The 56,557-nt window shown below is 66.7% G+C and carries 52 protein-coding genes (2 of these 52 cut by a window edge); 29 read left to right on the top strand and 23 right to left on the bottom strand.

The window, feature by feature from the left end:
• The 3 genes in view from waaA to ACXAFN_RS12120 are tightly spaced (each overlapping or abutting the next) and all read right to left on the bottom strand, a layout consistent with a single transcriptional unit that may run on beyond the window.
• Positions 1–504, bottom strand: partial view of a lipid IV(A) 3-deoxy-D-manno-octulosonic acid transferase gene (gene waaA / locus ACXAFN_RS12130; RefSeq protein ID WP_474989013.1) — the 5' end (the start) only. It extends 795 nt beyond the left edge of the window; the window shows 504 of its 1,299 coding nt (coding positions 1–504); its start codon is at positions 502–504; the stop codon falls past the left edge of the window.
• Positions 504–1,934: a bifunctional D-glycero-beta-D-manno-heptose-7-phosphate kinase/D-glycero-beta-D-manno-heptose 1-phosphate adenylyltransferase HldE gene (gene hldE / locus ACXAFN_RS12125; protein WP_474989012.1), complete on the bottom strand. Its 1,431-nt coding sequence runs from the start codon at positions 1,932–1,934 to the stop codon at positions 504–506. The genes waaA and hldE overlap by 1 nt, the downstream gene beginning before the upstream one ends.
• Positions 1,924–3,021, bottom strand: a complete 1,098-nt coding sequence (locus tag ACXAFN_RS12120) for a glycosyltransferase family 9 protein (RefSeq protein ID WP_474989011.1) — start codon at positions 3,019–3,021, stop codon at positions 1,924–1,926. The genes hldE and ACXAFN_RS12120 overlap by 11 nt, the downstream gene beginning before the upstream one ends.
• Here ACXAFN_RS12120 and ACXAFN_RS12115 point away from each other — a divergent pair.
• Complete coding sequence (locus ACXAFN_RS12115) at positions 3,020–3,730, top strand: 3-deoxy-D-manno-octulosonic acid kinase (RefSeq protein WP_474989009.1); 711 nt, start codon at positions 3,020–3,022, stop codon at positions 3,728–3,730. The two genes, ACXAFN_RS12120 and ACXAFN_RS12115, sit on opposite strands and share 2 nt — an antisense overlap.
• Here the strand turns inward: ACXAFN_RS12115 and ACXAFN_RS12110 are convergent.
• Positions 3,706–4,848: a glycosyltransferase family 4 protein gene (locus ACXAFN_RS12110; protein ID WP_474989007.1), complete on the bottom strand. Its 1,143-nt coding sequence runs from the start codon at positions 4,846–4,848 to the stop codon at positions 3,706–3,708. The two genes, ACXAFN_RS12115 and ACXAFN_RS12110, sit on opposite strands and share 25 nt — an antisense overlap.
• Before the next feature lie 36 nt (positions 4,849–4,884).
• On the opposite strand from ACXAFN_RS12110, the gene ACXAFN_RS12105 reads away from it, so the two are divergent.
• The 3 genes from ACXAFN_RS12105 to ACXAFN_RS12095 are packed head-to-tail and all read left to right on the top strand — an operon-like array spanning position 4,885 to position 8,364.
• Positions 4,885–5,973 carry a glycosyltransferase family 9 protein gene (locus ACXAFN_RS12105; RefSeq protein ID WP_474989005.1) on the top strand — a complete coding sequence of 363 codons (1,089 nt, stop codon included), beginning with the start codon at positions 4,885–4,887 and terminating at the stop codon, positions 5,971–5,973.
• Positions 5,970–6,737 carry a glycosyltransferase family 2 protein gene (locus ACXAFN_RS12100; RefSeq protein WP_474989003.1) on the top strand — a complete coding sequence of 256 codons (768 nt, stop codon included), beginning with the start codon at positions 5,970–5,972 and terminating at the stop codon, positions 6,735–6,737. Before ACXAFN_RS12105 ends, ACXAFN_RS12100 begins: the two co-directional genes overlap by 4 nt.
• Positions 6,727–8,364 (top strand): sulfatase-like hydrolase/transferase, encoded by a 1,638-nt coding sequence (locus tag ACXAFN_RS12095; protein WP_474989001.1) that lies wholly within the window; start codon positions 6,727–6,729, stop codon positions 8,362–8,364. The genes ACXAFN_RS12100 and ACXAFN_RS12095 overlap by 11 nt, the downstream gene beginning before the upstream one ends.
• On the opposite strand, the gene waaF is transcribed toward ACXAFN_RS12095, so the two are convergent.
• Both waaF and rfaD read right to left on the bottom strand, forming a co-directional pair.
• On the bottom strand, positions 8,354–9,367 hold the full coding sequence (gene waaF, locus ACXAFN_RS12090) for a lipopolysaccharide heptosyltransferase II (protein WP_474989000.1): 1,014 nt from the start codon (positions 9,365–9,367) through the stop codon (positions 8,354–8,356). The genes ACXAFN_RS12095 and waaF overlap by 11 nt on opposite strands.
• Positions 9,360–10,316 (bottom strand): ADP-glyceromanno-heptose 6-epimerase, encoded by a 957-nt coding sequence (rfaD, locus tag ACXAFN_RS12085; protein ID WP_474988998.1) that lies wholly within the window; start codon positions 10,314–10,316, stop codon positions 9,360–9,362. Before rfaD ends, waaF begins: the two co-directional genes overlap by 8 nt.
• A gap of 272 nt (positions 10,317–10,588) precedes the next feature.
• Here rfaD and glyQ point away from each other — a divergent pair, with 272 nt between their 5' ends.
• The 3 genes from glyQ to gmhB all read left to right on the top strand — a co-directional run bounded on the left by glyQ (position 10,589) and on the right by gmhB (position 14,849).
• A complete protein-coding gene (gene glyQ / locus ACXAFN_RS12080) occupies positions 10,589–11,536 on the top strand; it encodes a glycine--tRNA ligase subunit alpha (protein ID WP_474988996.1) in 948 nt (315 codons plus the stop codon).
• A 1-nt stretch (position 11,537) separates the two neighbouring features.
• Positions 11,538–13,604: a glycine--tRNA ligase subunit beta gene (gene glyS / locus ACXAFN_RS12075; RefSeq protein ID WP_474988994.1), complete on the top strand. Its 2,067-nt coding sequence runs from the start codon at positions 11,538–11,540 to the stop codon at positions 13,602–13,604.
• A 672-nt stretch (positions 13,605–14,276) separates the two neighbouring features.
• Positions 14,277–14,849: a D-glycero-beta-D-manno-heptose 1,7-bisphosphate 7-phosphatase gene (gene gmhB / locus ACXAFN_RS12070; protein WP_474988992.1), complete on the top strand. Its 573-nt coding sequence runs from the start codon at positions 14,277–14,279 to the stop codon at positions 14,847–14,849.
• Between the two features lie 204 nt (positions 14,850–15,053).
• On the opposite strand, the gene gyrB is transcribed toward gmhB, so the two are convergent.
• From gyrB to dnaA, 4 genes are all read right to left on the bottom strand, one after another.
• The gene (gyrB, locus tag ACXAFN_RS12065) at positions 15,054–17,474 is read right to left on the bottom strand and encodes a DNA topoisomerase (ATP-hydrolyzing) subunit B (protein WP_474988990.1); all 2,421 of its coding nucleotides are present in this window, start codon (positions 17,472–17,474) and stop codon (positions 15,054–15,056) included.
• Between the two features lie 11 nt (positions 17,475–17,485).
• Complete coding sequence (gene recF, locus ACXAFN_RS12060; protein WP_474988989.1) at positions 17,486–18,601, bottom strand: DNA replication/repair protein RecF; 1,116 nt, start codon at positions 18,599–18,601, stop codon at positions 17,486–17,488.
• Between the two features lie 20 nt (positions 18,602–18,621).
• Positions 18,622–19,725, bottom strand: coding sequence for a DNA polymerase III subunit beta (dnaN, locus tag ACXAFN_RS12055; RefSeq protein WP_474988987.1), 1,104 nt, complete (start codon positions 19,723–19,725; stop codon positions 18,622–18,624).
• A gap of 70 nt (positions 19,726–19,795) precedes the next feature.
• A complete protein-coding gene (gene dnaA, locus ACXAFN_RS12050; protein ID WP_474988986.1) occupies positions 19,796–21,262 on the bottom strand; it encodes a chromosomal replication initiator protein DnaA in 1,467 nt (488 codons plus the stop codon).
• 516 nt (positions 21,263–21,778) lie between these two features.
• Here dnaA and rpmH point away from each other — a divergent pair.
• The 4 genes from rpmH (at position 21,779) to mnmE (ending at position 25,690) form a co-directional block, all read left to right on the top strand.
• Entirely contained in the window at positions 21,779–21,913 is a 135-nt protein-coding gene (gene rpmH, locus ACXAFN_RS12045) for a 50S ribosomal protein L34 (RefSeq protein WP_008959105.1), read from the top strand.
• Between the two features lie 13 nt (positions 21,914–21,926).
• The gene (gene rnpA / locus ACXAFN_RS12040; RefSeq protein ID WP_474988984.1) at positions 21,927–22,322 is read left to right on the top strand and encodes a ribonuclease P protein component; all 396 of its coding nucleotides are present in this window, start codon (positions 21,927–21,929) and stop codon (positions 22,320–22,322) included.
• A 203-nt stretch (positions 22,323–22,525) separates the two neighbouring features.
• Positions 22,526–24,205 carry a membrane protein insertase YidC gene (gene yidC, locus ACXAFN_RS12035; protein WP_474988982.1) on the top strand — a complete coding sequence of 560 codons (1,680 nt, stop codon included), beginning with the start codon at positions 22,526–22,528 and terminating at the stop codon, positions 24,203–24,205.
• Between the two features lie 114 nt (positions 24,206–24,319).
• On the top strand, positions 24,320–25,690 hold the full coding sequence (mnmE, locus tag ACXAFN_RS12030; protein WP_474988981.1) for a tRNA uridine-5-carboxymethylaminomethyl(34) synthesis GTPase MnmE: 1,371 nt from the start codon (positions 24,320–24,322) through the stop codon (positions 25,688–25,690).
• A 228-nt stretch (positions 25,691–25,918) separates the two neighbouring features.
• Here the strand turns inward: mnmE and ACXAFN_RS12025 are convergent, their stop codons facing one another.
• The 4 genes from ACXAFN_RS12025 to rdgB form a co-directional block, all read right to left on the bottom strand.
• Positions 25,919–26,761 (bottom strand): 23S rRNA (adenine(2030)-N(6))-methyltransferase RlmJ, encoded by an 843-nt coding sequence (locus ACXAFN_RS12025; protein ID WP_474988979.1) that lies wholly within the window; start codon positions 26,759–26,761, stop codon positions 25,919–25,921.
• Positions 26,762–26,839: 78 nt separating this feature from the next.
• Positions 26,840–27,511 (bottom strand): YiaD family glycine zipper/OmpA-like lipoprotein, encoded by a 672-nt coding sequence (locus ACXAFN_RS12020; protein WP_474988977.1) that lies wholly within the window; start codon positions 27,509–27,511, stop codon positions 26,840–26,842.
• 37 nt (positions 27,512–27,548) lie between these two features.
• Positions 27,549–28,721, bottom strand: a complete 1,173-nt coding sequence (hemW, locus tag ACXAFN_RS12015) for a radical SAM family heme chaperone HemW (protein ID WP_474988975.1) — start codon at positions 28,719–28,721, stop codon at positions 27,549–27,551.
• Entirely contained in the window at positions 28,718–29,326 is a 609-nt protein-coding gene (gene rdgB / locus ACXAFN_RS12010) for an RdgB/HAM1 family non-canonical purine NTP pyrophosphatase (protein ID WP_474988973.1), read from the bottom strand. The genes hemW and rdgB overlap by 4 nt, the downstream gene beginning before the upstream one ends.
• Positions 29,327–29,717: 391 nt before the next feature.
• Here rdgB and ACXAFN_RS12005 point away from each other — a divergent pair, with 391 nt between their 5' ends.
• The 3 genes from ACXAFN_RS12005 to ACXAFN_RS11995 all read left to right on the top strand — a co-directional run bounded on the left by ACXAFN_RS12005 (position 29,718) and on the right by ACXAFN_RS11995 (position 33,294).
• On the top strand, positions 29,718–30,392 hold the full coding sequence (locus ACXAFN_RS12005; RefSeq protein ID WP_474988971.1) for a LuxR C-terminal-related transcriptional regulator: 675 nt from the start codon (positions 29,718–29,720) through the stop codon (positions 30,390–30,392).
• A gap of 128 nt (positions 30,393–30,520) precedes the next feature.
• Entirely contained in the window at positions 30,521–31,945 is a 1,425-nt protein-coding gene (locus ACXAFN_RS12000) for a sigma-54 dependent transcriptional regulator (RefSeq protein ID WP_474988969.1), read from the top strand.
• A gap of 314 nt (positions 31,946–32,259) precedes the next feature.
• Positions 32,260–33,294 carry a transporter gene (locus ACXAFN_RS11995; protein ID WP_474988968.1) on the top strand — a complete coding sequence of 345 codons (1,035 nt, stop codon included), beginning with the start codon at positions 32,260–32,262 and terminating at the stop codon, positions 33,292–33,294.
• 90 nt (positions 33,295–33,384) lie between these two features.
• Here the strand turns inward: ACXAFN_RS11995 and ACXAFN_RS11990 are convergent, their stop codons facing one another.
• The 9 genes from ACXAFN_RS11990 to ACXAFN_RS11950 form a co-directional block, all read right to left on the bottom strand.
• Complete coding sequence (locus tag ACXAFN_RS11990) at positions 33,385–34,170, bottom strand: hypothetical protein (RefSeq protein WP_474988967.1); 786 nt, start codon at positions 34,168–34,170, stop codon at positions 33,385–33,387.
• A gap of 23 nt (positions 34,171–34,193) precedes the next feature.
• Positions 34,194–34,907 carry a C39 family peptidase gene (locus ACXAFN_RS11985; RefSeq protein ID WP_474988965.1) on the bottom strand — a complete coding sequence of 238 codons (714 nt, stop codon included), beginning with the start codon at positions 34,905–34,907 and terminating at the stop codon, positions 34,194–34,196.
• A gap of 98 nt (positions 34,908–35,005) precedes the next feature.
• Positions 35,006–35,398, bottom strand: a complete 393-nt coding sequence (locus tag ACXAFN_RS11980; protein ID WP_474988963.1) for a hypothetical protein — start codon at positions 35,396–35,398, stop codon at positions 35,006–35,008.
• A 102-nt stretch (positions 35,399–35,500) separates the two neighbouring features.
• On the bottom strand, positions 35,501–36,712 hold the full coding sequence (locus ACXAFN_RS11975; protein WP_474988961.1) for a hypothetical protein: 1,212 nt from the start codon (positions 36,710–36,712) through the stop codon (positions 35,501–35,503).
• Positions 36,713–37,247: 535 nt separating this feature from the next.
• On the bottom strand, positions 37,248–38,489 hold the full coding sequence (locus tag ACXAFN_RS11970) for a P-loop nucleotide/nucleoside kinase family protein (protein ID WP_474988959.1): 1,242 nt from the start codon (positions 38,487–38,489) through the stop codon (positions 37,248–37,250).
• A 34-nt stretch (positions 38,490–38,523) separates the two neighbouring features.
• Complete coding sequence (gene hemL / locus ACXAFN_RS11965; protein WP_474988958.1) at positions 38,524–39,813, bottom strand: glutamate-1-semialdehyde 2,1-aminomutase; 1,290 nt, start codon at positions 39,811–39,813, stop codon at positions 38,524–38,526.
• Positions 39,814–40,065: 252 nt separating this feature from the next.
• A complete protein-coding gene (gene thiD, locus ACXAFN_RS11960; protein ID WP_474988956.1) occupies positions 40,066–40,893 on the bottom strand; it encodes a bifunctional hydroxymethylpyrimidine kinase/phosphomethylpyrimidine kinase in 828 nt (275 codons plus the stop codon).
• Between the two features lie 11 nt (positions 40,894–40,904).
• On the bottom strand, positions 40,905–41,336 hold the full coding sequence (hemJ, locus tag ACXAFN_RS11955; protein WP_474988954.1) for a protoporphyrinogen oxidase HemJ: 432 nt from the start codon (positions 41,334–41,336) through the stop codon (positions 40,905–40,907).
• A 9-nt stretch (positions 41,337–41,345) separates the two neighbouring features.
• Positions 41,346–43,121, bottom strand: coding sequence for a chloride channel protein (locus tag ACXAFN_RS11950; protein WP_474988953.1), 1,776 nt, complete (start codon positions 43,119–43,121; stop codon positions 41,346–41,348).
• A gap of 171 nt (positions 43,122–43,292) precedes the next feature.
• Here ACXAFN_RS11950 and argC point away from each other — a divergent pair, with 171 nt between their 5' ends.
• The 15 genes from argC to atpA all read left to right on the top strand — a co-directional run.
• Complete coding sequence (gene argC / locus ACXAFN_RS11945; RefSeq protein WP_474988951.1) at positions 43,293–44,327, top strand: N-acetyl-gamma-glutamyl-phosphate reductase; 1,035 nt, start codon at positions 43,293–43,295, stop codon at positions 44,325–44,327.
• Between the two features lie 266 nt (positions 44,328–44,593).
• Positions 44,594–44,947, top strand: a complete 354-nt coding sequence (gene erpA / locus ACXAFN_RS11940; RefSeq protein ID WP_474988950.1) for an iron-sulfur cluster insertion protein ErpA — start codon at positions 44,594–44,596, stop codon at positions 44,945–44,947.
• A 114-nt stretch (positions 44,948–45,061) separates the two neighbouring features.
• Positions 45,062–45,823: a transporter substrate-binding domain-containing protein gene (locus ACXAFN_RS11935; RefSeq protein ID WP_474988948.1), complete on the top strand. Its 762-nt coding sequence runs from the start codon at positions 45,062–45,064 to the stop codon at positions 45,821–45,823.
• A 95-nt stretch (positions 45,824–45,918) separates the two neighbouring features.
• On the top strand, positions 45,919–46,590 hold the full coding sequence (locus ACXAFN_RS11930) for an amino acid ABC transporter permease (protein WP_474988947.1): 672 nt from the start codon (positions 45,919–45,921) through the stop codon (positions 46,588–46,590).
• A gap of 12 nt (positions 46,591–46,602) precedes the next feature.
• On the top strand, positions 46,603–47,376 hold the full coding sequence (locus ACXAFN_RS11925; protein ID WP_474988946.1) for an amino acid ABC transporter ATP-binding protein: 774 nt from the start codon (positions 46,603–46,605) through the stop codon (positions 47,374–47,376).
• Between the two features lie 537 nt (positions 47,377–47,913).
• Positions 47,914–49,809 carry a tRNA uridine-5-carboxymethylaminomethyl(34) synthesis enzyme MnmG gene (mnmG, locus tag ACXAFN_RS11920; protein ID WP_474988945.1) on the top strand — a complete coding sequence of 632 codons (1,896 nt, stop codon included), beginning with the start codon at positions 47,914–47,916 and terminating at the stop codon, positions 49,807–49,809.
• A complete protein-coding gene (gene rsmG, locus ACXAFN_RS11915; protein WP_474988944.1) occupies positions 49,806–50,459 on the top strand; it encodes a 16S rRNA (guanine(527)-N(7))-methyltransferase RsmG in 654 nt (217 codons plus the stop codon). Before mnmG ends, rsmG begins: the two co-directional genes overlap by 4 nt.
• A gap of 53 nt (positions 50,460–50,512) precedes the next feature.
• On the top strand, positions 50,513–51,283 hold the full coding sequence (locus ACXAFN_RS11910; RefSeq protein WP_474988942.1) for a ParA family protein: 771 nt from the start codon (positions 50,513–50,515) through the stop codon (positions 51,281–51,283).
• Between the two features lie 40 nt (positions 51,284–51,323).
• Positions 51,324–52,247 (top strand): ParB/RepB/Spo0J family partition protein, encoded by a 924-nt coding sequence (locus ACXAFN_RS11905; RefSeq protein ID WP_474988941.1) that lies wholly within the window; start codon positions 51,324–51,326, stop codon positions 52,245–52,247.
• Between the two features lie 203 nt (positions 52,248–52,450).
• Positions 52,451–52,837 (top strand): ATP synthase subunit I, encoded by a 387-nt coding sequence (locus tag ACXAFN_RS11900; protein WP_474988939.1) that lies wholly within the window; start codon positions 52,451–52,453, stop codon positions 52,835–52,837.
• Positions 52,838–52,851: 14 nt separating this feature from the next.
• The gene (atpB, locus tag ACXAFN_RS11895; protein WP_474988937.1) at positions 52,852–53,676 is read left to right on the top strand and encodes a F0F1 ATP synthase subunit A; all 825 of its coding nucleotides are present in this window, start codon (positions 52,852–52,854) and stop codon (positions 53,674–53,676) included.
• 58 nt (positions 53,677–53,734) lie between these two features.
• Positions 53,735–53,962 (top strand): F0F1 ATP synthase subunit C, encoded by a 228-nt coding sequence (gene atpE, locus ACXAFN_RS11890; protein ID WP_016854214.1) that lies wholly within the window; start codon positions 53,735–53,737, stop codon positions 53,960–53,962.
• A gap of 75 nt (positions 53,963–54,037) precedes the next feature.
• A complete protein-coding gene (locus tag ACXAFN_RS11885; RefSeq protein ID WP_474988936.1) occupies positions 54,038–54,508 on the top strand; it encodes a F0F1 ATP synthase subunit B in 471 nt (156 codons plus the stop codon).
• Between the two features lie 11 nt (positions 54,509–54,519).
• Complete coding sequence (locus tag ACXAFN_RS11880; RefSeq protein ID WP_474988934.1) at positions 54,520–55,059, top strand: F0F1 ATP synthase subunit delta; 540 nt, start codon at positions 54,520–54,522, stop codon at positions 55,057–55,059.
• 16 nt (positions 55,060–55,075) lie between these two features.
• On the top strand, positions 55,076–56,557 hold the 5' portion of the coding sequence (gene atpA, locus ACXAFN_RS11875; RefSeq protein WP_474988932.1) for a F0F1 ATP synthase subunit alpha. 63 nt of this gene lie beyond the right edge of the window; only the first 1,482 of its 1,545 coding nucleotides appear in the window; the start codon lies at positions 55,076–55,078; its stop codon lies off the right edge, out of view.

Below are 56,557 nucleotides of genomic sequence, written 5' to 3'. Positions count from 1 at the left end.
CCGCGCGGAGAGGCGTCCGTTGACCACCGCCACCGGCACCGCCTGCCGTTCGCAGGCGGCCAGCAGGTTGGGCCACAGTTCGGTCTCGAAGAAGATCGCCAGGTCCGGACGCAGGCGCCCGAGGAAACGCCGAGCGGCGCCGGGAAAGTCCAGGGGAACGAAGTGATGGCTCACTTCGGCGACATCGGCCTCGCCGTGCAGCCGCTCGGCCAAGGCCCGGGCACGTTCGGCGCCGGTGGCGGTCATGGTGGTGAGTACCAGGCGATGGCCGGGATAGCGACGCGCCAGGGCCTCGATCAACGGCCGTGCCGCCTGCACCTCGCCGACCGAGGCACAGTGCAGCCACAGGCTCCGCACACCCTCGGGGGAGGCCGCGATGCGGCCCAGGCGCTCGGCGCGGGAGCGGCCCGGCAGCTGCTCCCGCCATACCCGCCGCCACACCAGCGGCGAGAGCGTCAGCAGCGCGGCCGAGTAACCATGCCGTATCCAGGGATGGCCGGCCATCAGGCCTCGCGGTCGAGGATGGTGGAGATCATTGCCGTGGTGGAGACGCCGTCCTCGAAGCCCAGCACCCGGACCTCGCCGCCGGCGGCCCGCACGGCTTCGCCGCCGGCGATCTGCTCGGGCCGGTAGTCGCCGCCCTTGACCAGCACGTCGGGCAGCACCGCCTCGATCAACCGCTGCGGGGTGTCCTCGGCGAAGGGCACCACCCAGTCCACCGCCCCCAGCCCGGCCAGCACCTGCATGCGCCGGCTCAAGGGGTTGATCGGCCGCTTGGGCCCCTTGAGGCGGGCGATGGACGCGTCGTCGTTGACCGCCACGATCAGTCGATCGCCGAGCTGGCGGGCGTGCTCCAGGTAGGCCACGTGGCCGGCGTGGAGGATGTCGAAGCAGCCGTTGGTCATCACCACCCGCTCGCCGCGGGCCTGGGCGGCGCGTACCGCCTCGATCAGCGCCGGCTCGGCGATGACGCCGAACTCGGCCAGCTTGTCGCCGTGCAGGGCAGTATAGAGCTCGGCGATCGACAGGGTCGCGGTGCCGGGCTTGGCGACCACCAGGCCCGCGGCCAGGTTGGCCAGGGTCATCGCCTCGGGGAAGCCGTGGCCGGCGGCCAGCGCCAGGCCCAGCACCCCGATAACGGTGTCGCCGGCGCCTGTCACGTCGAAGACCTCCCGGGCGCGGGTCGGCAGGTGCAGCGGCTCGTGGCCCGCGCGGATCAGGGTCATGCCCTTCTCGCTGCGGGTGATCAGCAGCGCCTCGAGTTCGAGCTCGGCGCGCAGCGCCTCCCCGCGCACGGCCAGGGTGGCGTCGTCCGGACAGGGGCCGGCGACCGCCTCGAACTCGGCCAGGTTGGGGGTGATCACGCTGGCGCCCCGGTACTTGCGGAAGTCGCCGCCCTTGGGATCGACCAGCACGCGCTTGCCGGCCGACCGCACGCGGTCGATCAGCCCCTGGACGTCGGCCAGGGTGCCCTTGCCGTAGTCGGAGAGGATCACCAGGTCGGCATCGCCCAGGGCCGCCTCGACCCGGCTCGTCAGGGGCCCGGTGTCCACGTCGCCAAGCCCCTGCTCGAAATCGAGGCGAATCAGTTGCTGGTTGCGACTCATCACCCTGAGCTTGGTGATGGTGGGAATCTCGGCGCTGCGGGCGAAGTGAGTGCTCACACCGGCATCCTCGAGCCGCCGGGTCAGCAGGTCGGCGTTGTCGTCGTCGCCGACCAGGCCGGCGAGCGCCGCCCTGGCCCCCAGCGAGGCGATGTTGAGCGCCACGTTGGCGGCACCGCCCGGCCGGTCCTCGGCCTCGTCGACCCGCACCACCGGGACCGGGGCCTCGGGGGAGATGCGCGAGGTCCCGCCATGGAAGTAGCGGTCGAGCATCACGTCGCCCACCACCAGCAGGCGTGAGTGCTCCAGGGCGGTCAGATCAAGCTTCATCGGAAGGCTCCCTTTCCTGGCGGTCGGCGGCGATGGCCAGCACCGCCTCGAGATGACGGATGACGTCGTCGGCATGGATCAGCGACATGGCGTCGGGATGGCGGACCCGCTGCCCCCAGGGCAGCGTGTCGGGCTCCTTGTGCAGGAAGTGGCGCACCGCCTCCGGATAGCGGTCGACCACGTGCTCGCGCCAGCAGTAGGGGCCGGCCCGTTCCAGGTTGGTGGTGGCATAGAGCCCGACCACCGGGGTGTTCAGGGCGTTGGCCATGTGCACCGGCCCCGAGTCCGGCGCCACCACCGCCCGGGCGCGGTCGATCAACGCCAGCAGGCCCTTGAGCGAGGACGCGCCGATGGCGTCGATCACCGCCCCGGGCTGCGACAGCGCCTGGATGCGGCTGCCCATCTCGCGCTCCTGGGTGCTGCGGCCACCGGTCAGCACCGTCTTCAGGCCGTGCTGGACCCAGGCATGCTCGACCACGCTGGCATAGCCCTCCGCCGACCAGTTGCGGAAGTTGCGCAGCCGCGGATTGGCGCAGGGGCTCATCAGCACGTAGGGCGACTCGCCGGTCAGCGCCGCGGCCTCCTCGCGGGCGGCGTCGGGAATCGGCAGATCCCAGGCCAGGGAGAGGTCCTCGACGCCCAGCAGCCGGGCGAAGTCGAGGTAGGACTCCAGCACGTGAGCCCGGGGGTGGGGCGCCAGCTGGCGGTGCGTGAACCAGTGCTGGGCATCCTTGGCCCGGGCCTTGTCGTAGCCGACGCGCAGGTCGGCCTTGAGGCCCAGCGACAGCACGCTGGCGCGCAGCGCCTGCTGCATGTGCAGCAGCACGTCGAAGCGGGTGTCGGCGAGTTCGCGCCACAGCGCGCGCATCCCCGCCAGGCCCTCGGCCTTGTCGTAGACGACGAACTCGACCCCCGACAGGCCGGCCAGTAGACTGTGCTCGCTCCTGCCGATGATCCAGGTGATGCGCGCCTCGGGCCATTGGCGTTGCAGGGCGCGCACCGTCGGCACCAGGTTACAGACATCGCCCAGGGCGGAGAGACGCAGCACGCCGATATGGGCGGGGCTGGCGGGCAGAGGATGCTTCATGCGATTGGCAACGTTTCGAGCGGGAAAGGTGTTCATTTTATATGATGCCGACAGTTTATGTGACGCCAATGGGGCGCCACAAATCGGCCCGTCGACCTTCGCTCCCGACCACTGGCGCCGTCAGGCACGCGTGACCGGCGAGGCCCCCGGCCGTGGCGCCAGCCTGTTTCTCGATGCCGGCGATGAGCAATGGGTGCTGCGTCCCTACCGCCGCGGCGGCCTGGCCGCCCGGATCAGTGAATCACGCTATGTGTGGACCGGCACCGAGCGCAGCCGTTCCTTCCGCGAGCTGCGCCTGACCGCCCACCTGTTCTCGCTCGGCCTGCCGGTGCCCCGCCCGGTGGCGGCGCTGACGACCCGCCACGGCCCATGCTACGAGGCCGCCCTGATCACCGTGCGCCTGCCCGGGGCCCGTGCCCTCGCCGACGGGCTCCCGGATGCCGGTGAGGCCCTGCTGGCCCGGGTCGGCGCCACGGTGCGTCGCTTCCACGACGCCGGCCTCGATCACGTGGACCTCAACGCCCGCAACCTGCTGGTCGATGACGACGAGAGGGTATGGCTGATCGACTTCGACCGCTGCCGGCTGCGCGAGCCCGGCCAGTGGCAGGACGCCAACCTCGAGCGGCTGGCCCGCTCGCTGGCCAAGTTCGACGCCGCCCCCGCCATGGCCGCCATCCGTCGCGGCTACGAGGCCGGCGAGGACGCCTGACCCGCATACTCCGTCACCAGCGCCTCGACGTGGCGGGCCAGGGTGAAGTCCTCGCGCACCCGCGCCCGGCCCGCCGCGCCTAGCCGCTCGCGCAGCGCGCCGTCGTCGACCAGCTCGGCCAGCGCCGCGGCCCATTCGTCGGGCGATTCGGGATCGGCCAGCCGCCCGGTCTCCGGGCTCACCAGCTCGGGAATCGCCCCGCTCGACGCCCCCACCACCGGCCGAGCGGCGGCCATGGCCTCGATCACCGTCAGCCCGAAGGCCTCGTTGCGCGAGGGCGTGCAGACCACGTCCAGGGCCTGCAGGCAGCGCGCCAGGTCACCGCGAAAGCCGGTGAAGGTGACCCGCGAGCCAAGCTCCAGCGCCTCGACCCGCTGGCGAAGCTCGGCGACGAAGGCGGCGTGGCTGCCCTCTTCGGCCGTTAGACCGCCGATCATCACGCCCTGCCAGGCCGTGTTCGGCCGCCTCTCGGCCAGTCGCGCCAGGGCCTCGACCCAGACCCGTTGCCCCTTGCCCGGGGTGATCCGCCCCGGCAGGCCGATGGCCACCGCGCCCTCGGGCACGCCCAGCTCGGCGCGCAGCGCCGCGCGTTCGCCAGCGGCGAGCCCGGCGACGTAGGGCCCCGGGTCGATGCCCAGATAGAGCCGACGAATCCGCTCGGCCGGCAGCGGGAAGGCCTTGAGGTTGCGCTCGCGGGTCGCCTCGCTGATCGAAAACAGTCGGGTGACTCGCCCATAGGCCCAGCGGTGATAGGGATCGCGCTTGGGCCGCGTGACCCCCATGTGGTCGGTGAAGAACAGCCTCAGCCCGGGGCGCAACGCGGCCAGCAAGGCGCCCAGGCGCAGGTCGCTGGACTTGTGGCAGTGCACGACGTCGATACCATGGGCCTTCAGGTAGGCCAGGATCCGCCCGACCCGCCACAGCGCCTGGCCGCGGGACGGCACCGTCAGCGGCGCGATGCCGGCCGCCTCGAGGCTCGCCGCCACGCGAGAGCCCTCCAGCGCCAGGCCGTGGGCCTCCCACCCCTGGCGGGCCAGCTCGGGTATAATCCGGGCAGGATACATTTCCAGTCCGCCCCAGCCGTTCGAGAGGCAGAGCTGCATGACCTTGGGTCGCAAGGCATCCTCCATTCGGTATCGGGGCTCGGGAGCCCCATGACGAGTTTCTCCGACCAACGGCCGCCGCGCCTGCTGGTGGTTCGCAACGACAAGCTCGGCGACTTCATGCTGGCCTGGCCGGCCCTGGCGGCCCTCAAGGCCGCCACGCCGCGGCCCCATGTCAGCGTGCTGGTTCCGGACTATACCGCGCCCCTGGCCCGCGCCTGTCCCTGGGTGGACGAGGTGATCCTCGACCCCGGCGATGGCGCCGGCCGCGAGGCGCGACGCGAGCTGCTGACCCGGCTCGAGGCCGGGCGCTTCGATGCCCTGCTGACGCTGTTCTCCACGCCGCGCATCGGCTGGCTGGGCTGGCGCGCCGGCATCCCGCTGCGCCTGGCCCCGGCCACCAAGTGGGCCCAGCTATTCTACAACCGCCGGGTCACCCAGCGCAGGTCGCGCTCGGACAAGCCGGAATACGTCTACAACCAGGAGCTCGCCGAGGCGCTGCTCGACGCCCTGGGGCTCGCGGTGCCGCCGCGCCCGGCGCCGCCCTTCTGGCCGCTGGCGGCCGAAGAGCGCGCCCGCCAGCGTGAGGCGGTGGCCGCGTCGACCGGCCTGGCGGACGAGCGCCCCTGGCTGTTCCTGCACCCCGGCAGCGGCGGCTCGGCGGTCAACCTCGGCCCCGAGGCCTATGCGCGGCTGGCCCGCGACGTCGACGCCCGGCTGCGCGCCACGGGCACGCCCCCGGCCTGGGTGATCACCGCCGGGCCCGGCGAGGCCGACAACGCCGATGCCCTGTGCCAGGCGCTCGCCCAGGCCGGCCTCGAGGCCCGGCGCCTGCCGCCGAGCCCGGGGCTCGCGGCCTTCGCCCGCAGCCTGGCGGCCGCCGACCTGTTCATCGCCGGCTCCACCGGACCGCTGCACGTGGCCGCCTGCCTGAACCGACCCACCGCGGGCTTCTATCCGGCACGCCGCTCGGCGACGCCGCTGCGCTGGCAGACCTGCAACGCCGAGGATCGCCGCCTGGCCTTCTGCCCGCCCGAGCAGGCCCACGAGGCGGACATGGCGGCCATCGACCTGACGGCGGCGGCCGCCGCCATTGCCGAGCGCCTGCACCCCTCCCCGATCAGCGAGACCTGCCCATGACGCCCATCACCGGCATCATCATCACGCTCGACGAGGCCGACAACGTCGCCGACTGCGTCGCTTCTTTGCAGCGGGTCTGCGACGAGGTCATCGTCGTCGACTCCGGCAGCCGGGACGACACCGTGGCCCTCGCCGAAGCCGCCGGCGCCCGAGTCATCCACCAGCCCTACCTGGGCGACGGCCCCCAGAAGGCCTTCGCCGTGCCCCAGGCGAAGCACGACTGGATCCTGGCCCTGGACGCCGACGAGCGCCTCGACGACGACGCCGTCGCCGCGATCCAGGGCCTGGCGCTGGACGACCCCCGGCAGGCCTACCGCTTCAAGCGCCGCAACTTCGCCGGGCGCCACTGGATCCGCGCCGCGGGCTTCTACCCCGACCCGGTGACCCGGCTCTACAACCGCACCACCTCGGGCTACCTGCCCAAGAAGGCGCACTCCTCGGTGCAGGCACCCACGGTGGTGGACCTGGACGCCCATATCCGCCACTTCACCTATCGCGACCTGTCGCACTGGATACGGCGCATCGACGCGCTCTCCAGCCGCGACGCCTGGGCCATGAAGGAGCGCGGCAAGGGGCCGTCGGCGGTGCGTCCGGCCCTGCACGCGGCCAGTGCCACCTTCCGCAAGCTGATCCTCAAGGGCGGCCTGTTCCAGGGGGCGGACGGCTTCACCGTGGCCATGACCACGGCGTTCCACGCCTACATGAAGTATGCCAAGCTCAACGAGCTGTACGAGAACGAGCGCGCCGACGCCGATGATGCCTGACCGTTCCCTGCTCCCCCGCCTCCGGCGGCCGCGCTGGTGGGCCCTGCTGATCCTGGGCCTGGCCCTGGGGTTCACCGCCGTCATCACCACCCGGCTGCCGACCCTGGCGATGTGGCCGATCGCCGCCGGCTGGCTGTGGCTGGCCCGCCGCCGCCGCTGGGGCGACGCGGACGACGGCGCCGATACGACGGGGCGACGCTGGCCCTGGTCGCTGCTGCCGCTGACCCTGTGGGGCATCTACGTCTACTTGGCCGACAGCTTCGGCAACGTCGACCTCGGGGCGGTGTTCTTTCACCTCCAGGCGGGCATCGGCGAGCACGGCGGCGGCGAGCGCCTGGTCGCCGCGGCGCTCTACACCCTGGCCATGCTGGCGGTGCTGGCGGCCTTCACCTGGCTGGTGCGCGCCGATGCGCGCTGGGGGCGGCGCGAGCGGCTGCTGGCCGTGATACTGCTGCTCGGCAACCCCCTGCTGCTGGGGCTCGGCCAGCGCGGCTCGGCCCTGGTCACCGAGGACGGCGCCTGGCTGGAGCGCCGCTACGTGCCGCCGGCGATTCGCGCGGCGCCGCAGGAGCCCCCCAACCTGCTGGTGCTCTACCTGGAGAGCCTCGAGCGCACCTATGCGGACCGAGAACGCTTCGGCGACGCCTATGCGCCGCTCGCCGAGCTGGGCCGCCGCGGTGTGGTCTTCGAGGGCGTCCGCCAGCTCGACAATACCGGCTGGACCATGGCCGGGATGATCGCCAGCCAGTGCGGCACGCCGCTGATGCCGGCGGGGCTGCTCCATGACAGCCAGTTCGAGCCCCTGGAGCGGGTAGTGCCCGGGGTGGACTGCCTGGGCGACCTGCTGGAAGCCCGAGGCTACTCGCTGAGTTACCTGGGCGGCGCCAGCACCCGCTTCGCCGGCAAGGGGCGCTTCTACACCGGCCACGGCTTCGACCGGGTGCGCGGCCGCGAGACCCTGGCCCCGCGGCTCGAGGACCCGGACTACCTCAACAGCTGGGGGTTGTACGACGACAGCCTCTACGACTTCACCCTGGAGGAGATCCGCCGCCGCGAGGCAGAGGGCGGCCCCTGGGGCGTGGTCGCGCTGAGCCTGGGGACCCATCCCCCCGCCGGCTACCCGGCCCGGGCCTGCCGTGCGCGCCAGGGCGAGCACGACGGCGAGGACATCCTCTATTCGGTGAAGTGTTCCGCCTGGCTGGCCAAGCGGCTGGTCGAGCGGCTGGAGGCCGAGGGGCTGCTGGCCAATACCCTGGTGGTGCTCGCCAGCGACCACCTGACCATGCGCGTCTCGGCCTGGGAGGCACTGATCGCCGGCCCCCGGGCCAATACCCTGATGCTGCTGCACAACGACCTGGTGCCGCGTCGCCTGCGCCGCGAGGCCTCGACCCTGGACGTGCTACCCACGGTGCTCGAGGCCATGGGCTTCGGCATCGATCGCCACCGGGCGGGGTTGGGGGTCTCGCTGTTCGCCGCGGAACCGACCCTGGTCGAGCGCTACGGGCTCGAGCCGCTCAATGCCCGGCTCAAGGAGGAAACCGCCCTGCAGCGCCGACTCTGGGAAGGGCTCGACCTGCCTCGCCCGGAACCGACGCCGGCCACGGGCGAGCAGCGGGCTAGGCCCTGAGGATGGCCTCCAGCAGCCGCTCGGGCGGCTGCTGCTTGAGGCAGTTGGTGTGACCCAGCGGGCAGCTCCGCGCGAAGCAGGGCGAGCAGTCCAGCGCCAGGTAGTGGATCTCGGCGTTGTCGGTGAGCGGCGGCGTGTAGGCCGGCGAGGAGGAGCCGTAGATCGCCTGAACACGGGTGCCCGCGGCGGCGGCCACGTGCATCAGCCCCGAGTCGTTGGTCACCGCCTGGCGGCAGTCGGCGAGCAGGTCGACGGCGTCGGCCAGCCGGGTCTTGCCGCACAGGTTGTGGGCATGCTCGAGCCCGCCGGCGATGGTCTCGCCGGCGAGCGCGTCCTTGGGCCCGCCCATCACCCGCACCTCGAAGCCCTCGGCGATCAGCGCCTCGGCCAGGCTGCGGAAATAGGCCAACGGCCACTGCTTGGCGGGGCCGTACTCGGCGCCCGGCATCATGGCGATGGCCGGGCGGCCCCCGATACCGAGCGAGCCGTGCAGCGACACCCGGTTGGCGTCGTCGCGCCGCAGCGCCGGGCGCGGAATCGGGAAGACGCCCCGTGCGGCCTCGTCCGCCGGCAGGCCCAGCGACACGAAACGCTTCACGGTCTGGTCGAGCGTCGCCTTGTCCAGGGGGCGCCGCTCGTTGAGCAGCCCATAACGCTGCTCGCCGTGGAAGCCGACGCGCCGCGGGATACGCGCCAGGAAGGGCACCAGCGCCGACTTCCAGGAGCGCGGCAGCACGATGGCGCGATCGAAGCGCCCGCGCAGCGATGCCGCCAGCCGCCGCCGCGCGGCCCAGCCGAACTCGCCGTGGCCGACTTCCAGCGCGGCCACCTCGTCGACCTCTTCCATGCGCTCGAGGATCGGCCGCGACCAGGCCGGCGCCACCACGCCGATGCGCGCCGCGGGGTCCCGGGCCTTGAGCGTCTTGAACAGGCTCTGGGCCATGACCATGTCGCCGACCCAGGACGGGCCGACGACCAGGATGCGCTCGCCCGGGTCAGGCATTCAGCCACTCCAGATAGGCCCTCACGCCCTCGGCCACGGTGTGGAACTCGCGGTCGTAGCCGGCCTCGCGCAGCCGCGCGATGTCGGCGCGGGTGTAGCTCTGGTAGCGGCCCTTGAGCTCGTCGGGGAAATCGATGTACTCGATCCGGCCCTTGCCGTAGTAGTCGGTGACCGCCTCGCCGATCGCCTTGAACGGCTCGGCGCGGCCGGTGCCGAGGTTGAAGATGCCGGAGGCCTCGGGGTGGTCGAGGAACCACAGGTTCACGTCGACCACGTCGCCCACGTAGATGAAGTCGCGGCTCTGCATGCCGGCCTCATAGCCGTCCCAGGCGCCGAACAGCTTGAGGTCCTGGCCGCCGCTGATCTGGGTGTGGTGGTGGTAGGCGACGCTGGCCATCTTGCCCTTGTGCTGCTCGCGGGGGCCATAGACATTGAAGTAGCGGAAGCCCACCACCTGGCTCTCGAACTCGTCGTGGCGGGCCCGCACATACTGGTCGAACAGCAGCTTGGAATAGCCGTAGACGTTGAGCGGCTTCTCGTGCTCGGGCTCCTCGCGGAACACCTCGCTGCCGCCGTAGGTCGCCGCCGAGGAGGCGTAGATGAAGGGGATGCCCTTGAGCTGGCAGAAGTGCAGCAGCTCCTTGGAGTACTCGAAGTTGTTCTCGAGCATGAAGCGACCGTCCCACTCCGTGGTATCGGAGCAGGCACCCTCATGGAAGATCGCCTCGATGGGCGGCAGGTGCGGGTTCTCGCCGTTGAGGGCGGCCTTGACCCGGGCCAGGAAGTCGTCCTTGTCCAGGTAGTCGCCGAGGGTGCAGTCGGCGAGGTTGGCGAACTTGGTGCCGTCGCGGAGGTCATCGACCACCAGCACGTCGTCGCGGCCGCGCTCGTTGAATGCCTTGACCAGATTCGAGCCGATGAAGCCGGCTCCGCCTGTCACTACGATCATGGGGATTCCTCTCTATGCGGTTGGGCCACCGCGGTCGGGCCAATGATGAGGGGCGCCGGGGACGGAGCGAAGAGAGGGTCCTACGCCATGGATGGCGTCGGTAGCGCCCAGGGAAGGGTTCACAGCGCCCTCTCGCAGCTCCGTCGACGGATCAGCCCCGAGCCCGCGCCCGACGACGATGGCCCCATGTATTCCGGGCTGCGCCTATAACCGATCTGCCCGTGATTGTATACTTGACGGCTCGTGAATTCATGGCCAACGGTGACCCGCCAATGACACAGTCGACGCCAGACGTGACAACCTTCCAGGGCCTGATCCTGGCCCTGCAGCAGTACTGGGCCGAACAGGGCTGCGTGGTCCTCCAGCCTCTGGACATGGAGGTCGGCGCCGGGACCTTTCACCCGGCCACCTTCCTGCGTTCCATCGGTCCCGAGACCTGGAATGCCGCCTACGTCCAGCCCTCCCGTCGCCCCACCGACGGCCGCTACGGGGAAAACCCCAACCGCCTGCAACACTACTACCAGTTCCAGGTGGTGATGAAGCCCTCCCCTGCCGACCTCCAGGAGCTCTATCTCGGTTCGCTCAAGCGTCTGGGCATCGACCCGCTGGTTCATGACATCCGCTTCGTCGAGGACAACTGGGAATCGCCCACCCTCGGCGCCTGGGGCCTGGGCTGGGAGGTGTGGCTCAACGGCATGGAGGTCACCCAGTTCACCTACTTCCAGCAGGCCGGCGGCCTGGAGTGCTACCCGGTCACCGGCGAGTTGACCTACGGCATCGAGCGCATCGCCATGTACGTCCAGGACGTCGACAGCGTCTATGACCTGGTGTGGACCGTCGCCCCGGATGGCACCCGAGTCACCTACGGCGACGTCTTCCTGCAGAACGAGCGCGAGCAGTCGACCTACAACTTCGAACATGCCGACGTGCCGGCGCTGTTCGGCGCCTTCGATCACCAGGAACGCGAGTGCACCAAGCTGCTCGAGGCCAACCTGCCGCTGCCCGCCTACGAGCAGGTACTCAAGGCCTCGCACACCTTCAACCTGCTCGACGCCCGTCACGCCATCTCGGTCACCGAGCGCCAGCGCTATATCCTGCGCGTGCGCACCATGGCCCGTGACGTGGCCCACGCCTACTACGAATCGCGCAAGGCCGCCGGCTTCCCGCTGGCCCCCGAGGCCTTGCGCCGCGAACTGCTAGCCGAACAGGGAGACGCTTGAGATGGCTGCCGATACCTTTCTGGTCGAACTGGGCGTCGAGGAACTGCCGCCGGGCGCGATCGACAACCTCTCCGATGCCCTCGCCCAGGGCGTGTCCCGCGGACTGGCCGAGGCCGATATCACCCATGGCGAGGTGAAGGCCTACGCATCCCCGCGCCGCCTGGCGGTGCAGGTCAGGGAACTCGCCGCCAAGCAGCCGGACCGAGAGGTCGAGCGGCGCGGCCCGGCGCTGGCCGCCGCCTTCAAGGACGGCCAGCCGACCAAGGCCGCCGAGGGCTTCGCACGCTCCTGCGGCGTCGGCGTCGACCAGCTGATCCACCTGGAGACCGACAAGGGCACCTGGCTCGGCTATCGCGAGCAGCAGCAGGGCGAGGCCACCACCGCCCTGCTGCCCGCCATCGTCGAGAAGGCCATCGCCGGCCTGCCGGTGCCCAAGAACATGCGCTGGGGCGCCTCCCGAGTCGAGTTCTCGCGTCCCGCCCACTGGTTGGTGATGCTCTACGGCGATCGCGTCGTCGAGGCCGGGGCCCTGGGGCTCACCGCCGGCCGCACCACTCGCGGCCATCGCTTCCACGCCCCCGAGCCGATCACCCTGACCCATGCCGATGACTACCTGGCCACCCTCGAGCAGGCTTGGGTGCTGGCCGATCGCGAGGCACGCCGCGAGCGTATCCGCGAGCAGGTGCTGGCCGAGGCCGAGGTCCAGGAGGCCCAGGCGGTGATCGACGAGGACCTGCTGGTCGAGGTCAGCGGCCTGGTGGAATGGCCGGTGGCGCTGACCGGCGGCTTCGACGAGCGCTTCCTCGAGGTGCCGGCCGAGTGCCTGATCTCCTCGATGAAGGCCAACCAGAAATACTTCCACCTGCTGGACGACGCCGGCCGACTCAAGCCGCGCTTCATCACCGTCTCGAACATCGACAGCCCCTCGCCGGAGCTGGTGATCCAGGGCAACGAAAAGGTGATTCGCCCGCGCCTGGCCGACGCCGCCTTCTTCTACGAGACCGACCGTCAGCAGCCGCTGGCGGCGCGTCTCGACGGGCTTGCCAGCGTGGTCTTCCAGCAGAAGCTCGGCTCCCTGGCCGACAAGGCCCACCGCAACGCCGCCGTGGCCGCCTTCATCGCGGGCCGCATCGATGGCGACGTGGCCCATGCCCGACGCGCCGCCGAGCTGGCCAAGTGCGACCTGGTCACCGAGATGGTGCTGGAATTCCCCGAGCTCCAGGGCATCATGGGTCGCTACTACGCCGCCCATGACGGCGAGGACGCCGAGGTCGCCCAATCCCTGGAGGAGCAGTACCTGCCGCGTTTCGCCGGCGACGCCATCCCGCAGACCCGCACCGGCCTGGCCCTGGCGCTGGCCGACCGCCTGGATACCCTGACCGGCATCTTCGGCATCGGCCAGCGCCCCAGCGGCACCAAGGACCCCTTCGCCCTGCGTCGCGCCGCCATCGGCGTGCTCAACATCCTGATCCACGGCGAGCTGGACCTCGACCTGCGCGAGCTGCTCGAGCTGGCCGCCGCCCAGCATCAGGAGCTGCCCTACGCCGACGGCCTGGTCGACGAGGTGCTGGCCTACATGCTCGATCGCTTCCGCGCCTGGGCCCAGGACGAAGGCATCGGCGCCGAGGTCTACCTGGCCGTGCGTGCCCGCCCGGTCACCAAGCCGCTGGACTTCGCCCGTCGCCTGCAGGCGGTCAACGCCTTCGCGCGTCGCGAGGAAGCCACGGCCCTGGCCGCCGCCAACAAGCGGGTCTCCAACATTCTCGCCAAGCAGGGCGGCGACGTGACCGTCGAGGTCGATGCCGGCCTGCTGCAGGAAACCGCCGAGAAGGCCCTGGCCGAGGCGCTGAGCGGCTGCCACCAGAAGGTCGCCCCGCTGTTCGCCGAAGCGCGCTACAGCGACGCCCTGGACGTGCTGGCGACCCTGCGCGAGCCGGTCGACCGTTTCTTCGACGAGGTGATGGTCATGGCCGAGGACCCGGCGGTGAAACGCAACCGCCTGGCCCTGTTGGCGAGCCTGCAGGCCCTGTTCCTCGAGGTCGCGGACATCGCCGAGCTCCAGCACTAAGCAACGCGAGCACGCGAAAGGGCCGGCGAGGCGACTCGCCGGCCCTTTTTTGTGTCGATGTTTCATGTGGAACATCCGTGTCCGGGTAAGGGGTAAGGGGTAAGGGGTAAGGCACAGCATCCTCCTCACTCCTCGCGAAAACCATGTTCCACGTGAAGCATCGCCGTTGAGCGCTGGACGGCGACCGCCGAGGGCATCGCCGGCGAGGTCTTCCGCGTTACCTGTGGCGACGTATTTCGCCGGAGCGTCCGTGGCCCGAGGCAGCCCTTCCCATCCCGCGGGCACGCACCCCACCCGGGAGCGGATCGCCCGCTCCCCTGGTTTAGCCGATGAGCGTCCCGGGCGGCCGGTGGGCGGGCGTTGGGATCTTCATCTTCCGTACCCAATGAGACGTCGTCTCCGAGCCCCACGAACCCTTTCGATGAGCGGCCTCACGTCACGCCACGACTCCCGCTAGCAGCCGTTGCATGCCCTGAACCGCCTGAACGGTCGCCCCCCTAAACCACGCTTTCCCGGCGGAACCAAACGGCAGAACTATGAAGCGAAATGACGATGAGGGGCCGGCCGACCTTAGCGCTGTTTCACGTGAAACACGGGGCAGGCCGAACCCGGCTTGGCAGGATCCGTTCCACATGAAACACTCACGCTCGAGCCAATCTTGTGGAGCCTGCCATGCCCCCCGCCAGGAAAATCGTCATCCTCGACCGCGACGGTGTCATCAACCGGGACTCCGACGACTACGTGAAATCGCTCGACGAGTTCCTGCCCTACCCCCAGGCCATCGACGCCATCGTACGCCTGTCGAAGGCCGGCTGGACGGTGGCCGTGGCCACCAACCAGTCGGGGATCGCCCGGGGTTACTACGACGAGGCGACGCTGGCCGCGATGCACGAGCGGCTGGACGCTCTCGTCGCCGAGGCCGGCGGCAAGATCGCCGCCATCGCCCACTGCCCCCATGGGCCGGACGACGGATGCGATTGCCGCAAGCCGCAGCCGGGTCTCCTGACGCGGCTTGCCGACCGGCTTGGTATCGACAATCTGGCGGGCAGCTGGATGGTCGGCGACAGCCTGCGCGATCTGGAAGCCGGCGAAGCGGTCGGCTGCCGACCTATACTGGTGCGCACCGGCAAGGGCGAACGGACCCTGGACAAGCATCCCGAGCGGGCGAGCGATGATCGGACAAGGGTGTTCGACGACCTGTCTGCCTTCGTTGACTGGCTGCTGGCCGGCGACGCGCCTCAATAGATTTCTGCCGCATCATTCGGCTAACGCTATCCGATACCATGGGTCGCCGACCCTACGCTCCCTCAGGGACAGAAGTATTGTCGAGTCCTGAATAGAAGAAGCCCGCCATCTTGCGATGGCGGGCTTTTTCGTGTCGCTGGCGGCGAAGCCGTGCTGGCCACTGCGCCGGCGCGATGTTTCACGTGAAACATCGCCTTGGACGGGTCAGATGTCCAGGTTGGCCACCAGGGCGTTGCGCTCGATGAAATCGCGGCGCGGCTCGACCTCGTCGCCCATCAGGGTGTTGAACATCATGTCGGCGGCCACGGCATCCTCGATGGAAACGCGCAGCATGCGGCGGGTGTCGGGATCCATGGTGGTTTCCCACAGCTGGTCGGGATTCATCTCGCCCAGCCCCTTGTAGCGCTGGATGGAGAGGCCCCGCTGGGCCTCGTTCATCAGCCACTCCAGGGCATCGTAGAAGCTTTCGATGGGCTGCTGACGCTCCCCGCGGGCGATGAAGGCACCCGCCTCGACCAGACCGTCCAGGGTCTCGCCCAGGCCGGCAATGGCGCGATAGTCGGCGCTGGTGAAGAAGTCGACGCCCCACACGTAATCGGTGGTCACCCCATGGGCGGTCAGGCTGACCGCCGGCAGATGGAAACCGCGCTCGCTGTCTTCCTCCAGGCGGAAGGTGTAGCGAGGCCCGCCCTCGTAGGCGACCAGGGCATCCATCTCGGCCTGGAGGTGCTCGATCCAGTTCTGCATGGTGACGCGATCACGCAGGCTCTCCTCGCCCTCCAGGCGCGCCGCATGCACGATCTTGCGCAGCACCACGTCCGGATAGACCCGCGACAGCCGGTCGATGCGATACATGACGTCGCGATAGCGATCCACCAGCGATTGCAGCTGCTCGCCGGCGATCCCCGGGGCATCGGCATTGACGTGGAGGCGGGCGCCGTCCAGGGCCGTGGTGGTCAGGTAGTCGGTGAGCGCCTGCTCGTCCTTGAGGTAGCTCTCCTGCTTGCCCCGCTTGATCTTGTAGAGCGGCGGCTGGGCGATGAACACATGGCCACGCTCGATCAGCTGGGACATTTGCCGGAAGAAGAACGTCAACAGCAGCGTGCGGATGTGCGAGCCATCGACGTCCGCGTCGGTCATGATGATGATGGAATGGTAGCGCAGCTTGTCCGGGTTGAACTCCTCGCGCCCGATGCCACACCCCAGGGCGGTGATCAGGGTGCCCACCTCGGCCGAGGACAGCATCTTGTCGAAGCGCGCCTTCTCGACGTTGAGGATCTTGCCCTTGAGCGGCAGGATCGCCTGGGTGCGACGGTCGCGGCCCTGCTTGGCGCTACCGCCCGCCGAATCGCCCTCGACGAGGAACAGCTCGGACAGGCTGGGGTCCTTCTCCTGGCAGTCCGCCAGCTTGCCGGGGAGGCCGGCGATGTCCAGGGCGCCCTTGCGCCGAGTCATGTCACGCGCCTTGCGCGCCGCTTCCCGCGCCCGAGCCGCGTCCAGCATCTTGTTGACGATGGCCTTGGCCTCGTTGGGCCGCTCGACCAGATAGTCGGAGAGCTGGCGGCCCATCTCCTGTTCGACGGCGGTCTTCACCTCCGAGGAGACCAGCTTGTCCTTGGTCTGGGAGGAGAACTTGGGGTCCGGCACCTTGACCGAGATGATCGCGGTCAGGCCTTCCCGGGCGTCGTCACCGGAAGTATTGACCTTGGCCTTCTTGAGCAGGCCCTCGGCATCGATGTAGTGGTTCAGGCTGCGCGTCAGGGCGGCGCGGAAGCCGGCCAGGTGGGTCCCGCCATCCCGCTGGGGAATGTTGTTGGTGTAGCAGAAGATGTTCTCGGCGAAGGTGTCGTTCCACTGCATCGCCACTTCGACGCCGACGCCGTCCTCACGCTCGACATTGAAGTGGAACACCGGGTTGAGCACCGTCTTGTTGGTGTTCAGGTGGTCGACGAAGGCCTTCAGGCCCCCCTCGTAGTGGAACAGCTCTTCCTTGCCGCTGCGCTCGTCCATCAGCCGGATGGCGACGCCCGAGTTGAGGAACGACAGCTCGCGCAGCCGCTTGGCGAGCACATCGTAGTGGAACTCGATGTTGTGAAAGGTCTCGGAAGACGGACGGAAGTGCACGCGGCTGCCGGTCTGCTCGGTCTTGCCGACCACGCCGAGCGGGGCCTCGGGCACGCCATGGCGATAGATCTGCTCATGGACCTGGCCGGCCCGCCAGATGGTCAGCTTGAGTTCCTCGGACAGGGCATTGACCACCGAGACGCCGACGCCATGCAACCCGCCGGACACCTTGTAGGAGTTGTCGTCGAACTTGCCGCCGGCATGCAGCACCGTCATGATGACCTCGGCCGCCGACACGCCCTCCTCCTCGTGCACGTCGGTCGGGATGCCTCGGCCGTTGTCGCTCACGGTGATCGATTCGTCGGGATGAATCACCACCCGGATCTCGCTGCAGAAACCGGCCAGGGCCTCATCGATGGAGTTGTCCACCAGCTCGAACACCATGTGGTGCAGGCCTGTCCCATCGTCGGTATCGCCGATGTACATGCCGGGCCGCTTGCGTACCGCATCCAGGCCCTTGAGGACCTTGATGCTCGATGAGTCGTAAGCCTGTTCGCTCATTGACTACTCCGTCATGAAGTCTGTCTGTCCGTTGGCAGCAGCTGCCCCTGCCCCGTCTCGGTGCGTTTCACGTGAAACATCGCCACCGGCGTCCGTGTGCTCCACGGGCCGGCCAGGGCGTCCGGGTCGACGCTGGTGATGAAGGCCTGGCAACGCATCCGCTCCAGCCAGGCACAAAAGACGCGGCGGTGTTGTTCATCCAGCTCGGCGGGAAGGTCGTCGATCAGGTAGACGCAGGACTGACCCGTGGCCTGTTCCAACAGGCGCCCCTGGGCCAGTTTCAAGGCGCTGACGACCAGCTTCTGCTGGCCACGCGACAGCACCTCCACGGCCGGCCGCTTGTCGAGGCGAATACCGAGGTCGGCCCGCTGGGGGCCCTGTTGCGTGAAGCCCATCTGACGATCGGTTTCCCGTCCCTGATGCAGCACCTCAGCCAGGGAGCGCTTGCGGTCCCAGCCCCGTGAATAGCGCAGGCCCAAGCCGGGCAAATCGATCAGGCCCGCCAGGGTCTCGGTAAACACCGGCTGGAAGTCGGCCATCCAGTCTCGCCGCAGGGTATCCATCTGCTCCCCCCACAGCACCAGCTCCTGTTCCCAGGCATTCAGTGAAGCATCGCTCATTCTACCATGCCTGAGCAGGGCATTCCGATGCTTGAGCGCACGGCGATAGCGCCGCCAGGCGGCGAGGAAGTCGTGTTTCACGTGAAACACGCCCCAGTCGAGAAACTCCCGGCGACCGGCCGGCGCACCCTCCAGCAGACGAAAGGCATCCGGGTTGATCAGCTGCAGGGGCAGCACCTCGACCAGACCCGACAGGCGCTCCAGGCGCTCGCCACCCAGACGCAGCTCCAGCTCATCGGCGTCGCGACGGCGGCGCACGCCGAGCGGCAGAGGCGGCTCGCCCCGCAGGCGGCCATGCAGGGTCATCCCTTCGGCGTGGTGGGCGATGGCATGGCGAAGCTGTCGGGTACGGAAGGACCGCCCCATGCCGAGCACATGGATACCCTCCAGCAGGCTGGTCTTGCCACTGCCGTTGGCGCCGACGAAGAGGTTGATGCCCGGCCCGGGGCTGAGCTCCAGGGCCTGCAGGTTGCGCAGGCCCTGGAAGGCGAGACGGTCGAGAGGCATGGCGAGGCCGTGCGGCTCCGTCAGAGACGCATGGGCATGACGACGTAGAGCGCGTCGCCACCGCCCGGTTCTTCCATCAGGGCGCTGCTGTTGGGGTCGGCCAGGGTCATCTGCACGCGATCCTCGTCGAGCACGTTGAGGACATCCACCAGGTAGCCGACGTTGAAGCCGATCTCCATGGCCGGCCCCGCATACTCGATGGCCACGTTCTCCTCGGCCTCTTCCTGCTCGGGGTTGTTGGCCATCACCCGCAGGTTGCCCTCCTCGAGGTTGAGGCGCACGCCGCGATACTTCTCGTTCGAGAGGATGGCGGTCCGCGACAGCACCTGGCGCAGCTCGGCCCGCTCGGCGATGAACACCTTGTCGCCATTGCGTGGCACCACGCGCTCGTAGTCGGGGAACTTGCCGTCCACCAGCTTGGAGGTGAAGGTGAAGTCCCCGGTATGGGCACGAATATGGGTAGCGCCGAGCGTCAGGCTCACGGGTTCCTCGCCGTCGTCGAGCAGGCGCACCAGCTCGAGGATCCCCTTGCGCGGCACGATCAGCTTCTGAGACGGCTCGACCTGAATCTCCGCCGGTCGCGAGCAAACGGCCAGGCGGTGCCCATCGGTCGCCACAGTGCGCACCAGGTTGCTGGCGAATTCCAGCAGCATGCCGTTGAGATAGTAGCGCACGTCCTGCTGCGCCATGGCGAAGGAGGTGGCATCGATCAGGTGCTTGAGGGTCCCCCGGGGCAGGCTCAGCTCGACGCTGCTCTGCCCATCCTCGATGCTGGGGAACTCGGCGACCGGCAGGGTCGATAGCGTGAAGCGCGACCGACCGCTGCGCAGCACCGCCCGCCCCTCCTCCAGGGACAGCTGGATCTCGGACTGGTCGGGCAATGACTTGCAGATGTCCATCAGCTTGCGCGCCGGCACGGTAATGCCACCGGGCTGCTCCACTTGACTGGCCACGGTGCGCCCGATCAGCTCGACCTCGAGGTCGGTGCCGGTCAGCGAGACCTGATCCTGCTCGACCTGGATCAGCACGTTCGACAGCACCGGCAGGGTCTGGCGGCGCTCCACCACGCCGGCGACCAGCGCCAGGGGGCGCAGCAGCGCTTCACGGGAGATGGAAAATTTCATGTCGACTCCACTTCTCTTGTCCTGGAGGAATTGAGGCCGGCGACCCGACCGGTCGATCGCATTCGGGAAATCAGCTGGTCAGTAGACGCAGCAGATTCTTGTAGTCCTCGCGGATATCCGCGTTCTCTTCCTGAAGCGCCTGCACCTTGCGGCAGGCATGCAGCACGGTCGTGTGATCGCGTCCGCCGAAGGCGTCGCCGATCTCGGGCAGGCTGTGGTTGGTCAGCTCCTTGGCCAGCGCCATGGCCACCTGCCGGGGACGCGCCACCGAGCGCGAGCGACGCTTGGAGAGTAGATCGGCGAGCTTGATCTTGTAGTACTCGGCCACGGTGCGCTGAATGTTGTCGACCCCCACCTGCTTGTCCTGAAGGGCCAACAGGTCCTTGAGCGATTCGCGGATGAAATCCTGGGTGATCGGCTTGCCCATGAAATGCGAATCGGCGATGACTTTCTTGAGGGCTCCCTCCAGCTCGCGGACATTGGAGCGGATCTTCTGGGCAATGAAGAAGGCCGCATCATGGGGCAGGTCGACCTTGGCCTGGTCGGCCTTCTTCATCAGGATCGCCACCCGAGTCTCCAGCTCCGGGGGCTCGATGGCCACCGTCAGTCCCCAGCCGAAGCGCGACTTGAGGCGCTCCTCTACCCCACTGATCTCCTTGGGATAGCGATCCGAGGTCAGGATCATCTGCTGGCCGCCTTCTAGCAAGGCATTGAAAGTATGGAAGAATTCCTCCTGGGAACGCTCCTTGCCGGCAAAGAACTGGATGTCGTCGATCAACAGGGCGTCGACGCTGCGGTAGAAACGCTTGAAGTCGTTGATCGCATTGAGCTGCAACGCCTTGACCATGTCGGCGACGAAGCGCTCGGAGTGAAGATAGACGACCCGGGCATTCTCGCGACGCCCGGCCAGGGCATTGCCCACGGCATGCATCAGGTGGGTCTTGCCGAGGCCGACGCCGCCATAGAGAAACAGCGGGTTGTAGGCGCCACCGGGATTCTCCGAGACCTGGCGGGAGGCGGCCCGGGCCAGCTGGTTGGACTTGCCCTCGACGAAGGTCTCGAAGGTGAAGTTGGGGTTGAGGCCGCTGTTGTGCTTGAGGCTGCCCTCGACCTGGACTTGGCGCTCGCCGCCGGGCCGACGGGCGGGCTCGCCGCCCTCCTCGCGCAGGCGATCGATCTCGCTCTCGTCGGCCACGTCGCCACGCGGCGGCGTGCGCACCGCGGGTGCCCTGGGGGCGGCGGAGACCGGATCACCCAGCTCGCGGGGCTGGGGAGCCGGCGCCGCGGCCCGGCGACTGCCCACGGTCAGCACCACCTTGGGCGGCTTGGCCGGCGACAGCTCACGCATGAGCTCGCTGATCCGCTTGGCGAACTTGTCACTGACCCAGTCGCGCACGAAGCGATTGGGCGCCAGCAGCCTGAGCTGGTTGGCCTCCCCTTCCTCCGCCTGCAGCGGACGAATCCAGGTGTTGAACTGCTGGGAGCTCAGTTCGTCCTGCAGGGTATCGAGACATTGTTGCCAGAGAGCGAGCGACACGCGACCTCACCATTCGGTTGAAGAACGACCGGGCATTGTATCGTCCCGCTACGGGGTTATCCACATGGATGTAGCGACTCCGCCATGCTGTGGACAACCGGGGCGGCGACGGCGGGATAACCTGGGCGGGGACCGAGCGCAAGCTACCCCTTGTGGACGAAGCGAGCCGTCATGCACCGCTTTTCCACCGCCAGTGCAACCTTCCCCAAGAGGATATCCACACATTTCTGTCGACAACAAAACACTGATACAGAAGATCAAATAAAGCTTATCCACATAGACTTTCCCCATCAGTAATAACAGGGTTCTATAAAGAATCTCATTTAGTAATGGTAGTGCTCCGAGGAGAGCATGACACCCACCCACCGACACGGGCCGGTACGGAAAAAATTGCGCCGAAGCCCCGAAATCACTACAATTTCCGGTCCTGAGCCGAATCTACCCGGATTCCCCATCGGAACCCGGGCGCCTCTGAATCGCCGATTTGTTCCAAAAACCACGTGGGAATAACGAGTTATGAAACGCACCTTTCAACCCAGCGTTCTCAAGCGCAAGCGCGCGCACGGCTTCCGTGCTCGCATGGCCACCAAAAACGGTCGTGCTGTCCTGGCGCGTCGTCGTGCCAAGGGCCGCAAGCGCCTGAGCGCCTGATAGCGGACCGCGCGTGTCCTGTCAGGGCTTTCCCCGGCGGCTGCGACTGCTGACCGCCGGGGACTATCGACGTGTCTTCGAAACGGCGGCCTTCAAGGTCCACGGCAAGGGATTGATGGCCTTGGCCTCCCCCAATGCACTGGGGCATCCTCGCCTGGGACTCATCTTCAGCAAGAAGAACGTTCGCCGAGCCGTCGACCGCAACCGCCTCAAGCGCCTTGCGCGCGAATCCATTCGCCTGCGCCAGCATCGGCTCCCGCCTGTGGATATCGTGCTACTCGCCAGACGCGGCGTTCACGAACTCGACAACGCCACCGTCCATCGCCAGCTGCACGGCATGTGGCGACGCCTGGAACGCGAGGCGAACAAGGCGGCACAGGACGACTCGCTCGCGGCAGAGCGCCGATGATGCCCCCTGCACACCGCTGTTGGCACCGCACGGAGCCTGCTGCGCATGACCACGCCTGACGCCCCCCAGCTTGACGTCGCCGCGTTCCCAAGGGACGCTCGGCGCACCGACGCTAGCCTGCCCTCGGCAGGCTTTCGCGTATGTCGGGCCGGCGAGCGGCCTCGCGCCATCGGATTGTTCACCACCCATCGGGCAGACCCCTCATGGATGTAAAACGACTATTGCTGCTGATTCCCCTGGCGATTCTTGCCTACCTGATCGTCGTGCAGTGGAATCAGGATTACGGTCAGGTGGCCACCGCGCCACAGGCTCCGGGCATCTCCAGCGAGGCCCAGGCTCCCTCCGCGTCCGGCGGTGACGACCTCTCGGTGCCAGCCGACCGCCAGCCGGTGGAAGACATGGCCGGCAGCATTCCCGGCCAGGCGCCTTCGGGCAACAGCCGCGACCTGGTGGCCGTGGCCACCGACGTGCTCGATGTGCGCATCGACCCGCAGGGTGGCGACATCGTCTATGCCGCCCTGCCCCAGCATCAGTATGCGCTGGATTCCGGCCAGCCCTTCGTGCTGCTCTCCGACAGCCAGACGCGCAGCTACGTCGCCCGCTCCGGCCTGCAGCTGGAAGGCCATCAGGGGCGCCTTACCTTCACGCCCGAGCAGACCGAGTACCGGCTCGCCGAAGGCGAGGAGGCCCTGCAGGTGGACCTCTCGGCCAGTGTGAACGGCGTCGACGTCATCAAGCGTTTCACCTTCGATCGCGACAGCTATGCGGTGAAGGTCGACTACCTGCTGGACAACCAGGGTGAGACTCCGGTCACCGCCCGCTTCATCGGCCAGTTGGTGCGCGATGACAGCAGCGACCCCTCGAGCGGCCCCAAGATGGGCATGAGTTCGTTCCTCGGCGCCGCCTACTCGACGCCTGAAGACCGCTACCTGAAGATCGACTTCGAGGACATCAAGGACGGCAACTTCGAGAACCGCGACGTCGAGGGCGGTTGGGTCGCCATGATCCAGCACTACTTCACCTCGGCCTGGGCACCGCCCCAGGACCAGCAGAACCTCTTCTACGCGACCACCGACTCCCGCGGTCGCAACGTGGCCGCCTTCGCCGGCGCGACCCAGAGCGTGGCGGCGGGGAGCGCGGCCAGCCTGGGCGCGACCCTCTACGTGGGCCCCAAGATCCAGGAGCGCCTCGAGGCCGTGGCCCCGAACCTGGAACTGACCGTCGACTTCGGCTGGCTGTGGTTCATCGCCAACCCGCTGTTCTGGCTGCTGGATCACATCCAGGACCTGATCGGCAACTGGGGCTGGTCGATCGTCATCCTGACCCTGCTGGTCAAGACCGCCCTGCTGCCGCTCTCCGCCAAGGCCTACAAGTCGATGGCGAGGATGCGCAAGCTGGGGCCGGAGATGCAGCGGCTCAAGGAGCAGTACGGCGACGATCGCCAGAAGATGTCCCAGGAGATGATGAAGTTCTACCAGAAGGAGAAGATCAATCCCCTGGGCGGCTGCCTGCCGATCCTGGTGCAGATGCCGGTATTCATCGCCCTGTACTGGATGCTGCTCGAGTCCGTGGAGCTGCGCCATGCGCCCTTCATGCTGTGGATCGAAGACCTGTCGGTGAAGGATCCCTTCTTCGTGCTGCCGATCCTGATGGGCGCCTCGATGTTCGTGCAGCAGCTGCTCAACCCGACGCCCCCGGACCCGACCCAGGCGAAGATCATGAAGCTGCTGCCGGTGGTCTTCACCTTCTTCTTCCTGTGGTTCCCGGCCGGCCTGGTGATCTACTGGGTGGTGAACAACATCACCTCGATCGCCCAGCAGTACTTCATCACGCGCAAGATCGAGGCCGATCCCAGCGTCGGCAAGGGCATGAAGACGAAGTAACGGCAAGATACGTGACGGCGTCTTCTCCCGCGCTGCAGACCCCCGCCTCGGCGGGGGTCTGGCGTTTGAGGAGGCGGCACCGGACAATAGCGACGTCGCACCCGAGGAGCCCCCATGGCCGATAGCCTCTATCCCCAGGACACCATCGCCGCCCTGGCCACGCCGCCGGGGCGCGGCGGCGTCGGCATCATTCGCGTCTCCGGGCCGGCCTGCCGGTCGATCGCCGAGAGCCTGCTGGGGCACTGCCCTGCCCCGCGCTACGCCCTCTACGGACCGTTCAGGGGCGACCAGGGGATGATCGACGAGGGCATCGCCCTGTTCTTCGAAGGGCCCCACTCCTTCACCGGCGAGGACGTCCTCGAACTCCAAGGGCACGGCGGCCCGGTCCTCATGGACCTGCTGCTGGAGCGCTGCGTGCAGCTCGGCGCCCGCCTGGCGCGGCCCGGCGAGTTCTCCGAGCGCGCCTTCCTCAACGACAAGCTCGACCTGGCCCAGGCCGAGGCGATCGCCGACCTGATCGAGGCCAGCTCACGGGGCGCCGCCGAGAACGCCCTGCGCTCGTTGCAGGGCGAATTCTCGCGGCGGGTCGAGTCGCTGGTACAGCGCCTGATCGAGCTGCGCATGTACGTCGAGGCGGCCATCGACTTTCCCGAGGAGGAGATCGACTTCCTGGCCGACGGGCACGTGGCCGGTCAGCTGGCCGGCGTGCGCGGCGAGCTGGCCGAGGTGCGTGCCTCGGCGGCCCAGGGCGCGCTGATGCGCGAGGGCATGAGCGTGGTGATCGCCGGGCGCCCCAACGCCGGCAAGTCCAGCCTGCTCAATGCCCTCACCGCCCAGGACACCGCCATCGTCACCGATATCGAGGGCACCACCCGGGACGTGCTGCGTGAGCACATTCACCTGGACGGCATGCCGCTGCACGTCATCGATACCGCCGGCCTGCGCGACACCCCGGACGCCGTGGAACAGATCGGCGTGGCCCGGGCCTGGGAGGAGATCGAGCGAGCCGACCGCGTGCTGCTGATGGTGGACGCCGCCACCACCGAGGCCACCGACCCCATGGCCATCTGGCCGGAGTTCGTCGCCCGGCTGGCCGACCCTTCTCGTCTGACGCTGGTGCGCAACAAGGTGGATACCAGCCACGAGCGACCGGGACTCGACGCCTACACCGCCACGCCGGTGGTGCGGCTGTCGGCGAAGACCGGCGAAGGCGTGGAGCATCTCAAGGAGCATCTCAAGGCGGTGATGGGCTTCTCGGCAACCACCGAGGGGCGCTTCTCGGCCCGCCGGCGCCACCTGGATGCCCTCGATCGTGCCGAGCAGGCGCTCGGCAACGGCGAGGCGCAGCTGGCCGGCTTCGGTGCCGGCGAGCTGCTCGCCGAGGACCTGCGCGACGCCCAGCAGGCGCTGGGCGAGATCACCGGCGAGTTCAGCGCCGATGACCTCCTGGGCGAGATCTTCGGCAGCTTCTGCATCGGCAAGTGAGTGGGGCGCCCATCAGGCGACGGCGTCAGCGCCGTCTCTCGGGGAAGCTGCTGGGCGAGATCTTCGGCAGCTTCTGTATCGGCAAATAGGACGAAGAAGTCGGCGCCCGCGCCGGCTATCCATCACCCCGCCGGGCGAGATCTTCGGCAGCTTCTGTATCGGCAAATAGGGCAAGCCAGGCAGCAGGTGCCTCTGCGTCGAGCCGCAGCGGCGCCCCTGAGCCCTTATCTACTCGCCTACCCACCAGTCGCCGCGATGACGAGCAGTGGGTCCCCACAGCGGTAGCAGCGCCCCCATGGCCTCGCCGATTCGCTCGTCGAGGCCCCAGGGCGGATTGACCACTAGCATGCCGCTGCCGTACATGCCATGCCCCTCTCCGGGCTCGCCCAGCGTCAGCTCGCTGCGCCAGATCTTGCGTAGCCCGCCCTCCCGCAGCGCCTCCAGCAGCGCCTGGTGGCGTCCCGCCGGCAACAGCGGATACCACACCAGGACCACGGCGTGACGCGCCTTGCGCATGGCCGCGAGCAGCGTCTCGGCCACCTCTGGGTATTCCGCCTTGCGCTCGTAGCTGGGATCGATCAGCACGCACAGGCGCGGCGTCTTCACCGGGAGTCCCGACAGCAGTCCCGAGAGGCCATCCCCATGGATGCGACTCACCCCGCCGGCGAACGCCTGATCGGCCAGGTGCCCGTGCTCCCCGGGGTGCAACTCGAACAGTCGAAGCCGGTCCTGCTGACGCAGCCGACAGGCCAGCCACCAGGGAGAGCCGGGGTAGTGCTCGAGAGCGTCCCGCGGCTGTGCGCCGGCCAGCGCCGCCAGCCAACCGGACAGCAGCGGCTCGCCTGCCAGTTCATGTCGGGCCGCCCACAGCCTGGCGACGCCCTCCTGGTACTCCTGCAGACGAGCGGTCTCTGGGGCGGCCAGGGGATAGAACCCGCGACCGGCATGAGTATCGATATACGTAACGGATGATTTTTTACGTAATAGATGATCGGCGACGGCATGGAGCGTCAGATGCTTGTGCACGTCGGCGAAGTTGCCGGCATGGTAGGCGTGTTGATAGGAAAGCATGGCGGATATCGAGAATTCGACAAGGAAAAGGCCCGCCTCCAGAGGAGACGGGCCCGGCGGATGCTTGGCGAGGGAGGATCAGCCCTGGCCGGTGGGGGTCAGCGTGATCTCGACCCGCCGGTTCTGGGCTCGGCCGGCCTCGCTCTCGTTGCTGGCCACCGGCTGGTTCTCGCCGTAGCCGTTCATGTAGAGACGATTGGAGGCGACACCGGATTGCGCCAGGTAGCCGCCGACCGCCTGGGCACGGCGCTCTGAAAGGCGCTGGTTGTAGGCCGCCTCACCGGTGCTGTCGGTATGGCCGGCGATGTTGACCCGGGTCTCGGGGTATTGCGTCAGCACCGAGGACACGTCGTTCAGGGCATTGCGGGCCTGCATGGTCAGCTCGCTGGAATCGAAGCCGAAGGTGACGCTGCTGGGCATGTTGAGGACGATGTCATTGCCCTGGCGCTCCACTCCGATGCCGGTGCCTTCCATGCTCTGGCGCAGCTGCTCTTCCTGCTTGTCCATGTAGGCACCGATGCCGCCGCCGGCGGCGGCGCCCACCGCGGCACCGATCAGCGCGCGATCACGCCGGCTGGTGCTGCCGTCGCCGCTGAGGGCCCCGGCCGCGGCCCCGACCACGGCCCCGATGGCCGCCCCGGTGCCGGTCTTGCTGCGCTGGGTCTGCCCGGAATAGGGATCGGTGGTGGTACAGCCGACCAGCAGGACGGCGGCCGCCAGCGGCGCGATCATGCGAACGGTCTTGGTCATAATGTCGTCGACTCCATGTTGACGAATGGCAAGGCGTCTAGCCCGTCTCATCGATCAGGGCCAGCAGTTCGTTCAAGAATAATAGACCCTGGGCCGAGGCTCGAAGCCTTTCGGTGTCTTCCACCAGAAGTCCTTTTTTCCGCGCCGCCTCGAGGCTGCGCCACAGTCGATCGGCGGGGCGCCCGGTATGGGCCTGCCAGGTCGACAGGGGCACGCCTTCGACGAGTCGCAGCGCGTTCATGGCGAATTCCAGCGGCAACTCGTCCGGGGCGATGGCTTCCCGACCGGCCACGAATCCCCGGGGGTCTCGCCGGCGGCGCAGGTAGGACTCGGGTTGCCGGGTCTTCCAGCGTCGTTCGATCCAAAGCCCCGACTCGCCCGGGCCGCTGAGCTTGCCGTGAGCGCCGGCGCCGATACCCAGATAGTCGCCGAAACGCCAGTAATTGAGGTTGTGGCGTGCCTGTCGTCCCGGGCGTGCGTAGGCGGAGATCTCGTAGCGCGAGAACCCGGCCGCCTCGAGGCGATCATGGCCCAGGTCCTGAATGTCCCAGAGCACCTCTTCCTCGGGAAGGCGCGGCGGGTGCGAATGGAACTCGGTATTGGGCTCCAGGGTGAGCTGATACCAGGACAGGTGCTCGGGGGACAGCGACAGCGCCTGCTCCAGGTCCTCGAGGGCCATGGCCGGCGTCTGCCCCGGCAGGCCGTGCATCAAGTCCAGATTGAGGTTGTCGAAGCCGGCCCGACGGGCCTCGGCCACCGCGGCGAACGCCTCCGCACCGGAATGGATGCGTCCCAGCGCCGCAAGTTGCGCCTCGTGGAAGCTCTGCACGCCGATCGATAGGCGATTGATCCCCGCCTCGCGATAGCCGGCGAAACGGCCGTGCTCCAGTGTCCCGGGGTTGGCCTCGAGGGTAATTTCGATGTCCGGGGCCAACGGCAACCGGGCCGCCACGGCGTCGAGCAGGCGCCGATAGAAACCGGCCGACATCAGGCTGGGCGTGCCTCCACCGATGAAGATGCTGACCAGCGCCCGATCATCGGCCAGGGGCAGGTCGGCCTCCAGGTCGGCGATCAGGGCGGCCAGATACGCCTCCTCGGGCAGCGCGGACGACGCCCCGACGCCATGGGAGTTGAAGTCGCAGTAGGGGCACTTGCGGACGCACCAGGGCACGTGCACATAGAGCGCCAGGGGGGGCAGGGCGTGGCTCATGACGACAGCGGTCGGTCATCGAGCTGGGCGACCAGGGCGCGCAGGGCACGGCCTCGGTGGCTCAGGCGATTCTTCTCCTCGGCGGACAGCTCGGCGGCCGTCTTGCCGCGCTCCGGCACCCAGAACAAGGGGTCGTAACCGAAGCCTCCCTCGCCGCGTGCCTCGCCGAGAATGCGGCCCTCCCAACTCTGCTGAACGATCAGCGGCACGGGATCTTCCGCATGGCGCAGCAGGACGAGCACACACCAATAGCGGGCCGTCCGTGCATCCCGGGGCACCCCGGCCAGCGCCTCGAGCAGATGAGCATTGTTGCGGTCATCGTCCTTGGGAACCCCGGCGAAGCGTGCCGAATAGATCCCGGGGCGGCCCTGGAGGGCATCCACGGCCAGCCCCGAGTCGTCGGCCAGGGCGGGGCAACCACTGACACGGCTGGCTTCCCGAGCCTTGAGCAACGCATTCTCGACGAACGTCGAGCCGGTCTCCTCGACCTCATCGACCGCAAACTCGGACTGAGGCCTCACCGCCAGCCCCAAGGGCGCGAGCAGGCGCTCGAATTCGCGGAGCTTGCCGCCATTGCCACTGGCCAGCACCAGGGTGGTCTTCATTCGTGTACCTCGCCCATCGTTTCCATGGACGAACATTCTAGGGGGTGGAAGGGAGGCAGAGGAAGGGAACCAGAGGGAACAGTGGCTCGGCGCATGGGGAAACCGAGAATCCTCTCGGAGAGGCCAACCACAATGGCCTGCAATTCTTCATGCTTGATAGATGAGAAACGTCATACGCAGCCCGGAAAAGTCGTCTATAACACACTGATAAAGCGGCAATAGAAAATAAATAAACACTAATATTATAAGAAGAATGGATCTTATAGTGAAAAGTTAGTAACAAAAACTTACATTACCGCCGACACTTGTGCACGGAGGACAACAGAATCTCCGGCAGGAATGAGTGCAACGAAGCATGAGCCACCTCAAACTCAGTCCTTGAGGTTACACTATGGTACAGGATAAGCGTCTGATCTTGCTGGTCACGGAGTCCAATCCACAGTCGCAGCTGTTCGCCGACTATCTGCGTCAGCAGCTGGAATGCCCGGTCAGCATCGCCGCGCCAGGCGCGGCCTGGAAACCACGGGACAACAGCGACGTGCTCGTGCTCCTCGACGTTGACCACATGGCAGACGCCACCATGCAGTCATGGCAGTCCCGGGCCGCGGAACGCCCCCACACCTCCCTTGCCGCCTTCAATCTCCGCGACGAGGACCACGGCGTCGAGACATTGTCGTGCATGCATCTGCAAGGCATCTTTTACCGTGACGACCCACTGCCGCTGATTTGCAAGGGCCTGAGCACCCTGCTGGAAGGGCACCTGTGGATGTCTCGCTCGCTGATGGGACGCATGCTGGAGTTCTACCGCCAGCATCAGATCAATGCCTATCGGCCGGCCTGTGGCCTGACCCAGCGGGAACTGGAGATCATCGGACTGCTCGGTTCGGGAGCCTCGAACATGGAGATCGCCGACCGCCTGTTCGTCAGCGAGCACACGGTCAAGTCTCATCTCTACAATATCTTCAAGAAGATAGATGTCCACAATCGGTTACAGGCGGTCAACTGGGCACGCCAGAACCTGGGGGCGCCTCCTCCCCTGGTCGAGAAGAGAGTCAATGGCGAATGAACGCGGCAGATGACAAAAATCATACGCTTGTCCTGTTTCGCCAATGTTAGCTTTTTCCATCCGGGGAATGGGCGAATTGACGCGCCATCCTTCGCGACTTCACGAACGACTCATCCCAAGGTCTGGCTATGAAAGCGACGAGCGATTTGATCGTTATCGGAAAAAGGGACGACCAGCTAGATGAGATACTGTCCGGCATCAAGGAAAAGGGATGGAATCCGGTCCATGTAGAGTCAATTAACAAGAGTTTGCGAATTCTTCAAAAGAGGGCCGATGTCCTCGTCGGCCTCGTGTATCTGGATACCCCATGCCACGAGACACTCGTGAGCCTGGAGGGAATCCTCAACGAATTCCCTGTCAGGTGGATCGTCGTGACCCGGGAGGCAACCATCGAGGACGCCGCATCGCGCAGGCTGGTGAGCCGCTTGTTCAGCGGTTGCCATACTACCTCGACCAGCCTGGATATACTGCACCAATCGCTTTGCCATCAGCGGTCCTTCGCGAATCTGGTGGTGGCACAGCCGGATGAAGAGGCCATGCTCGACGTCTGCGAGGACTGCCACATGGTTGGCGCAAGCCCCGCCATGAAGACGCTGTACCGAACCATCCACAAGGTCTCGGGCGTCGATGCGCCCGTCTTCATCCAGGGAGAGTCGGGGACCGGCAAGGAACTGACGGCTCGCGCCATTCATGAGGAATCTTCCCGCGCCAGCGCTCCCTTCAATGCCATCAACTGCGGCGCCCTGCCGGCCAACCTGATACAGTCCGAGCTGTTCGGGCATGAAAAGGGCGCCTTCACCGGGGCCAGCCAGCGCAAGGTGGGCATCATCGAAGGCACCCAGGGCGGCACCCTCTTTCTCGATGAGATCGGCGATCTGCCCCTGGACATGCAGGTCAACCTGCTGCGCTTCCTGGAAAACCGGACCGTTCAACGTGTCGGTGGCCTGAAGGAGATCCCGGTGGACGTTCGCGTGCTGGCGGCGACTCACGTCAACCTGGAGGAGGCCGTCGAGAAGGGAAACTTCCGTGAAGACCTCTTCCATCGGCTCAATGTCCTGCAAGTACAGGTGCCCCCCTTGCGGGAACGCGGTGACGATATCGAGATCCTGGCCAGGCACTTCTTCGAGAAGTTCGCCGACGAGAAATCCATTCAGGTTCGCGGCTTCACCAAGGAGAGCCTGTCCATCATGCGCCTGTACGAATGGCCGGGGAACATTCGGGAACTCATCAACCGCGTGCGTCGTGCCATGGTCATGTGTGAACACTCGCTGATCCGGCCGGCCGACCTCGGGCTCGAACGTCGACAGTCGACATCTCGATACGCCGAGAGCCTCGAGGAAGCGAGGGACATCGCCGAACGCAGCGTCGTCATGGCGGCGTTGGCGCGAAACTCGTTCAACATCCAGCATACGGCCCGGGAACTCGGCATATCGCGCGTTACCCTCTACCGGTTGATGGACAAGCACGGGGTCAATCGGGGTAGCGGGGCGGGCAATGGAAAGCAGACATCCTCCAAGGTCCTGCATCTCTCCGCCGTGAGCAAGGGACGCTGACGCGCGTCAGTTTATAACGCCCATCTATCTGAAAAAAATAGAATTAACCAGTAAACGATATCCCTCGGCATGTCAACGGTACCTTATGCCAGACTCAGATCGAGGCAAGACTCCCGGCCGCCCCGACTCCGCTGAGCGCCGAGAGATTTAAAATTAAATTATTACTAATAAATAAGGTTTTGTTCTAGTCTCCTACTGAGGGGGGCTCTCCTGACCAGGCAGAGCTACAAGTGCCACTCGGTCTCATACCAAAGGGATAGAGGGACAGCATCATGAAGGTTATCCACAGGGGTTTCGCTCTAGCATGCGGCTTGGTGCCATTCTCGCTGGCCGGCCAAGCCTGGGCACAGACCAACGACGACAATAACATCCAGCCCGTGGGCCAACGCCCGCCCCCCACGGAGGAGGCACCGGAGATCCAGGCCATACCGGATATCGGCGGTGTCCTGACGCCCAAGGGGCGGCTGGTCATCGAACCGGAATTCCAGTACTCACACTCCAGCGTCAACCGTCTCACCTTCCGCGGCGTGGAGATTCTCAGCACCCTGCAGATCGGCGTGCTGGCCGCCGAGGATATCGACCGCGACACCTTCACCACGGCCGTGACCGGCCGCCTGGGGGTCACGGATCGACTCGAGATGGAGTTGCGCCTGCCGTACCTCTACCGCGACGATACGGGCAACTTCAGCGTCAACGAAGCCAACGAGTCCTTCGATCTCGAGCGAAGCCAGTCGGGCGATGGCCTCGGCGATATCGAGCTGGCGGCCCACTACCAGATGAACAGCGGCCGCGGCGGCGGCCCCTTCTTCGTGGGTAACCTGCGCTACAAGTCGACCACCGGGGAAGGGCCCTTCGATGTCGATCGCAATAGCGATGGCGTCGAAGAGGAACTGCCGACCGGTTCGGGCTTCCACTCCATCGAGCCCAGCCTGACCATGCTGCTGCCATCGGCGCCGGCGGTCTACTTCGCCAACCTGGGGTATCTGTTCAACCTCGAGGATGATGTGAACGAGACCATCGGCGAGACGCGGGTCAAGGAGGTCGACCCGGGCGATGCCGTGCGCGTCAGCCTCGGCATGTCCTATTCCATCAACCCCAAGTCGTCCTTCACCCTGGGCTACAAGAACGACTTCATCCAGGAAACGGACACCACCTTCGAGGATCCCGATACGGGCGATACCGTCACCCAGAGCAGTCGAAGCCTCAACGTCGGCTCCATGCTGCTGGGCTGGTCCTATCAGATGTCCGAAGACTCGGTCTTGAACCTGGGACTCGAGTTCGGGGTCACCGAGGACGCACCGGATACGACCCTCACCCTGCGCACGCCTATCGGCCTCAATGTCTTCTGATACGGCGATACGGCAATAGCTACCACTATCTTTCCATCAAAAAGGCTGCCGCTACGGCAGCCTTTTTTTCATTGCCTTCTCGCTTCGCTATCAGCGTGGCAATCCCTGGAGGGAGTTCAGGATCATGGCTCGCTGACGAGACGCCCGGACCTCGCCGATGTTCATCACATGGACGCTGACATCGATCTCGTTACTGATGGTCTGCCCGCTGGCGGTCGTCGACAGGGTGCTGACGATGGCATCCCGGGTGATCCGGTGGAGGGCCGCCGTCATGCCTCCATCGGGGTCATTCAGCAGCACGCCGGAGAAATCGGACAGGCCGGCAAGATTGAGCTGCCCAGCGATCTCGGCGGCACTGATGCTGTTGCCAGGATTGCTGGCGGGGCTCAGGTGGCTCCCGGTTCCCGAACTGTCTGTAATTCCGGGGCTACTGACACCGCCTCCAGCGCCAGCGGAGCTGGCCCCAGAACCCGCGCTGCCACCTGGTGAGGGGCTGATCCGGGTGACATTCTCGGCGCCCGACAATGTCTTCTGTAGGGTGCTCGACATCACCCTGGCCCCGGCATTGTCGAAGGCGACCTGGGTAATATAGCGCACCCTGTCGTTGATCATGGTGGTCAGCTTCGCTCCGAAGTTCAGTTCCATACCACCCAGGTTGAAGCCCCCACGAAGATCCGACATCCCCTCATCGGAGATCGTCTCTCCCCGGTAGAAGATGTCATGGGTTCCCGCCGACAGGATACCGGATGGCGCAGTGGAGGCTGACGATAGCCCCGCTGCCGTCAGCAGGGATCCCGACAACAGGAAAGCGGTCCACCAACGGAGCTTTTCACCGCTCCTTGCCGTTGATGGACCACGGTTCATGTACATGCTCATGGTCGGTAACTCCTGTGAGAATATTACCTACCCAACTCATTGGCGCCTGGCAATGTCAGCAGGTATGACCCCACGCTGCCGCGCCGAACACCCGACTCGATGGGAGACGGGGGACGCACACGCCAGTCCCGCTCATTGTTGAAGTTCGCTCGAGCCACTTCGATATGATTGCGTACCCCGAGCACCTTGTTGCTCCACAGCTCTTCGAAGATATCCTTGGGCACCACGACGGTCCCGGCTGCCGGATCGCCCACCAGCACGTTCTCGGCATCCATCCCCTTGACGACCACAAAGTGCTTGTATCCCCCCGTATTCACCAGTGTGATGGCGGGAACGCCGATCCGAATGAAGTCATCCAGCGCGATCTCGAAGCCATCGGCATTGAGCCCATGCGTATCCAGGTAGCGCTTCATGTCCAGCATGGAGAAGCCAAAGGTCTCGATCTGCTCGCGATCGCCATTGCGGATCATGGTCTCGAAGACATCGGCTTCGGTGGTAGGACGGTCGTAATGGTAGGTCAGCAGGGTCGCGAGGGCGGCCGAACCACAGCTGAAGTCATACTGCTGGCGCACCACCCCGTCCCAGCTGAGCTCGGCGAGACTCTTGGCCTCGACCTCGAAACTTCCGAAAGGGTTGGAGATGTGAACCGTTCCCGCCTCGGCAGACATGATGAGGCCCTTTCCCGTCGTCAACGCCAGGGCGACGCACAGAATAGAACCTTTCAGTACCTTGCGCATGATCACGGCCTCTGGACAACGAGCCATGTGGATGAAGACATCCGACTCTTGCATTTCGCGTTAGGGAGTGAGTGTCGTCCCCGTCACATATTTCGTTGTCATGGATTGGAGATGTAGACGCTGATGCCGACGGCATTGTTGATGGCATTCGCATTGCCGGTCACGTTATTGAAGATCCCGGTGCCGCTGTAATGCCCCATGGAGCCACTCTCGAAAGTAATATTCCCGGTCACCATATCGCCGTTGATCACCTGGAACCTCGACCCGGCGGTGATCGCCTCCATGTCCTGGACGCTCTGCACGTTGACGTTCTCGAGGTGCACGTTGACGCCATCGCGCCCGCGAGTCTGTTCCAGCGATGCCGTCGGCATGCTTTCCAGCGCGCCGAAGCCCTCGGTTCCCCGCTCCTCGGCTTGTGCACTCGACACCAGCCCGGCGGAGAGCGCCACGATGCCGGCCACGAGCCACTGGGTAGTTACTGATCTCATCATCGCCCTGCCTCCACTGACTGAATCCTGGCAGTGAAGGAACCGGCGGAGATCCTCTCCGCCAGTTCCGGTTGGGCAAGCGGGCCTCCTGCGAGGCCCGAGCCATCAGTTGCCGATACTCACGCCGCTGTGGGCGGAGATGCTGGTACCGGACAGCTGGGAGTTGTAGAAGCCGGTGGAGTTGTTCATGTTGGCCACGCCACCATAAACACCGCCGGCCGCCACGGAGATGCTGGCCGCGCCGGTACGCAGCACCGCTGCAGCACCGTTGCCTCCATTGCCTCCGTTGCCTCCGTTGGCCCCGGTGGCATAGGCCGCACCGGCGACACCCTGGCCGCCGCCGCCGCCGCCGCCATAGCCGGCCGCACCGTTGCCTGCCACCGCACCGGCCCAGCCAGCGCCGGTTCCGTCACCGGCCGTCCCGGTGCCGGTGCCGGTTCCGGTGCCGGTGCCTGCACCGCCATTACCCGCAGCAGAGGCGGCCGTTGAGCCTGACTGGGAGCCGGCGGTCTGGTCGCCATCCATGCCGGCGCCGACGCCAGCGCCGTTGCCTTCACCCAGGCCGAGCAGCTTGCCGAGCCCAATCCCGGTCCCGGTGCCAGTGCCAGTGCCCTCGTTATCCCCACTGTCGTGATTGCCAGCCAGGGCACCGGAGGCGCTGAGCGCACCGGAGGCGGAGCTGCCGCCCTTGCCCGCGCCGAGGCCGACGCCGGCACCGGTGCCATCACCACCCTTGCCGGCCCCCAGCCCGACGGCGCCGGCGTCGCCGCCGTGCCCGCCATCGCCCTTGCCGCCATCGCCACCGAGGCCGACGCCGACGCTGACGGCCGCATTCAGGCCACCGTTGCCACCGTGGGCGCCATTGCCACCGTCACCGCCGATGACCTTGATGCCGCCGCCGATGACCACTGAGCTCATCTTCTGCGACGACAGCACGGTGATGTCGGTGCTGGTGTGAGTGTTGTAGGAGTTGCTCATGGCCCAGGCGTCGCCGCCCCGACCGGTCGCCCCACCGTTGCCCCCGGAACCCAGCCCCAGGCCTTGGCCGGCGCCGCCGGTAGCATCGCCACCCATATTGTCTTCGGTTACTCCCCCGCCATGGCCACGCTTGTGGGGATAACCGCCACCCCCACCGACATCGCCGCCGTTGGCATTGCCGCCGACGCCCAGGCCGGCACCGAAGCCGCTGCCGCCATTGGCGTTTCCGCTGGAGCCACCGATTGCCAGGGCGTTGTCGTCGAGCCCATTGGCCTGGGCGGTGGAAATTGCCATGACCAGTGCCAGCAGGGATGTACCCGCAATTGCATAAGCTTTCATGATCACACTCCCGTTCAGTTTCGGCTGAATCCCTTTCGTCCTGCCGGACGATCCACAGATCGATACCGGCGTCGGTTCTCTCTGCCTGCTCAGCCGAAGGTCTGTCTTGAGCCCTCGAAGATCCCGCTGCAGGCACGTAACACAGAGCACGCGCCGTGCCAGTTTTTGTTAACTGGCTGATATTTAAATAATAATTACCAAATAATGGGATAGAACCGGGGGCAACGACCGGGGAGAGGGGGAGGATCGACCTGACGAGTGTTAGCCAGATGAAACAGCGGAGCGACTGACTAGGCCCAGATCGGCCTTAAACCAGTTAACAAACAATGGATTAACTTATTGATACAATCAGGAAACAAAGTCGTTGCAGTCTTGACACCGATCTCGACTTTTCCATCGAGCCGATAATTATCAATGAGTTACATTGTTTCTGGGGATGTCGACTCGGGGCAGGAAATGACAAGTAGATGGAACACCGGCCTCGGCGGAAGGGGGAAGGGGGAAGGGGGAAGGCCAGGCCGTTCCCCCTTGCCCTTCACGTCCAGTGCATATGCTCCTGGATCAGTCCGGCCAGCGTCTCCGCGGCATTGTCCGCGGTGGTGTCCAGGCGCACGAGATGAAAGCGCTCCTCGTCGGAGAACGGCTCGAAGGCCTCGAGCTGGCGCGACAACACGGCGAGCCCGTCCTCCGCCCGCACGCCCTGGCGCTTGGCACGCTTGGTGATGCGTCGCTCCAGGGTGGCCCGGTCGGCCTCGAAGCTGACCAGCAGCACCGGCAGGCCACGACTCTCGGCCTGGTGCCTCAGCCAGTCACGCTGCGCCAGGGTCAGGCAGGTCGCGTCCACGCAGGCGGGCAGGCCGGCATCCAGCAAGCTGCCCGCACACTGGGCGAGCCGATGGTAGGTCTTGCGGGTCGCCACTTCGGTAAAGATATCCACAGCCGTCTCGGCCGTGCCGGGCTGTGGATATAGTCCATGCTGGCGACGCCGCTCGACGTCGGAACCGATGCGCACGGCCCCCAGGCGGGTCACCAGGTTGCGGGTAAAACGACTCTTCCCGCTGCCCGAGACACCGACGCCGATCACCAGGGGCGGAAAGCGAAACTCGGCGTGGCGTTCGGCGAGTTCCAGGTACCGACGGCAAGCGCTCATGGTTTCCGCGCGCAGGGCAGGGCGCTCATCGTCCCCCACCGCCGCCTCGAGGCGGCGCAGGGTACGACGCGCGCCGGCCAGGCACTCCAGCACCCGGAACACCGACAGCAGGCGGGCGGCCTGGTAGTCGCCGCTGACGCGCAGGTAGAGATCCAGGGCCTGGTGGGCGAGACGAGGCTCGTCGCGGACCTCGAGCCCCACCAGCAACGAGGCCAGATCCGCCACGGGGTCCTGCTCGACCTCGGCGCCGAATCCCTCGAGATCACGATCGATGGCGTTGGCCATCAGGATCCGGCCCTCGGCCAGCAGGCGGCTGTCCGAATGCGCGCAGGCCCAACTGCGCGGCAGCCGGCGCTCCCCACGGCTCTCCAGCAACGGGGCCAGCCGTGCGAGGTTTTCTTCCAGCCAGCGGGCGAGCGCCTGCAGGCGTTGCCGATCCTCGTCACCGCTCATCAGCGACGTCAGGGCCTGCACCTCGTCGCTCACCCTGCGCTGCAGCGCTTGCCGAAGAATCTCGGACTCCGGCTGGCCGGCCGCCTGCTCGACCTGCCAGGCCCCGAGTGCCTCGACCAGCGTCTCGAGCCCGACATCGCGGCTCGAGTTTCCGGGGGCATGTCGCTGATTCATCGTTCGTCTCCTTTACACGGCCATGGCGCTACCCTCAGGGCTGGCGCATCGCGGCGAAGGCGGACTCGGCCGCGTCCAGGGTCAGCTGGATGTCCTCGGGGGCATGGGCACTGGACATGAAGCCCGCCTCGAAGGCCGAGGGTGCCATATAGACGCCATGCTCGAGCATGGCGGCGAAGAAGCGGCGGAAGGCATCCCCGTCGCAGGCGGTGGCCTGGGCGAAGTTGTCGACCCGGCTCTGGCCGGTGAAGAAAACCCCGAACATGCCGCCGGCGCGCTGGGTGATCATGTCGATGCCGGCGGCATCGGCCCGCTCCTGGAGGCCGTGGCACAGGGTCTCGACCCGCTGGGCCAGGGCGTCGTGGAAGCCCGGCTCGCGCAGCTTGGTGAGCAGGGCGATGCCGGCCGCCATGGCCAGCGGGTTCCCCGCCAGGGTGCCGGCCTGATAGACGGGGCCCAGCGGCGAGATGTTCTCCATGATGCCGCGGCGCCCGCCGAAGGCCCCCACCGGCATGCCGCCGCCTACGATCTTGCCCAGGCAGGTCAGGTCCGGCTCGACCCCGTAGTGGGCCTGGGCACCGCCCATCGCTACCCGGAAGCCGGTCATCACCTCATCGAAGATCAGCACGCTCTCGTGGCGATCGCAGACCCGCCGCAGGGTCTCGAGGAAACCCGGCTGAGGCGGAATGCAGTTCATGTTGCCCGCCACCGGCTCGACGATGATGCAGGCCACCTGGTCGCCGATCTCCTCGAAGCACTGCTCTACCGCGTCCGCGTCGTTGTAGGACAGGGTCACGGTATGCTCGGCCAGGGAGGCCGGCACGCCGGGAGAACTAGGTTCGCCGTGGGTCAGGGCCCCCGAGCCGGCCTTGACCAGCAGGGAATCGGAGTGGCCGTGATAGTTGCCCTCGAACTTGACGATCTTGTCACGGCCGGTATAGCCCCGCGCCAGGCGGATCGCCGACATGGTGGCCTCGGTGCCGGAGTTGACCATCCGCACCATCTCGATGCTGGGGATCATCTCGCAGATCAGGTCGGCCATGGTGGTCTCGATGGCCGTCGGGGTGCCGAAGGACAGACCGTTGTCGAGCCGCTCGCGGACCGCCGCCAGCACCTCGGGGTCGGCATGACCGGTGATCATCGGACCCCAGGAACCGACGTAATCCACATAGCGCTGGCCCTCCACGTCGAACAGGTAGGCGCCCTGGGCCCGCTCCATGAACACCGGCGGTCGCTCGAGCCCCTTGAAGGCACGCACCGGCGAATTGACCCCGCCGGGAATGTGTCGACAGGCCCGTTCGAAGAGCTGGGCGGATGTGGTCATGTCAACCTCGTCTGCTGTTGAAAGTAAGCGGCAAATCTTGCCGGAGCCCCGTCACGCGGGCCTGCGGCCTGTGGATAATTCTCTGGATAAACTCTTGGCGAGCGGTGATCCCCCGGTGAATGTCGTCAAACGCCGTCGAAGCTCCGCCTCCGATGAGCCTCATTCTCGATGCTGAGCCCGAGGATGACCAGCCCGAATGGGCGAGCGGCGTGTCGAGCCGGGACGCCGCGGCGCGACGCCGGAGGGCGCGCGTCACCCGTATCGCTCGAATGACGGGGCCGGCAGCCGCCACAGGCGCCGCGGCAGGCGCTGGCCGTCGGCAGGGTGCCAGCCGTGGGCCAGGGTCTCCCAGGTGAAGGCCTGGGCCTGCTCGCAGGCCGTCACCAGGCTCTCGCCCCGGGCCAGCCGAGCGGCCAGGGCGGAGGCCAGGGTGCAGCCGGAGCCGTGGAACTGCCCGGCCAGCCGCGGCCAGCACCACTGGCGGTCGCCATCCGGCACGTGCAGGGTATGCCGCACCTTGTCCTCGGGTACCCGCTGCTCCGGGTCATCGGTGCCGGTGACCAGCACCGCCTGGCAGCCCAGATGCATCAGCTCGACGGCACGCTGGGTGTCGTCCCGGCAGGCCGGCCCGGCCAGCCGGGCGAGTTCCCGGCGATTGGGCGTCAGAATATCCACCAGGGGAAGCAGGCGCCTGCGGAAGGCCTCCTCCAGGGCGGGGGTGGACAACGCCTTTCCGCCGCCGGCCTTGAGCACCGGGTCGACCACCACCGGCACCCCGGGACGCCGGCGCAGGATCTCCACCACCGCGTCCAGGGCCGCCTCGGAGGCCACCAGGCCGATCTTGATGGCGGCGATCTCGATGTCCTCCAGCGCCGCCGCGGCCGCCCGGATCACCTCGGCCTCCACCGGCTGCACGGACCGGACGTCTCGGCAGGTCTGCACCGTCAGCGCCGTGGGGATGGTCAGCGCCCAGCCGCCGCAGGCGGCCACCGCCTCGCTGTCAGCCACCAGGCCGGCCCCGCCGGTGGGGTCGTGCCCCGCCAGCACCAGCACCGCCGGCAGGTGAGGTTGGGTTTCCACATCGGCCCCCATCAGAACGGTTTCAACACGGCGAGAAGCACGATCGCCAGCAGGGCGAACACGGGCAGCTCGTTGAAGATACGAAAGAAACGATGAGTGCGCGTGCAACGGTCGGCGGCGAACTGCTTCAAATAAATGAGGCAAACATGGTGATAGGCGACCAGTGCCGCCACCAGCGCCAGCTTGGCGTGCATCCAGCCCTGGGAGAGCCAGCCGGGGTTCAGCGCCAGCAGGCCGCCGCCCAGCACCAGCACGGCGATCATCGAGGGCGTCATGATGCCGCGATAGAGCTTGCGTTCCATGACGGCGAAATAGTCGCTGGCCTGACGCTCGCCGCGATCCCGGGCCATGGCGTGATAGACATACAGCCTTGGCAGGTAGAACAGGGCGGCGAACCAGGTCACCACGGCCACCAGGTGGAGGGCCTTGATCCAGAGGTACATATCGACTCCTCAGCCGGGGGGAACGTCGCTGTAGCGATAGTAACGCTCGATGGCGTCGCGGGTGATGATACCGGAAATCCGCCGCTGCTTCGGGCGATGGCCGTGTTCCACGTAGAGGGCGTCCGCATGCTTGGTGTTGAGCCGCGCGAAGGCCTCGGAAAGGGTCGCCTGGAGGTGGATCGGGGCCAGGTCGAGACGCTTGCCGGGGATCTCCAGCAGGTCGAGGCGGCCCTCCTTGTCGATCAGCTTGTCGTTGGCATCGTGCTCGAGCATCCAGCGCGCCAGGTCGGCGGCCTTGAGGGCCAGCGTCGGCTTGGCGTCGCTGGAACGCTCGATCACGATCCATTCAGGCTTGGCCTCGAGCAGCGCGCCGGCCTGGTCGAGGCTGATGCGGCGGCGGGTACGCACCAGGGCGCGCTCCATCACCGCCGGCACCGAGACCCGGCTGAGCGCCTGCATCAGCGGCTGCTGCAGGGGATGCAGGCCATGGCGGGTAACGCTGATGAAGAAGCCGTCGCAGCCGCACAGCTGGCGGGAGGTCAACCCCGCCACCACCACCGCCAGCATGCCCGGCAGGATCAGGTTGGGGTTGTGGGACAGCTCCAGCAGGGCCATCAGGGCGGCCAACGGCGCCTGCAGCACCGCGCCCATCATGGCGGCCATGCCCAGCATGGCGTAGACGGCGGGCCCCGCGGCGAGCTCGGGCATCAGCTGGGCGCCGAGCATGCCACACAGCGCCCCCGCGGCACCGCCCGCCACCAGCACCGGGCCGATGATGCTGACCGGAATGCCGCAGGCCACCGCGAAGGCGGTGAGCAACAGCTTGCCGATGGCCACCGCCAGCAGCACGTCCAGGCTCAGCGCTCCGCCGATGGTCATCCCCAGGGTGTCATAACCCATGCCCTGCACCTGGGGGTACCACCAGGCTGTGGCCCCCACCAGGGCGCCGGCCACGGCGAAACGGACCGCGAAGGGCAGGCGCTTGAGCTGCCCTCCGGCGCGCGCCACCCGCACGAAGGCACCGGCCAGCAGCCCGATGCCCAGGGCACTGAGCACGATCCACGGCAGGTTGAACAGCGAGCCCAGGGCGATACCGGACTCCTCGAAGGGACGCTCGAAGCCGAACACCGCCTGGGACACCACGGCCCCCATGGTCGAGGCCAGGATCACCGGCATGAAGCCGGTGATGGTGTATTCCATCAGCACTACTTCCATGGCGAAGATGACACCGGCGATGGGGGTATTGAAGGACGCCGAGATCCCCGCCGCGGTGCCGCAGGCCACCAGCACGCGCAGGCTGTTGTGGGGCAGACGCAGGCGCTGGCCGAGCCCGCTGCAGGCCGCCGCGCCCAGGTGGATGGCCGGGCCCTCGCGCCCGGCAGAGAGGCCGCCGAGCACCGAGATCAGGCCCACCCACCACTGGGTGAACCAGTTGCGCATCGGGAAACGCCCCTGGTGGTAGGTCAGCCGCTCGATGACATGCGCCACGCCGATCTGGCGTCCCGCGGGGGGCAGCCACCAGAGCCAGACGCCGATCAACGTCACCGCCAGCAGCGGCAATAGCGCCCGGGTCGCCGGCGCCAGCCCCTCGAAGGCCTCGGGATCGCCATAGGGCAGGAACAGCGCGGCGCCGAGGATGAGCAGCAGGCGAAAGATCACCATCAGCCCGCCGGTGATCAGCCCCGACACCACGCCCAGCACGCAGAGCTGAGGCAAGGCATCCACGCTGGCCAGTCGCTGGCGGAAACGTTCCAGAGTGAAGCGGGATAGCGAGAGACGCGGCAAGGTGACCTTCCTGTTCGATCCGGCTCCCCTCCGAATCCCGGTGCCTGCCGAACCGGAGCCACGCCAAAGGGTCGCTCGGTCACTCCCGACAGGCTCCTAGGTGGGAGCCCTCTCCCTTGTGTATCATATCCGTACACAGAGGTCCCAGCGTCCACCAGTGAGGAGTCCATCGTGATCAAGGTCGGAATCGTCGGCGGCACCGGCTATACCGGGGTCGAACTGCTCAGGTTGCTGGCCCGCCACCCGGAGGTGCGCGTCGAGGCCATCACCTCGCGCAGCGAGGCCGGGCTGGGGGTCAGCGAACTCTACCCCAACCTGCGCGGCCACTACGACGAGCTGCGCTTCAGCGAGCCCGACCCGGCGCGGCTGGCGGCCTGCGATGCGGTGTTCTTCGCCACGCCCCACGGGGTGGCCCACGCCCTGGCCTTTGATCTGCTCGAGCGCGGCACCCGGGTGATCGACCTGTCGGCGGACTTCCGCCTGCGCGACGCCGCCGAGTGGGAGCGCTGGTACGGCCAGCCCCACGGCGCACCCGAGCTGCTTGATGACGCCGTCTACGGCCTGCCCGAGGTCAATCGCGAGCGCATCCGCCAGGCGCGCCTGATCGCCGTGCCCGGCTGTTACCCCACCGCGGTACAGCTCGGCCTGCTGCCGCTGCTGGAAGCCGGATTGATCGATGTCGATCAGGTGATCGCCGACTGCAAGTCCGGCGTCACCGGCGCCGGACGCGGGGCCAAGGTGCCCTCGCTGCTGGCGGAGGCTAGCGAATCCATGAAGGCCTACGGCGCCTCGGGCCACCGCCACCTGCCCGAGATCCGCCAGGGCCTCGGCGACGCCGCGAACGGCCCGGTGGGGCTGACCTTCGTGCCCCACCTGACGCCGATGATCCGCGGCATCCACGCCACTCTCTACGGGCGCCTCACCGGCGATGCGGGCGATCTTCAGGCGCTGTTCGAGCAGCGCTTCGCCGACGAGCCCTTCGTCGACGTGATGCCGGCGGGCAGCCACCCCGAGACCCGCAGCGTCAAGGGCGCCAACGTCTGCCGCCTGGCCGTCCATCGCCCCGGCGACGGCGACACCGTGGTGGTGCTGTCGGTGATCGACAACCTGGTCAAGGGTGCCTCCGGCCAGGCCGTGCACAACCTCAACCTGATGTTCGGCCTCGACGAGAACGCCGGCCTCGACGCCCCGGCGATGATGCCCTGACATCCTCCGCATGCAGGGCAATCGCAGCTAGGTCTGGCGAGGGGCGCCGGGGATAGGTCGAAGAGGGGGTTTTTGGCCATGGATGGCCAAAGTAGCGCCCAGGGAGGGGTTCATAGCGCCCCTCTGAGACCTGTCGCCGGATCAGGCCCGAGCGGGAGCGATAACTGCGATAGCCCTGCTCCACCTCTAATAGTTGACCCTTTTGCTAAGGGTTATGGATAATCGTACCCCTGCACGACATTCACCGAATTCCGGGGAGGTCACCCATGAGCGGTGCCGCATCCTTCGTTCCCACCCCCCTGCTGCTGTCCGACAGCGCCAGGAACCGGCTCCAGGGCCTGATCGCCGAGGAAGGCAAGCCCGACCTCAAGCTGCGGGTCTACGTGACCGGTGGCGGCTGTTCCGGCTTCCAGTACGGCTTCGACTTCGCCGAGGCGGTGGCCGAGGACGACACCCTGGTCGAGTTCGGCGAGGTCGCGCTGGTGGTCGACCCGCTCTCCTACCAGTACCTGGTGGGCTCCACCGTGGACTACGAGGAGGGGCTGGCCGGCGCCCGCTTCCTGATCCAGAACCCCAACGCCACCACCACTTGCGGCTGTGGCGCCTCCTTCATGGTCTGATCGCAAGCGTTGAGGCACACCCGAGCAGCGGCTTTTGTCGAGACTTGACGCTCTCACGACAACTCGCCATGGTTGATTAGGTACTCCAAAATAAATCATTCCATGGAGAGTCACATGAAGCGTCAATTGAAGGCGGCATCGCTGGCATCCAGCCTCGCCCTGGGTCTCGCCACCGCGGCCCACGCCCAGGACACCACCCTGGACGTCGTCACCGACCCGAGTTTCGTTCCGTTCGAGATGATGGACCAAGAGTCCGGCGAGATGGTCGGCTTCGACATGGACATCATCGCCGAGGTCGCCGAGCGCGCCGGGTTCGACTACAACCTGCGCACCATGGATTTCAACGGCATCATCCCCGCCGTCCAGACCGGTAACGTCGACATCGCCATCGCCGGCATCACCATCACCGACGAACGCGCCGAGATCGTCGACTTCTCCGATCCCTACTACGACAGCGGCCTGAAGCTGCTGGTCAACGCCGACGACGATAGCGTCCAGAGCGTCGAGGACCTGGAAGGCAAGAAGGTCGGCACCAAGATCGGTTCCACCAGCTACGACTTCCTCCAGGAGAACCTGGGCGAGTCCGCCGACATCACCCCCTATCCGGGCTCCAGCGACATGTACATGGCGCTGCTCGGCGGCAGTGTCGACGCCGTCTTCTACGACGCGCCCAACGTCGGCTACTTCTCCCAGACCCAGGGCGAGGGCCGGGCCAAGGTCGTGGGCCCGCTCTACGAGGGGCAACAGTACGGCATCGTGCTGGTCAAGGGCAGCGAGTGGGTCGAGCCCGTCAATGAGGCGCTGGCCTCCATGAAGGAAGACGGCACCTACGACGAGATCCACAGCAAGTGGTTCGGCAGCCCCAGCGGCGAATGATCCTCGCGCGAGGCTGAGCGGGGTCGGGTCCCATGGCCCGGCCCCGTTGCGTTTCGGCCCCCCGTTCACCCTTGCACCACTGACGGAGATCCTTCGTGGACGTCACCTTCCAATTCGACTGGCAGGCGGCCTTCGCCTCCATTCCCCACCTGCTGACGGGGATCCCCTACACCCTGCTGATCTCCTTCTCCGGCCTGGCCATCGGCTTTCTCATCGGCATCGTCTTCGGCCTGCTGCGCATCAGCCCAATGAAGTGGCTGAGATGGCCCGCCGTGGCCTACATCGAGATCTTCCGCGGTACCCCCGTGCTGGTCCAGGTGCTGTTCATCTTCTACGGCCTGCCGCAACTGCTCGGCGGCCCCATCAACGCCCTGGTGGCCGGCATCGCCGCCATCGCGGTCAACTCCGGCGCCTACATCTCGGAGATCGTGCGCGGTGGCGTGCAGTCCATCGAGCGCGGCCAGCGCGAGGCCGGGCTGTCGCTGGGCCTGTCACGGCGCCAGACCTTCCGCTACATCATCTGGCCCCAGTCCTTCCGGCGCATGATCCCGCCGCTCGGCAACCAGGGCATCATCAGCATCAAGGACACCTCGCTGTTCTCGGTGATCGGCGTGGGCGAGCTGGTGCGCCAGGGCCAGGTCTACATCGCCACCACCTTCAACGCCCTGGAGGTCTACCTGATGGTCGCCATGCTCTACCTGGTGGTCACCCTGTCGCTGTCGGTGGCGCTGCGCCTGCTGGAACGCAAGGGCCTGGTCGGACAATAAGGAATGCACGAGATGAACCCACAGACGTCCCAATCCGGCGGCGAGCCCATCGTGCGCCTGAACAAGCTCAACAAGTCCTTCGGCGACCTACACGTGCTCAAGGACATCGATCTCACGGTCACCCCCGGCGAGGTCGTGGTGATCATCGGCGCCAGCGGCTCCGGCAAGTCAACCCTGATCCGCTGCATCAACGGCCTGGAGGAATTCCAGCAGGGCGAGCTGGAGGTCGACGGCAACCCCCTGAAGCCCCATGGCAGGGCCACCAAGGCGCTGCAGAAGATCCGTACCGAGGTCGGCATGGTCTTCCAGCAGTTCAACCTCTTCCCCCACCTGAGCGTGCTGGACAACGTCACCCTGGCCCCCATGAAGGTCCGCGGGCTGAACCGCCAGGAGGCCACCGAGACCGCCGAGCGCCTGCTGGAACGGGTCGGCATCAGCGACCAGGCCGCCAAGTATCCCACCCAGCTCTCCGGCGGCCAGCAGCAGCGCGTGGCGCTGGCCCGGGCGCTGGCCATGGAGCCCCGGCTGATGCTGTTCGACGAACCGACCTCGGCACTGGACCCGGAGATGATCGGCGAGGTACTGGATGCCATGCGCGAGCTCGCCAACGAGGGCATGACCATGCTGATCGTGACCCACGAGATGGGCTTCGCCCGCGAAGTCGCCGACCGGGTGATCTTCATCCACAAAGGCGAGATCGCCGAAGAGGGGCCGCCGGAGACGATCTTCGATTCCCCCCGGGCCGAGCCCACTCGCAACTTCCTGTCACGGGTGCTCAAGCACTGACCCTATGACGAATGGCCGCCAATGGCCGCCTGACCCAGGCCCTGTCGTTATCGACAGGGCCTTTTTTTAGCCTGTGGACAAGAAATTTCGGCATTCGCCGGCGAGCCGTGTCTTGGCGGGCCTCGGGGCGATTCGGCAGGGTTGTTCACAGCCGCGGTGACAAGCCAGGTAGAGACGAGTGGACAAGCCGTGTGTCGCTGCGCCTGTGGGTAACCCGCGCTTTCCTCCACAGGCCCCGAACATGCCGTCCGCAGCTCGCCCGCCGCTTTTCCTTCCAGGGGTCAACAGTGCAACATGTTGATAAATAATGACTAAAAACAGTTATCCACGAGAAATGTCCACACCAGTAATCACTACCACAACAGAACTTCTCTTTATCTATTGGTTTATTGATTTAGGTAAGTGAGGGGATGACGAGCTCGCGGCTTCGCGGGTGTGGAAAACCCTGACGATTACCCACAAGGGGGTTATACTGGCGGGCTGATTCCATACCCTGATCCGCAACATTCGGCGCGACGGCGCCGATCGAGGTGAACCTTGGAGTACCCCGACCGCTTCGACGTCATCGTCATCGGCGGTGGTCATGCCGGGACCGAAGCCGCCCTGGCCTCGGCCCGCATGGGCTGCCGGACCCTGCTGCTGACCCACAACATCGAGACCCTGGGCCAGATGTCCTGCAATCCCGCCATCGGCGGGATCGGCAAGAGTCATCTGGTCAAGGAGATCGATGCGCTCGGCGGCGCCATGGGGCTGGCCACCGATCTGGGCGGCATCCAGTTCCGGGTACTCAACGCCCGCAAGGGCCCCGCGGTGCGGGCCACCCGGGCTCAGGCCGACCGCGTGCGCTACAAGGCCGCCATCCGTGGCATGCTGGAGAACCAACCCCACCTGGAGATCTTCCAGCAGGCCGCCGGCGACCTGATCGTCGACGGTGACACCGTGCGTGGCGTGGTCACCGAGACCGGCGTGCGCTTCATGGCCGAGACCGTGGTGTTATGCACAGGCACCTTCCTCGGCGGGGTTATCCACATCGGGCTGGACAACAGCCGCGGTGGGCGCGCCGGTGATCCGCCCTCCAACGCCCTGGCCGAGCGCCTGCGCGCGCTGCCGTTCCGGGTCGACCGGTTGAAGACCGGCACCCCACCGCGCCTCGACGCCAAGAGCGTGGATTTCTCGCAGCTCGAGGAGCAGCCGGGCGATGCCCCGACCCCGGTGATGTCCTACCTCGGCCGCCGCGACATGCACCCGCGTCAGGTCAGCTGCCATATCGCCCACACCAGCGAGCGCAGCCACGAGATCATCCGCGCCAACCTGGACCGCTCGCCGATGTTCTCCGGGACGATCGAGGGCGTGGGGCCGCGCTACTGCCCGTCCATCGAGGACAAGGTGCACCGCTTCGCCGACAAGGCCAGCCACCAGATCTTCATCGAACCGGAAGGCTTGGATACCCACGAGCTCTACCCCAACGGCATCTCCACGTCGCTGCCGTTCGATGTCCAGCTCCAGGTGGTGCGCTCGATCAAGGGGCTGGAGAACGCCCATATCACCCGGCCCGGCTATGCCATCGAGTACGACTTCTTCGATCCTCGCGATCTCAAGCACTCGCTGGAGACGAAATTCGTCCACAACCTGTATTTCGCCGGCCAGATCAACGGCACCACCGGCTACGAGGAAGCCGGCGCCCAGGGGCTGCTGGCCGGGCTCAACGCCGCCCGTCGCGCCCGCGGCCTCGAGGCCTGGTGGCCGCGCCGCGACGAGGCCTACCTCGGTGTGCTGGTGGACGACCTGATCACCCTGGGCACCAAGGAGCCTTACCGGATGTTCACCTCGCGGGCCGAATACCGGCTGCTGCTGCGCGAGGACAACGCCGACCTGCGCCTCACCGAAGCGGGGCGCGGCCTGGGACTGGTAAACGAGGATCGCTGGGCCGCCTTCAGCGCCAAGCGCGAGGCCATCGAGGCCGAGAGCGCCCGGCTCAAGGCCGGCTGGGTGCAGCCTGGCACCGCGGCGGCCGAGGCGGTGGCCGAGAAGACCGGTCAGCCGCTGTCCCGGGAATACAACCTGCTGGACCTGCTCAAGCGGCCTGAGCTGGGCTATGGCGACGTGGCCGGCCTGGTCGGCGAGCCCGTCGACGACGATCGCGTCGCCGAACAGGTGCAGATCCAGGTCAAGTACCAGGGCTACATCGACCGCCAGCAGGACGAGATCGACAAGCTGAAGCGCCACGAAGCCACCCGGTTGCCCGACGATCTGGACTACGAGCGCGTCGAGGGGCTGTCCAACGAGATTCGCCAGAAGCTCGCCGAGGCCCGTCCGGAGACTCTGGCCCAGGCCTCGCGCATCTCCGGGGTCACCCCGGCGGCGGTCTCGATCCTGCTGATTCACCTCAAGAAGCGACGCCTGCTGGACGACAGCCGAGTGGCTCACGGATGACCCTGAACGACACGACCCTCAGAGACCGCCTCGAACGCGGCCTGGCCGAGCTCGGCCAGGACGTGCCGGCCAAGCGCCGCGAACGGCTGCTGGCCCTGGTGGGCCTGTTGCACAAGTGGAACCGCGCCTATAACCTCACCGCGGTACGCGATCCTGCGGAGATGGTCGCCCGGCATGTGCTCGACAGCGCCGCCGTGCTGCCCTTCGTGAAGGGTCCGAGCCTGCTCGACGTGGGCGCCGGCCCGGGGCTGCCGGGCCTGGTGCTGGCGATCCTGGCGCCCGAGCTGGACGTCACCCTGCTCGACAGCAACGGCAAGAAGGTGCGCTTCCAGCGCCAGGCGGTGATGGAGCTGGGCCTCGAGCGTGTTACCCCGGTCCAGGCCAGGGTGGAGGCCTTCGAGCCCCCGGCCGACGGCTTCGACCAGGTGATCTCGCGGGCCTTCGCCAGCCTCGAGGACTTCATCGCCCTGAGCCGAGCCCTGCCCGGCGAGGGCGGGCAGTGGCTGGCCATGAAGGGGCCGGCCGTGGAGGACGAGCTCGCCGGCCTGCCGGTGGGGATCGCGGCGGTGGCCTGCCACACGCTCAGGGTGCCGTTCTCGGACGGCGACCGCCGCCTGGTGATCCTCGAGCGCACGCCCGGGCCGCGCTGAGACGGGTTGCGCCCGCTGCCCTGTACCCAGTCTCCCAACGCAAGGATGTCGCCGTGACCAAGATTATCGCCTTGACCAACCAGAAGGGGGGCGTGGGCAAGACCACCACCGCCGTCAACCTGGCCGCGAGCCTGGCCGCGCTCGACCGTCGCGTGCTGCTGGTCGACCTGGACCCCCAGGGCCATGCCACCATGGGCAGCGGCGTCGACAAGCACGAGCTCGACGGCAGCGTGCTCGACGTGGTGCTCGGCGAGCGCCGCCCCAGCGAGGTGATCCTCGACTGCCCCGAGGCGGGCTATGCGCTGCTGCCGGGCAACGGCGACCTGACCGCTGCCGAGGTCGAGCTGCTCGACCGCGACGAGGGACGCGAGCAGAGCCTGGTCAAGGCGCTGGGCGAGGTGGCCGGCGAGTACGACGTGGTGCTGATCGATTGCCCACCGTCGCTCAACATGCTGACCGTCAACGGCCTGACCGCCGCCCACGGCGTGCTGATCCCGCTGCAGTGCGAGTTCTATGCCCTGGAGGGCCTGTCGGCGCTGCTCGACACCGTCGAGCAGATCAAGGACAGTGTGAACCCGAGTCTCGAGATCTTCGGCATCCTGCGCACCATGTTCGACTCGCGCAACAGCCTGACCCGGGACGTCAGCAAGCAGCTGCGCGACTACTTCGGCGACGCCCTGCTGAAGACCACCATCCCCCGCAACGTGCGCGTCGCCGAGGCCCCCAGCCATGGCCTGCCGGTCACCAAGTACGCGCGCTTCTCGCGGGGCAGCCAGGCCCACCGGGTACTGGCCAAGGAACTGATTCGCCGCCTGTCGTTGTAGTCCGCGCCGCCCCGGCGTGACCACTAGTGAGGGAAAGTCGATGACGCGCAAACAACGCCCCCTGGGACGCGGCCTGGACGCCCTGATCGGGGCCGGCGCCCGCCGCCGCGAGAGCCTGGACCTGCCGGGGGGAGAGGCTCCGCCGGAGGGTGGCCTCAACGGCGCCGAGCCCGTCAAGCCCGCCGCCGACGAGCGGCTCGAACGCCTGCCGCTGGGGCAGCTGAGCCGGGGGCGCTACCAGCCGCGCCGTGACATTCAGCCCGAGGCCCTCGAGGAACTGGCCGATTCGATCCGCGCACAAGGGGTCATGCAGCCGATCGTGGTGCGGCCGGTCGGCGACAAGCGTTACGAGATCATCGCCGGGGAGCGCCGCTGGCGGGCCGCCCAACTCGCCGAGCTCGACGTCATCCCGGCGGTGGTGCGCGAGGTCACCGACGAGGTCGCCCTGGCCCTGGCGCTGATCGAGAACATCCAGCGCGAGAACCTCAACCCCATCGAGGAAGCGCTGGCGCTCAAGCGCCTGCTCGACGAGTTCGAGCTGACCCAGCAGCAGGCCGCCGACGCGGTGGGTCGCTCCCGGGCCCAGGTGGCCAACCTGCTGCGGCTGCTGGCGCTGGATCCCGAGGTACAGACCCTGCTCGAGCGCGGCGACCTGGACATGGGGCATGCCCGCGCCCTGCTCGTCCTGGCCGGGCCCAAGCAGCGCCAGGCCGCCCACGAGGTGGTCAACAAGGACCTCACGGTACGGGCCACCGAGGCGCTGGTGAAGCAGCTCGCCAAGGGCGAGCCGAAGCCGGCGGACAAGCCGGCTCCGAGCCCCGACGTGGCACGCCTGGAAACACGCCTGGCCGACCTGCTGGGGGCTCCGGTGAAGATCCAGCACGGCCGCGGCGGCAAGGGCAGGGTGACGATTCGCTACGCCAGCCTGGACGAGCTGGACGGCATTCTCGGCCATATTCGTTGAGGCAGAGGGAGGGGATTGAGTTTAGGCTGCTAAGCGATCTGCCGAAAATGTCTCGACTTTTAGTCGTAAGCTGGCGGGATATCGCGCGAAATTGCCCCGTGATCGGTTGAAGCCGTCGTGGGGCTTCCCTATAATCCCGCCGGGCCCGCCGCTGGTATCGGTGGTCATCGACCCGAGCACGGCCGGAAAGCGGAGGTTCCACCATGGCAGCCAGGTACAGACGCTCCATCCTGGTCTGGCTGGTGGCGGTGGAAATCCCGATGCTGGGTGTGCTGGCGGGCCTCGGTGCTGTGGGGGGCGGTCTCGATGATGCGCTCTCGATCCTGTCAGGCGGTGGCGTGGCGTTGATCGCCAACCTCCATTTTGCCTGGGTCGCTTTTCGGCATCGTGGAGGGCGTTACGCCCGACAGATGGTCAACGGCCTCTACCGTGCGGAGGCCGGAAAGTTTGGTTTGACGGTGGCTCTCTTCACCCTGGTGTTCGTCGCAGTGCCCCCCTCAAATCATGCTTTATTCTTTGGCGCTTATGTGGTGATGCTGTTCGTTCACTGGCTGGCCGCCTGGCTGGGCACGCGACCATTACCCCACTGAAATCGAGGCAGCTCATGGCAGGCAACAACCCGACTCCCGTGGAGTATATCCAGCACCATCTGCAGAACCTGACATACGGCTACCACCCCGAGAATGGTTGGTCCATCGCCCACTCCGCCGGCGAGGCCCAGGAAATGGGCTTCTGGGCGATCCACCTGGATACCATGGGCTGGTCGCTGGCCATGGGGGCGTTGTTCATCTGGCTGTTCCGCAAGGTCGGCAAGGCGGCCACCACCGGCGTGCCCGGCAAGCTCCAGAATGCCATCGAGATGATCTTCGAGTTCATCGAAGGCACCGTGCGTGGTGCCTTCAAGGGCAAGAATCCCCTGATCGCCCCGATCGCGCTGACGCTGTTCGTGTGGATCTTCCTGATGAACCTGCTCAAGCTGGTGCCGGTCGATTTCGCCCCCGCCCTGTTCGCCCGTTTCGGGGTCGAATACATGAAGATGGTGCCGACCACCGACCCCAATGCCACCCTGGGCATGGCGCTGGGCGTGTTCTGCCTGATCATCTACTACAGCATCAAGGTCAAGGGCGTGGGCGGCTTCGCCAAGGAGCTGTCGCTGACCCCCTTCAACCATTGGTTGCTGATCCCCTTCAACCTGGTGATGGAAGTCATCGGCCTGCTCGTCAAGCCGCTCAGCCTCGGCCTGCGACTCTTCGGCAACATGTTCGCCGGTGAGGTGATCTTCATCCTCATTGCCCTGCTGCCGTTCTGGATTTCCTGGACCCTCAACGTGCCCTGGGCCATCTTCCATATCCTGGTCATCACCTTGCAGGCGTTCATCTTCACCGTCCTGACGGTGGTCTACCTGAACGCGGCCCACGAGCATCACTGAATCGCGTAATACCCGATAAACCCTTGACCCTTAACCTCAACTCGATAGGAGTATCACCATGGAACTCGTCTACATCGCCGCCTCCCTCATGATCGGCCTGGGCGCTCTGGGTACTGGCATCGGCTTCGCTCTGCTGGGCGGCAAGCTGCTCGAAACCACCGCTCGTCAGCCGGAGCTGGGCAACCAGCTGCAGACCAAGACCTTCCTGATGGCCGGCCTGCTGGACGCCGTGCCGATGATCGGCGTCGGTATCGCGATGTACCTGATCTTCGTTGTTGCCGGCTAACGAGTCGCATACCGAGCGCGCCGCGCTCGGTTTGCTTGTTTCCGGTCGCCACGAATCTGTCAGAGGTACGCCCCTGTGAATATCAACATGACGCTTATCGGACAGATGATCGCCTTCGCGATTTTCGTCTGGTTTTGCATAAAGTACGTGTGGCCGCCGATCAGCAATGCGCTCCATGAGCGTCAGAAGAAGATCGCCGATGGTCTGGATGCCGCCAGCCGCGCTTCACGCGACCTCGAACTGGCCGAACAGCAGGCCAGCGAGACGCTGCGCGAGAGCAAGGAACAGGCGGCCGAAATCCTGGAGCAGGCCCACAAGCGGTCCAGCCAGATGGTCGACGAGGCGCGTGAGCAGGCTCGCCAGGAAGGTGAGCGCATGATCGCTCAAGCCAAGTCCGAGATCGATCAGGAAGTGAACCGCGCGAAGGATGAGCTGCGCGGCCAGGTCTCGCGGCTCGCCATCGTCGGTGCGGAGCGGGTTCTGGAATCCTCCATCGACGAGAAGCGGCACGCAGAGCTCGTCGACAAACTCGCCGCTGAGCTTTGAGGAGGTGACCCATGGCGGAACTGTCTACCGTCGCTCGCCCCTACGCCAAGGCGGCTTTCGAACACGCCGTTGAACGCAAGGCGCTCGAGGACTGGTCCGGCATGCTCACCACCGTGGCGCGTGTCGTCGAGGATGACGACATGCGCCATCGAGTGCTGGGCAACCCGCGGCTCTCCGCGGCACAGCGAGTGGAGGCCCTGGTCGACATCTGCGGCGATGCCGTGAACGACGAGGTGAGCAACTTCCTGCGCCTGGTGGGTCTCAAGGGCCGCCTGATGGCCCTGCCGGCCATCGCCGAGCAGTTCGCACTGCTCAAGGCCCAGCAGGAGGCGCGGATGGACGTCGATATCGTCTCCGCCTTCCCGCTGGACGACGCGCAGCAGGACAAGCTCGCGAGTGCACTGGCCAAGCGTCTGAACCGCGAAATCTCCATTACCACTCAGGTGGATAAGAGCCTCCTGGGAGGCGTGATCCTGCGCGCCGGCGACACCGTCATCGACGGTTCGGTGCGTGGTCGACTCAACCGCCTCCACGAGGCCCTTTCCGTCTGAGCCTGAGGGACATGGCATGCAGCAACTGAATCCTTCCGAGATCAGCGACATCATCAAGCAGCGTATCGAGAAGCTGGATGTCGCATCCGAAGCCCGCAACCAGGGCACCATCGTCAGCGTGTCTGACGGTATCGTGCAGATCCACGGCCTCACCGACGCGATGTTCGGCGAGATGATCGAGTTCCCGGGCGGCATCTTCGGCATGACGCTCAACCTCGAGCGCGACAACGTCGGCGCCGTGGTGCTGGGCGACTACCTGAAGCTCGAAGAGGGCATGACCGCCCAGTGTACCGGCCGCATCCTCGAGGTGCCGGTGGGCCCCGAGCTGCGCGGTCGCGTGGTCGACGCCCTGGGTAACCCGATCGATGGCAAGGGCGATCTCGGCACCAGCCAGACCGACGCGGTGGAGAAGGTCGCCCCCGGCGTCATCACCCGTCAGTCCGTCGATCAGCCGATCCAGACCGGCTTCAAGTCCATCGACGCCATGGTGCCGATCGGCCGCGGCCAGCGTGAGCTGATCATCGGCGACCGCCAGATCGGCAAGACCGCGATCGCCGTCGACGCCATCATCAACCAGAAGGGCACCGGCGTCACCTGTGTCTACGTGGCCATCGGTCAGAAGCAGTCGACCATCGCCAACGTGGTGCGCAAGCTGGAAGAGCACGGCGCCATGGAGCACACCATCGTGGTCGCCGCCGGCGCCGCCGACCCGGCCCCGATGCAGTTCCTGGCCGCCTACGCCGGTTGCACCATGGGCGAGTACTTCCGCGACCGCGGCGAAGACGCCATGATCGTCTACGACGACCTGTCCAAGCAGGCCGTGGCCTATCGCCAGGTCTCCCTGCTGCTGCGTCGTCCGCCGGGCCGCGAAGCCTTCCCGGGTGACGTCTTCTACCTCCACTCGCGCCTGCTCGAGCGCGCCGCGCGCGTCAATGCCGACTACGTCGAGAAGTTCACCAACGGCGAAGTGAAGGGCAAGACCGGCTCGCTGACCGCGCTGCCGATCATCGAGACCCAGGGCGGCGACGTCTCCGCGTTCGTGCCGACCAACGTGATCTCGATCACCGACGGTCAGATCTTCCTCGAGACCGACCTGTTCAACGCGGGCGTGCGTCCGGCCATCAACGCCGGCCTCTCGGTATCCCGTGTCGGCGGCTCCGCTCAGACCAAGATCATCAAGAAGCTCGGCGGCAGCGTGCGCCTGGCCCTGGCCCAGTACCGCGAGCTGGCGGCCTTCGCCCAGTTCGCCTCCGACCTGGACGAGGCGACCCGCAAGCAGCTGGAGCACGGTCAGCGCGTCACCGAGCTGATGAAGCAGAACCAGTACGCGCCGATGTCCGTGGCGCAGATGGCCATCTCCCTGTACGCCGCCAACGAGGGCTACCTGGAAGACATCGAGGTCAACAAGGTGCTGGATTTCGAGCGTGCCCTGCAGGACTACATGAAGTCCGAGCACGCCGAGCTGCTCGACAAGATCAACGAGTCCGGCGACTACAGC

This window comes from Halomonas sp. ABH4_019 (genome assembly GCF_056159885.1).
This window is presented reverse-complemented; position numbering and strand designations above follow the sequence as displayed.

What these genes read in the sequence shown, in the direction of transcription:
- hemW (WP_474988975.1), bottom strand. Translation starts at nt 28,721, where the DNA reads ATGAGCCACGCCCTGCCCCCCCTGGCGCTCTATGTGCACGTGCCCTGG.
- ACXAFN_RS12115 (WP_474989009.1), top strand. Translation starts at nt 3,020, where the DNA reads ATGCGATTGGCAACGTTTCGAGCGGGAAAGGTGTTCATTTTATATGAT.
- gyrB (WP_474988990.1), bottom strand. Translation starts at nt 17,474, where the DNA reads ATGAGCGAACAGGCTTACGACTCATCGAGCATCAAGGTCCTCAAGGGC.
- hldE (WP_474989012.1), bottom strand. Translation starts at nt 1,934, where the DNA reads ATGAAGCTTGATCTGACCGCCCTGGAGCACTCACGCCTGCTGGTGGTG.
- ACXAFN_RS12100 (WP_474989003.1), top strand. Translation starts at nt 5,970, where the DNA reads ATGACGCCCATCACCGGCATCATCATCACGCTCGACGAGGCCGACAAC.
- mnmE (WP_474988981.1), top strand. Translation starts at nt 24,320, where the DNA reads ATGGCCGATAGCCTCTATCCCCAGGACACCATCGCCGCCCTGGCCACG.
- waaF (WP_474989000.1), bottom strand. Translation starts at nt 9,367, where the DNA reads ATGCCTGACCCGGGCGAGCGCATCCTGGTCGTCGGCCCGTCCTGGGTC.
- ACXAFN_RS12000 (WP_474988969.1), top strand. Translation starts at nt 30,521, where the DNA reads ATGAAAGCGACGAGCGATTTGATCGTTATCGGAAAAAGGGACGACCAG.
- erpA (WP_474988950.1), top strand. Translation starts at nt 44,594, where the DNA reads ATGAGCGGTGCCGCATCCTTCGTTCCCACCCCCCTGCTGCTGTCCGAC.
- ACXAFN_RS11985 (WP_474988965.1), bottom strand. Translation starts at nt 34,907, where the DNA reads ATGCGCAAGGTACTGAAAGGTTCTATTCTGTGCGTCGCCCTGGCGTTG.
- rsmG (WP_474988944.1), top strand. Translation starts at nt 49,806, where the DNA reads ATGACCCTGAACGACACGACCCTCAGAGACCGCCTCGAACGCGGCCTG.
- ACXAFN_RS12095 (WP_474989001.1), top strand. Translation starts at nt 6,727, where the DNA reads ATGATGCCTGACCGTTCCCTGCTCCCCCGCCTCCGGCGGCCGCGCTGG.
- ACXAFN_RS11935 (WP_474988948.1), top strand. Translation starts at nt 45,062, where the DNA reads ATGAAGCGTCAATTGAAGGCGGCATCGCTGGCATCCAGCCTCGCCCTG.
- rpmH (WP_008959105.1), top strand. Translation starts at nt 21,779, where the DNA reads ATGAAACGCACCTTTCAACCCAGCGTTCTCAAGCGCAAGCGCGCGCAC.
- yidC (WP_474988982.1), top strand. Translation starts at nt 22,526, where the DNA reads ATGGATGTAAAACGACTATTGCTGCTGATTCCCCTGGCGATTCTTGCC.
- ACXAFN_RS11980 (WP_474988963.1), bottom strand. Translation starts at nt 35,398, where the DNA reads ATGATGAGATCAGTAACTACCCAGTGGCTCGTGGCCGGCATCGTGGCG.
- glyS (WP_474988994.1), top strand. Translation starts at nt 11,538, where the DNA reads ATGGCTGCCGATACCTTTCTGGTCGAACTGGGCGTCGAGGAACTGCCG.
- ACXAFN_RS12025 (WP_474988979.1), bottom strand. Translation starts at nt 26,761, where the DNA reads ATGCTTTCCTATCAACACGCCTACCATGCCGGCAACTTCGCCGACGTG.
- atpE (WP_016854214.1), top strand. Translation starts at nt 53,735, where the DNA reads ATGGAACTCGTCTACATCGCCGCCTCCCTCATGATCGGCCTGGGCGCT.
- atpB (WP_474988937.1), top strand. Translation starts at nt 52,852, where the DNA reads ATGGCAGGCAACAACCCGACTCCCGTGGAGTATATCCAGCACCATCTG.
- ACXAFN_RS11925 (WP_474988946.1), top strand. Translation starts at nt 46,603, where the DNA reads ATGAACCCACAGACGTCCCAATCCGGCGGCGAGCCCATCGTGCGCCTG.
- gmhB (WP_474988992.1), top strand. Translation starts at nt 14,277, where the DNA reads ATGCCCCCCGCCAGGAAAATCGTCATCCTCGACCGCGACGGTGTCATC.
- ACXAFN_RS12120 (WP_474989011.1), bottom strand. Translation starts at nt 3,021, where the DNA reads ATGAAGCATCCTCTGCCCGCCAGCCCCGCCCATATCGGCGTGCTGCGT.
- glyQ (WP_474988996.1), top strand. Translation starts at nt 10,589, where the DNA reads ATGACACAGTCGACGCCAGACGTGACAACCTTCCAGGGCCTGATCCTG.
- ACXAFN_RS11880 (WP_474988934.1), top strand. Translation starts at nt 54,520, where the DNA reads ATGGCGGAACTGTCTACCGTCGCTCGCCCCTACGCCAAGGCGGCTTTC.
- hemL (WP_474988958.1), bottom strand. Translation starts at nt 39,813, where the DNA reads ATGACCACATCCGCCCAGCTCTTCGAACGGGCCTGTCGACACATTCCC.
- ACXAFN_RS12020 (WP_474988977.1), bottom strand. Translation starts at nt 27,511, where the DNA reads ATGACCAAGACCGTTCGCATGATCGCGCCGCTGGCGGCCGCCGTCCTG.
- ACXAFN_RS12105 (WP_474989005.1), top strand. Translation starts at nt 4,885, where the DNA reads ATGACGAGTTTCTCCGACCAACGGCCGCCGCGCCTGCTGGTGGTTCGC.
- hemJ (WP_474988954.1), bottom strand. Translation starts at nt 41,336, where the DNA reads ATGTACCTCTGGATCAAGGCCCTCCACCTGGTGGCCGTGGTGACCTGG.
- dnaN (WP_474988987.1), bottom strand. Translation starts at nt 19,725, where the DNA reads ATGAAATTTTCCATCTCCCGTGAAGCGCTGCTGCGCCCCCTGGCGCTG.
- ACXAFN_RS11905 (WP_474988941.1), top strand. Translation starts at nt 51,324, where the DNA reads ATGACGCGCAAACAACGCCCCCTGGGACGCGGCCTGGACGCCCTGATC.
- ACXAFN_RS11970 (WP_474988959.1), bottom strand. Translation starts at nt 38,489, where the DNA reads ATGAATCAGCGACATGCCCCCGGAAACTCGAGCCGCGATGTCGGGCTC.
- ACXAFN_RS11900 (WP_474988939.1), top strand. Translation starts at nt 52,451, where the DNA reads ATGGCAGCCAGGTACAGACGCTCCATCCTGGTCTGGCTGGTGGCGGTG.
- ACXAFN_RS11990 (WP_474988967.1), bottom strand. Translation starts at nt 34,170, where the DNA reads ATGAGCATGTACATGAACCGTGGTCCATCAACGGCAAGGAGCGGTGAA.
- rdgB (WP_474988973.1), bottom strand. Translation starts at nt 29,326, where the DNA reads ATGAAGACCACCCTGGTGCTGGCCAGTGGCAATGGCGGCAAGCTCCGC.
- recF (WP_474988989.1), bottom strand. Translation starts at nt 18,601, where the DNA reads ATGCCTCTCGACCGTCTCGCCTTCCAGGGCCTGCGCAACCTGCAGGCC.
- rfaD (WP_474988998.1), bottom strand. Translation starts at nt 10,316, where the DNA reads ATGATCGTAGTGACAGGCGGAGCCGGCTTCATCGGCTCGAATCTGGTC.
- ACXAFN_RS12005 (WP_474988971.1), top strand. Translation starts at nt 29,718, where the DNA reads ATGGTACAGGATAAGCGTCTGATCTTGCTGGTCACGGAGTCCAATCCA.
- ACXAFN_RS11975 (WP_474988961.1), bottom strand. Translation starts at nt 36,712, where the DNA reads ATGAAAGCTTATGCAATTGCGGGTACATCCCTGCTGGCACTGGTCATG.